The organism is Pseudonocardia hierapolitana (genome assembly GCF_007994075.1).
Lineage (GTDB): Bacteria > Actinomycetota > Actinomycetes > Mycobacteriales > Pseudonocardiaceae > Pseudonocardia > Pseudonocardia hierapolitana.
In genome coordinates this window covers 283,300-340,166 of the sequence record NZ_VIWU01000001.1, presented here as the reverse complement: position 1 = coordinate 340,166, position 56,867 = coordinate 283,300, and the positions used below count along the sequence as shown (strand labels likewise).

General features: G+C 73.0%; 52 protein-coding genes (2 of these 52 only partly in view). 31 read left to right on the top strand and 21 right to left on the bottom strand.

Annotation, left to right across the window (positions count from 1 at the left end):
- The 4 genes from FHX44_RS01635 to FHX44_RS01620 all read left to right on the top strand — a co-directional run.
- On the top strand, positions 1-1,877 hold the 3' portion of the coding sequence (locus FHX44_RS01635; protein WP_147253822.1) for a tetratricopeptide repeat protein. It extends 1,306 nt beyond the left edge of the window; only the last 1,877 of its 3,183 coding nucleotides appear in the window; the start codon falls outside the window, past its left edge; the stop codon is at positions 1,875-1,877.
- 139 nt (positions 1,878-2,016) lie between these two features.
- Complete coding sequence (locus FHX44_RS01630; RefSeq protein ID WP_246170151.1) at positions 2,017-2,496, top strand: DUF456 domain-containing protein; 480 nt, start codon at positions 2,017-2,019, stop codon at positions 2,494-2,496.
- Positions 2,497-2,510: 14 nt separating this feature from the next.
- On the top strand, positions 2,511-3,260 hold the full coding sequence (gene dapB / locus FHX44_RS01625; protein ID WP_281287866.1) for a 4-hydroxy-tetrahydrodipicolinate reductase: 750 nt from the start codon (positions 2,511-2,513) through the stop codon (positions 3,258-3,260).
- Between the two features lie 22 nt (positions 3,261-3,282).
- Positions 3,283-3,615: an antibiotic biosynthesis monooxygenase gene (locus FHX44_RS01620; protein ID WP_147253820.1), complete on the top strand. Its 333-nt coding sequence runs from the start codon at positions 3,283-3,285 to the stop codon at positions 3,613-3,615.
- Here the strand turns inward: FHX44_RS01620 and FHX44_RS01615 are convergent.
- A complete protein-coding gene (locus tag FHX44_RS01615; protein WP_147253819.1) occupies positions 3,592-4,152 on the bottom strand; it encodes a GNAT family N-acetyltransferase in 561 nt (186 codons plus the stop codon). The genes FHX44_RS01620 and FHX44_RS01615 overlap by 24 nt on opposite strands.
- Positions 4,153-4,222: 70 nt before the next feature.
- On the opposite strand from FHX44_RS01615, the gene FHX44_RS42995 reads away from it, so the two are divergent.
- Together FHX44_RS42995 and FHX44_RS01605 are read left to right on the top strand one after the other, a co-directional pair.
- Positions 4,223-5,167: an EamA family transporter gene (locus FHX44_RS42995; RefSeq protein ID WP_246170150.1), complete on the top strand. Its 945-nt coding sequence runs from the start codon at positions 4,223-4,225 to the stop codon at positions 5,165-5,167.
- Positions 5,164-6,447, top strand: a complete 1,284-nt coding sequence (locus FHX44_RS01605) for a winged helix-turn-helix domain-containing protein (RefSeq protein ID WP_147253817.1) — start codon at positions 5,164-5,166, stop codon at positions 6,445-6,447. Before FHX44_RS42995 ends, FHX44_RS01605 begins: the two co-directional genes overlap by 4 nt.
- Here FHX44_RS01605 and FHX44_RS01600 read toward each other — a convergent pair.
- A complete protein-coding gene (locus tag FHX44_RS01600) occupies positions 6,393-7,265 on the bottom strand; it encodes a helix-turn-helix transcriptional regulator (RefSeq protein ID WP_147253816.1) in 873 nt (290 codons plus the stop codon). The genes FHX44_RS01605 and FHX44_RS01600 overlap by 55 nt on opposite strands.
- A gap of 165 nt (positions 7,266-7,430) precedes the next feature.
- Here FHX44_RS01600 and FHX44_RS01595 point away from each other — a divergent pair, with 165 nt between their 5' ends.
- The gene (locus tag FHX44_RS01595; RefSeq protein ID WP_342792465.1) at positions 7,431-8,819 is read left to right on the top strand and encodes an MFS transporter; all 1,389 of its coding nucleotides are present in this window, start codon (positions 7,431-7,433) and stop codon (positions 8,817-8,819) included.
- Positions 8,820-9,151: 332 nt separating this feature from the next.
- On the opposite strand, the gene FHX44_RS01590 is transcribed toward FHX44_RS01595, so the two are convergent.
- Both FHX44_RS01590 and FHX44_RS01585 read right to left on the bottom strand, forming a co-directional pair.
- Complete coding sequence (locus FHX44_RS01590) at positions 9,152-10,186, bottom strand: DUF4097 family beta strand repeat-containing protein (protein WP_147253814.1); 1,035 nt, start codon at positions 10,184-10,186, stop codon at positions 9,152-9,154.
- Positions 10,187-10,191: 5 nt separating this feature from the next.
- Positions 10,192-10,710 carry a toxin-antitoxin system HicB family antitoxin gene (locus FHX44_RS01585; protein ID WP_147253813.1) on the bottom strand — a complete coding sequence of 173 codons (519 nt, stop codon included), beginning with the start codon at positions 10,708-10,710 and terminating at the stop codon, positions 10,192-10,194.
- Positions 10,711-10,808: 98 nt separating this feature from the next.
- Here FHX44_RS01585 and thyX point away from each other — a divergent pair, with 98 nt between their 5' ends.
- Positions 10,809-11,561 (top strand): FAD-dependent thymidylate synthase, encoded by a 753-nt coding sequence (gene thyX / locus FHX44_RS01580; protein ID WP_147253812.1) that lies wholly within the window; start codon positions 10,809-10,811, stop codon positions 11,559-11,561.
- Between the two features lie 159 nt (positions 11,562-11,720).
- On the top strand, positions 11,721-13,175 hold the full coding sequence (locus tag FHX44_RS01575; protein ID WP_147253811.1) for an MFS transporter: 1,455 nt from the start codon (positions 11,721-11,723) through the stop codon (positions 13,173-13,175).
- A gap of 10 nt (positions 13,176-13,185) precedes the next feature.
- Here FHX44_RS01575 and FHX44_RS01570 read toward each other — a convergent pair whose 3' ends face one another.
- Positions 13,186-14,199, bottom strand: a complete 1,014-nt coding sequence (locus FHX44_RS01570) for a Bug family tripartite tricarboxylate transporter substrate binding protein (RefSeq protein ID WP_212612291.1) — start codon at positions 14,197-14,199, stop codon at positions 13,186-13,188.
- Between the two features lie 130 nt (positions 14,200-14,329).
- Here FHX44_RS01570 and FHX44_RS01565 point away from each other — a divergent pair, with 130 nt between their 5' ends.
- The 3 genes from FHX44_RS01565 (at position 14,330) to FHX44_RS01555 (ending at position 17,928) form a co-directional block, all read left to right on the top strand.
- On the top strand, positions 14,330-14,953 hold the full coding sequence (locus tag FHX44_RS01565) for a TIGR03085 family metal-binding protein (protein WP_147253810.1): 624 nt from the start codon (positions 14,330-14,332) through the stop codon (positions 14,951-14,953).
- Between the two features lie 113 nt (positions 14,954-15,066).
- A complete protein-coding gene (gene dapA / locus FHX44_RS01560; RefSeq protein ID WP_147253809.1) occupies positions 15,067-16,056 on the top strand; it encodes a 4-hydroxy-tetrahydrodipicolinate synthase in 990 nt (329 codons plus the stop codon).
- Positions 16,057-16,254: 198 nt separating this feature from the next.
- On the top strand, positions 16,255-17,928 hold the full coding sequence (locus FHX44_RS01555; RefSeq protein WP_170309264.1) for a ribonuclease J: 1,674 nt from the start codon (positions 16,255-16,257) through the stop codon (positions 17,926-17,928).
- 55 nt (positions 17,929-17,983) lie between these two features.
- On the opposite strand, the gene FHX44_RS01550 is transcribed toward FHX44_RS01555, so the two are convergent.
- Genes FHX44_RS01550 through FHX44_RS01535 form a run of 4 tightly spaced genes read right to left on the bottom strand, consistent with a single transcriptional unit; the run spans position 17,984 to position 20,908 of the window.
- A complete protein-coding gene (locus FHX44_RS01550) occupies positions 17,984-18,895 on the bottom strand; it encodes an ABC transporter substrate-binding protein (RefSeq protein ID WP_147253807.1) in 912 nt (303 codons plus the stop codon).
- Positions 18,892-19,779: an alpha/beta fold hydrolase gene (locus FHX44_RS01545; RefSeq protein ID WP_147253806.1), complete on the bottom strand. Its 888-nt coding sequence runs from the start codon at positions 19,777-19,779 to the stop codon at positions 18,892-18,894. The genes FHX44_RS01550 and FHX44_RS01545 overlap by 4 nt, the downstream gene beginning before the upstream one ends.
- A gap of 11 nt (positions 19,780-19,790) precedes the next feature.
- Complete coding sequence (locus FHX44_RS01540) at positions 19,791-20,300, bottom strand: hypothetical protein (protein WP_147253805.1); 510 nt, start codon at positions 20,298-20,300, stop codon at positions 19,791-19,793.
- Positions 20,300-20,908 (bottom strand): RICIN domain-containing protein, encoded by a 609-nt coding sequence (locus tag FHX44_RS01535; protein WP_170308730.1) that lies wholly within the window; start codon positions 20,906-20,908, stop codon positions 20,300-20,302. The genes FHX44_RS01540 and FHX44_RS01535 overlap by 1 nt, the downstream gene beginning before the upstream one ends.
- A 192-nt stretch (positions 20,909-21,100) precedes the next feature.
- Here FHX44_RS01535 and FHX44_RS01530 point away from each other — a divergent pair, with 192 nt between their 5' ends.
- The 5 genes from FHX44_RS01530 (at position 21,101) to FHX44_RS43730 (ending at position 25,346) form a co-directional block, all read left to right on the top strand.
- Positions 21,101-21,763, top strand: a complete 663-nt coding sequence (locus FHX44_RS01530; protein WP_147253803.1) for a Crp/Fnr family transcriptional regulator — start codon at positions 21,101-21,103, stop codon at positions 21,761-21,763.
- A gap of 24 nt (positions 21,764-21,787) precedes the next feature.
- Complete coding sequence (locus tag FHX44_RS01525) at positions 21,788-23,836, top strand: adenylate/guanylate cyclase domain-containing protein (protein WP_212612290.1); 2,049 nt, start codon at positions 21,788-21,790, stop codon at positions 23,834-23,836.
- 567 nt (positions 23,837-24,403) lie between these two features.
- Complete coding sequence (locus FHX44_RS01520) at positions 24,404-24,766, top strand: DUF222 domain-containing protein (protein WP_170308729.1); 363 nt, start codon at positions 24,404-24,406, stop codon at positions 24,764-24,766.
- The gene (locus FHX44_RS01515) at positions 24,739-25,194 is read left to right on the top strand and encodes an HNH endonuclease signature motif containing protein (protein ID WP_147253801.1); all 456 of its coding nucleotides are present in this window, start codon (positions 24,739-24,741) and stop codon (positions 25,192-25,194) included. The genes FHX44_RS01520 and FHX44_RS01515 overlap by 28 nt, the downstream gene beginning before the upstream one ends.
- A 26-nt stretch (positions 25,195-25,220) precedes the next feature.
- Positions 25,221-25,346 (top strand): hypothetical protein, encoded by a 126-nt coding sequence (locus FHX44_RS43730; RefSeq protein ID WP_281287864.1) that lies wholly within the window; start codon positions 25,221-25,223, stop codon positions 25,344-25,346.
- 190 nt (positions 25,347-25,536) lie between these two features.
- Here FHX44_RS43730 and FHX44_RS01510 read toward each other — a convergent pair whose 3' ends face one another.
- The 3 genes from FHX44_RS01510 to FHX44_RS01500 form a co-directional block, all read right to left on the bottom strand.
- On the bottom strand, positions 25,537-28,167 hold the full coding sequence (locus tag FHX44_RS01510) for an ATP-binding protein (protein ID WP_170308728.1): 2,631 nt from the start codon (positions 28,165-28,167) through the stop codon (positions 25,537-25,539).
- Between the two features lie 318 nt (positions 28,168-28,485).
- Complete coding sequence (locus FHX44_RS01505) at positions 28,486-29,154, bottom strand: RNA polymerase sigma factor (RefSeq protein WP_170308727.1); 669 nt, start codon at positions 29,152-29,154, stop codon at positions 28,486-28,488.
- 341 nt (positions 29,155-29,495) lie between these two features.
- On the bottom strand, positions 29,496-32,081 hold the full coding sequence (locus FHX44_RS01500) for a helix-turn-helix transcriptional regulator (protein ID WP_147253798.1): 2,586 nt from the start codon (positions 32,079-32,081) through the stop codon (positions 29,496-29,498).
- Between the two features lie 98 nt (positions 32,082-32,179).
- Here FHX44_RS01500 and FHX44_RS01495 point away from each other — a divergent pair, with 98 nt between their 5' ends.
- A complete protein-coding gene (locus FHX44_RS01495) occupies positions 32,180-32,872 on the top strand; it encodes a hemerythrin domain-containing protein (RefSeq protein WP_147253797.1) in 693 nt (230 codons plus the stop codon).
- Positions 32,873-32,917: 45 nt separating this feature from the next.
- The gene (locus tag FHX44_RS01490; RefSeq protein WP_147253796.1) at positions 32,918-33,334 is read left to right on the top strand and encodes a RidA family protein; all 417 of its coding nucleotides are present in this window, start codon (positions 32,918-32,920) and stop codon (positions 33,332-33,334) included.
- A 24-nt stretch (positions 33,335-33,358) separates the two neighbouring features.
- Here the strand turns inward: FHX44_RS01490 and FHX44_RS01485 are convergent, their stop codons facing one another.
- Entirely contained in the window at positions 33,359-34,987 is a 1,629-nt protein-coding gene (locus FHX44_RS01485) for an APC family permease (RefSeq protein ID WP_147253795.1), read from the bottom strand.
- Positions 34,988-34,999: 12 nt separating this feature from the next.
- Positions 35,000-36,442 carry a gamma-aminobutyraldehyde dehydrogenase gene (locus tag FHX44_RS01480; protein ID WP_147253794.1) on the bottom strand — a complete coding sequence of 481 codons (1,443 nt, stop codon included), beginning with the start codon at positions 36,440-36,442 and terminating at the stop codon, positions 35,000-35,002.
- A gap of 150 nt (positions 36,443-36,592) precedes the next feature.
- Here FHX44_RS01480 and FHX44_RS01475 point away from each other — a divergent pair, with 150 nt between their 5' ends.
- Genes FHX44_RS01475 through FHX44_RS01460 form a run of 4 tightly spaced genes read left to right on the top strand, consistent with a single transcriptional unit; the run spans position 36,593 to position 40,301 of the window.
- The gene (locus FHX44_RS01475; protein ID WP_246170148.1) at positions 36,593-37,066 is read left to right on the top strand and encodes an Lrp/AsnC family transcriptional regulator; all 474 of its coding nucleotides are present in this window, start codon (positions 36,593-36,595) and stop codon (positions 37,064-37,066) included.
- Complete coding sequence (locus tag FHX44_RS01470) at positions 37,063-38,481, top strand: aspartate aminotransferase family protein (protein WP_147253793.1); 1,419 nt, start codon at positions 37,063-37,065, stop codon at positions 38,479-38,481. Before FHX44_RS01475 ends, FHX44_RS01470 begins: the two co-directional genes overlap by 4 nt.
- Positions 38,466-39,833, top strand: coding sequence for an NAD(P)/FAD-dependent oxidoreductase (locus FHX44_RS01465; RefSeq protein ID WP_147253792.1), 1,368 nt, complete (start codon positions 38,466-38,468; stop codon positions 39,831-39,833). The genes FHX44_RS01470 and FHX44_RS01465 overlap by 16 nt, the downstream gene beginning before the upstream one ends.
- 39 nt (positions 39,834-39,872) lie before the next feature.
- Entirely contained in the window at positions 39,873-40,301 is a 429-nt protein-coding gene (locus FHX44_RS01460) for a hypothetical protein (protein WP_147253791.1), read from the top strand.
- Between the two features lie 207 nt (positions 40,302-40,508).
- On the opposite strand, the gene FHX44_RS01455 is transcribed toward FHX44_RS01460, so the two are convergent.
- Positions 40,509-42,062, bottom strand: a complete 1,554-nt coding sequence (locus FHX44_RS01455) for an aldehyde dehydrogenase family protein (RefSeq protein ID WP_147253790.1) — start codon at positions 42,060-42,062, stop codon at positions 40,509-40,511.
- A gap of 38 nt (positions 42,063-42,100) precedes the next feature.
- On the bottom strand, positions 42,101-43,408 hold the full coding sequence (lat, locus tag FHX44_RS01450) for an L-lysine 6-transaminase (RefSeq protein WP_147253789.1): 1,308 nt from the start codon (positions 43,406-43,408) through the stop codon (positions 42,101-42,103).
- A gap of 81 nt (positions 43,409-43,489) precedes the next feature.
- Here lat and FHX44_RS01445 point away from each other — a divergent pair, with 81 nt between their 5' ends.
- The 3 genes from FHX44_RS01445 to FHX44_RS01435 all read left to right on the top strand — a co-directional run bounded on the left by FHX44_RS01445 (position 43,490) and on the right by FHX44_RS01435 (position 47,050).
- Positions 43,490-43,930 carry an Lrp/AsnC family transcriptional regulator gene (locus tag FHX44_RS01445; protein WP_170308726.1) on the top strand — a complete coding sequence of 147 codons (441 nt, stop codon included), beginning with the start codon at positions 43,490-43,492 and terminating at the stop codon, positions 43,928-43,930.
- A 94-nt stretch (positions 43,931-44,024) separates the two neighbouring features.
- Entirely contained in the window at positions 44,025-46,550 is a 2,526-nt protein-coding gene (locus FHX44_RS01440; protein ID WP_425469101.1) for a DNA translocase FtsK, read from the top strand.
- A gap of 5 nt (positions 46,551-46,555) precedes the next feature.
- Positions 46,556-47,050, top strand: coding sequence for a GNAT family N-acetyltransferase (locus FHX44_RS01435; protein ID WP_342792464.1), 495 nt, complete (start codon positions 46,556-46,558; stop codon positions 47,048-47,050).
- Between the two features lie 22 nt (positions 47,051-47,072).
- Here FHX44_RS01435 and FHX44_RS01430 read toward each other — a convergent pair whose 3' ends face one another.
- The 4 genes from FHX44_RS01430 to FHX44_RS01415 form a co-directional block, all read right to left on the bottom strand.
- A complete protein-coding gene (locus tag FHX44_RS01430) occupies positions 47,073-47,903 on the bottom strand; it encodes a helix-turn-helix domain-containing protein (RefSeq protein WP_246170147.1) in 831 nt (276 codons plus the stop codon).
- 154 nt (positions 47,904-48,057) lie between these two features.
- On the bottom strand, positions 48,058-49,242 hold the full coding sequence (locus FHX44_RS01425) for an NAD(P)/FAD-dependent oxidoreductase (RefSeq protein ID WP_147253786.1): 1,185 nt from the start codon (positions 49,240-49,242) through the stop codon (positions 48,058-48,060).
- A gap of 82 nt (positions 49,243-49,324) precedes the next feature.
- Positions 49,325-50,269 carry an RNA polymerase sigma factor SigJ gene (gene sigJ / locus FHX44_RS01420; protein WP_147253785.1) on the bottom strand — a complete coding sequence of 315 codons (945 nt, stop codon included), beginning with the start codon at positions 50,267-50,269 and terminating at the stop codon, positions 49,325-49,327.
- A gap of 9 nt (positions 50,270-50,278) precedes the next feature.
- On the bottom strand, positions 50,279-50,830 hold the full coding sequence (locus FHX44_RS01415) for an amino-acid N-acetyltransferase (protein WP_147253784.1): 552 nt from the start codon (positions 50,828-50,830) through the stop codon (positions 50,279-50,281).
- Between the two features lie 42 nt (positions 50,831-50,872).
- Here FHX44_RS01415 and rimO point away from each other — a divergent pair, with 42 nt between their 5' ends.
- The 4 genes from rimO to FHX44_RS01395 all read left to right on the top strand — a co-directional run bounded on the left by rimO (position 50,873) and on the right by FHX44_RS01395 (position 54,594).
- Positions 50,873-52,339, top strand: coding sequence for a 30S ribosomal protein S12 methylthiotransferase RimO (gene rimO / locus FHX44_RS01410; protein ID WP_425469100.1), 1,467 nt, complete (start codon positions 50,873-50,875; stop codon positions 52,337-52,339).
- On the top strand, positions 52,336-52,935 hold the full coding sequence (gene pgsA / locus FHX44_RS01405; RefSeq protein WP_147253782.1) for a CDP-diacylglycerol--glycerol-3-phosphate 3-phosphatidyltransferase: 600 nt from the start codon (positions 52,336-52,338) through the stop codon (positions 52,933-52,935). Before rimO ends, pgsA begins: the two co-directional genes overlap by 4 nt.
- A 138-nt stretch (positions 52,936-53,073) precedes the next feature.
- Complete coding sequence (locus FHX44_RS01400) at positions 53,074-53,502, top strand: helix-turn-helix domain-containing protein (protein ID WP_147253781.1); 429 nt, start codon at positions 53,074-53,076, stop codon at positions 53,500-53,502.
- 282 nt (positions 53,503-53,784) lie between these two features.
- A complete protein-coding gene (locus FHX44_RS01395; RefSeq protein WP_147253780.1) occupies positions 53,785-54,594 on the top strand; it encodes a PspA/IM30 family protein in 810 nt (269 codons plus the stop codon).
- Positions 54,595-55,053: 459 nt separating this feature from the next.
- Here FHX44_RS01395 and FHX44_RS01390 read toward each other — a convergent pair whose 3' ends face one another.
- The gene (locus tag FHX44_RS01390) at positions 55,054-55,881 is read right to left on the bottom strand and encodes a DNA-formamidopyrimidine glycosylase family protein (RefSeq protein WP_147253779.1); all 828 of its coding nucleotides are present in this window, start codon (positions 55,879-55,881) and stop codon (positions 55,054-55,056) included.
- Between the two features lie 190 nt (positions 55,882-56,071).
- Between FHX44_RS01390 and FHX44_RS01385 the strand changes: the two genes are divergently transcribed.
- Positions 56,072-56,867, top strand: partial view of a sensor histidine kinase gene (locus tag FHX44_RS01385; RefSeq protein ID WP_246170146.1) — the 5' portion only. Its footprint extends 494 nt past the window's final position; the window shows 796 of its 1,290 coding nt (coding positions 1-796); its start codon is at positions 56,072-56,074; its stop codon lies beyond the right edge, outside the window.

Sequence of the window (56,867 nt, the reverse complement as noted above, 5' to 3'; positions counted from 1 at the left end):
GTCGTGGACAGCTCGACGAGGCGGTGCGCGCCTTCGACAGGGCGCTGCAGCTCGCCCCCACCTACAGCTACGCCCGCGCGAGCAAGGGCCAGGCGCTGATCACACAGGGGCGGCGGCAGGACGGGATCGCACTCCTCGCCGCCGCGGCGCGCGAGGCGCCGACGACGTGGTTCCTCGACGCTCTGGTCCAGGAGCTGGCGGATACCCCGTACTCCGCGGCCGATGCCGTCCTGCGCGGTATCCAGCGCAGCATTCGCGACCGCGGCGGGAACCACCTCCCGGTGCTCGTCCATCGGGCGGAGCTGGCCAGGAGGCACGGCCAGCTGCCGGCCGCGGAACGGTTCTACCGGCATGCCCACGAACTGTCCCCGAGTGACGGCACGCTCGGGGTGCACCTTGCGAAGGTCCTCCTGACTCTGCGCCGCGCCGAGGAGGCCCTCGCCATCGTCGACGCCCTACCGGCCGCCACCGAGTCGGACCGAGATCGGGAATGGACTCGGATCGAGGCCCTCTGGGCCCTCGAGCGGCTCCCGGAGGTCCATACCGAGCTGGAGCAGTTCGTCAGCGGTGCTGATCCACCCACGTGGGCACTTGCCGCGCTCGGTGAGCTCTACCGCAGGGACGGGAGGCGTCGTGAGGCGCGGGAACTGCTCAGCCGGGTCGTCGACGCCGACGAGGAGAACCGCGCGTCCACGCTCGCGTCCCGCGGCGCCCTCGAGTTCGACGAGGGTGATCCCGAGGCGGCACGCCGCGATCTGCGCCGGGCCGTCGAACTCGATCCCCAGTACTCCTTCGCGCTCTCGGAGCTGATCGCCCTCGAGCTGGCAGAAGGTGCAGCGGACCGCGTGACAGACCTGCTCTCCCAGCTGAGTGCCAGCGATCGCGGTAATCGGGATCTGGCCGTCGTTCGCGCGACGGGGCTGTACGGAACGGGTGACACCACCGGCGCCCTCGAGATCCTGCAGGCCAACCTCGACGAGGCAGGCGAGGACCCCCTGATCCTCCGCGCCTGCGGATGGGTCCTGGTCGAGCTCGGCCACCTCAGCCGGGCGGCCCAGGCGTTCCGCGCGGCGGCCCAGCTCACAGACGGTCCGTCGGCGGTCGCTGACAACGCTCTCGCTCTCTGCCGCGTGGGTCTGTGGACCGATGCGCTGCGGCTCGCGACGCGAGCGGCGGAGGCGGGCAATCCGTTCGCGGACGTCGCTCTCGCCGTCGTGTGGGTCAGTGCGGGCGACTTCCGCGCTGCTCGGGAGTACGGGCTCAGCGGGTCGCGCAGGACAGCGCAGTCCTCGCTCGGCTGGCTGTACACAGCTCGTGCACTCCGGTTGAGCGGCGCGCCTCATCACGCCCTGGCGATCGCCAGGAACGCGCGCACCCGTTGGCCCGTGGAGGAGGCGATCTCGGAAGAGCTCGGCGCGTGCCTGGCGGAAACCCAGGATGACGAGGCGACCGCGGTGTTCGAGGGCCTGCTCGACCGGCTCATGCGCAGGAGCCATCCCGACACCGAAACCCTGCACCAGCGAGCGAGGTGTCTGTTGCGCCTCGGCCGAGTCCGCGAGGCCGCGCAGCTGCTCCTTCGCGTCCTCAGCGCGACGGACGAGATCGCATGGGTGCTCGCCGACCTGATGCGAGCCAGCGTGCTCGACGACGACCTCCCGCAGGCGATCATCCTCGAGCACCGCGTGAGGAAGGAGATCGAGCGGCTCCCCGCACCGATCGCACATGGCGTCGTCGCGGCCGTGATCCACGACCTCGCGGTGCTCACGCCGCAGGTGCGCCCGGAGGCGCGCCACGAGGTCGATCTCATGATCGAGCGCCTCGCGGGGTTCAGGACGACCCTCGATGCGGCGCTCGCCGGAGTGGTCCCGGCGAGTTGAGGCGAAGCGCCGCAGCTGTCGGCACCGCGGTGCGATGCCGTCTGCGGTCGGATGGGCCGCAGAGCCCGTCGGTCGTGACGACAGGTGCTCGTCGGCGACGGCGGTCCTGCTCAGGGCGGACGCGTGCCATGATCGAGCGGTGGAGGTCGCTACCGTCCTCGCCGCGGTGCTCGTCGCCGTCGGCATCGTGGGCATCGTGTTGCCGGTGTTGCCCGGGCTGGTGTGCGTGGTGGCGGGGGTGGCGGTGTGGACCGTCGCCCGCGGGGACGCGGTGGCTTGGGTCGTGCTGGGGATCGTCGTCGCGATCGTGGTGGTCGGAACGGTGGTGAAGTACCTCGTGCCCGGGCGGGCGCTTCGCGACTCCGGGGTGCCCGGGCGCACCATCGCGGCGGGCGCGGTCCTCGGTGTGATCGGGTTCTTCGTGATCCCGGTGATCGGGCTCTTCATCGGGTTCGTGCTCGGGATCTACCTCGCGGAGCTGGCCCGCCTCGGTGGGCACGACGCCGCGTGGCCCTCCACCCGCAGGGCGCTGGCGGCCGTGGGCTGGAGCATCGTGATCGAGATGGCCACGGGGCTGCTCGCTGCGGCGGTCTGGGTCGGGGCGCTGGTCTTCGCCTGACTAGCCTTTCCCGCGTGAGCGAGGAGATTCGGGTCGGCGTGCTGGGCGCGCGAGGACGGATGGGTACGCAGGTCTGCGCGGCCGTGGAGGCGGCGGACGGGCTCACGCTCGTCGCGCAGGTCGACGACGGTGACCCGCTCTCCACGCTGACCGACGCGGGCGCGCAGGTGGCCGTCGACTTCACCCACCCCGGCGCCGTGCTGGACAACCTGCAGTTCTGCCTCGACCACGACATCGCTGTGGTGGTCGGTACCAGCGGCTTCGACGAGGCCCGGCTCGCCGACGTGCGCGCGCGGCTCGAGGCGCGCCAGGGCCACGTGTTGATCGCCCCGAACTTCGGGGTCGGTGCCGTGCTCATGATGCAGTTCGCGAGAACGGCGGCCCGGTTCTTCGAGTCCGTCGAGGTGATCGAACTGCACCACGCCGGCAAGGTGGACGCGCCGTCGGGCACGGCCGTGCACACGGCGTCGCTGATCGCCGCGGCGCGGGCCGAGGCCGGTGCCGGTGAGGTGCCCGACGCCACCACGTCGGAGCTCCCGGGTGCCCGGGGCACGCAGGTGGAGGGCGTCCGTGTCCACTCGGTGCGGCTGCCCGGGCTCGTGGCGCACCAGGAGGTGGTGCTCGGCAGCACCGGCGAGACGCTGACGATCCGCCACGACTCGTTCGACCGCGCCTCCTTCATGCCCGGCGTGATCATGGCGGTGCAGGCGGTCCGCGACCGTCCGGGCCTGACGGTGGGCCTGGAGCCACTCCTCGGTCTGTAGGCGCGCCACGTAGCCTCCCTGCGTGTCCCCGACGATCGAGCTCGCCCGTTCCACCGTCCGCCCGGGCGCCGAACCGCAGCTGCTCGCGGAGCGCCCGGCGATGATCGCCGCGCTCCGGGCGCGCTTCCCCGGCTGTGTGGCGGCCTACCTCACGAAGGAGGAGGACGGCGGCTGGCTCGACATCCTCGTCTGGAGCAGCCGGGAGGAGGCCGAGGCCTCCGCGCGCGACATCGGGGAGGTGCCGGAGGCCGTGTCGTGGTTCCGCCACATCGCCGAGTCCGGCGGGATCCGCCACGTCGAGGTGCTCGACGCGTGGACGGCCGGTGCGCCGTCATCGCAGTTCGAGGTCCAGTGACCCGGTGATCCGCACCTCGCGCAGCTCGCCCTCGCCCGTGTCAAGCACGCGCACGGCTCCGTCGGCGGTCCAGCCTGCCGCCTTGTAGAAGTTGCGGCTCGCGGCGTCGGCCTCCGGGACCCAGGCGAGGCCGTAGCGGGCGCCGTCCCCGCGCAGGTGCGCGGCGGCCGCGGCCAGCAAGCGGCCGCCGTGGCCGCGCCTGCCCCAGCGCGGCTCCACGAGCAGGGCGCTGATCTCCGCCCACGCCTCGGGACCGAGCGTCGGGGCGGATGATGCCGTCGCACCCTCCGGCACCACGGCGGGCGCCGCGGCGCAGAACCCTACGGTCCACTCGCCCTCGGTGGCCACGAGCACGTGGTGTCCGTCGCCCGCACCCACTGCCGCCGTCCACGCCGCCCGCGCCGCGGGGGAGCGCAACCCCTCCAGCGCCGCGGCGGGCACGAGCCCGGCGTACGCGGTGGTCCAGGTGTCGGCCTGGATCCGCACGATCTCGGGGACGTCATCGGGCGTCGCGGGGCGGACGGCGGCTGTGGCCATGGCCCCATCCAAGCCCACGCCTCCGGCAACTCGGCGGCCGGTCGTCGTTCGCCATGGCAACGTGGTGGGGGTGAACGCCGCCGGTCGCCCGTACTCCCTCGCATGGGCCGCGCTGGGCGTGGTCTACGTGCTGTGGGGCTCCACCTACCTCGCCAACCGCTTCGTCATCGCCGAGTTGCCGCCGCTCTTCGCGAGCGGCGTGCGGTTCCTCGTCGGCGGCTCGCTGCTCGGGCTCCTGGTGCTGGTGTTCTCCGGGCCGAGGGCGTTCCGGATGACCTGGCCGCAGTTCGGCACCACCGCACTGGCGGGGCTGCTGCTGCCGGCGTGGGGGAACGGGCTGGTCACCATCGCCCAGCAGAACGTGGCGTCCGGGCTCGCGGCGCTGCTGATCGCGTCCGTACCGATGTGGATCGTCGTGCTGCGGGCGCTCACCGGGGACCGGCCGCGGCGCGCCACCGTCGGAGGGGTGGGGCTGGGCGTCGCAGGCCTCGCGCTGCTGCTGCTCGCCGGTCCATCGGCCGGGTCGGGTGGGGTGTTCGGCAACGCGTGGTGGGGGCCGTGGCTGGTGCTGATCGCGGCCGTGGGCTGGGCGTCCGGCACGTTCGCCACGACGCGGATGCCCGCGCCGGCCAGCCCGTTCGCGCTGGCCGCAGGGCAGATGCTGATCGGCGGGGCGATCCTGCTGGCCGGCAGCGTTCTCGTGGGTGACCGGCCGGACCTCGCCGCCGTCGATCCCCGCGCGTGGTGGGCATGGGCCTACATGGCCGTGGTCGTGTCGCTGGTCGCGTTCAGCGCCTATGCGTACGCGCTGGCGCTGCTCCCGGTCTCCACCGTGGCGACCTACGCGTACGTGAACCCGGTGATCGCGGTGCTCCTTGGCGTGCTGGTGGCGGGCGAGCGGTTCTCCGCGTTGCAGCTGGCAGGAGGCGCCGTCGTGCTGCTCGCGGTGGTCGTGGTGGTCGCGTCCGAGCGCCCCCGGAAACGTCAGGGGGAGCTGGCAACATCCCCTCCGTGACGCCCACCGTCGAGACGATCGGCCCCGCCGCCGCGCGCCGGGCCGCGCTGGCCGCCCAGGGGTTCGCCGACCCACGGCCCTCCGGCCCGCCCACCCGCCGCCATCTCGCCCGGGTGCTCGGCCGGGTCCGGTTGCTGCAGCTCGACTCGGTCAACGTCGCCGTCCGCGCCCACTACATGCCGGTGTTCAGCCGGCTCGGGCCGTACGACCACGCTCTGGTCGACGACGCCGCGTGGGCACACACGGCGCGCAAGCCGCGGTTGCTGGTCGAGGCGTGGGCTCACGAGGCGAGCCTGGTGCCGGTGGAGGAGTGGCCGCTCCTGTGGTCGGGCGCCTTCCGCGACCGGTGGTGGCGCAGTTACCAGCCCCTGGTCGACCGGCATCCCGGCCTGGTCGACGACATCCTTGCCGCCGTCAAGGAGCTGGGCCCGATCGGCGCGGGCGCATTGGAGAAGGCGCTCGAGGCGCCCACCCGGCCGCGGCCGTCCGGCGCGTCGTGGTGGGAGCGGTCGGAGGTCAAGCGCGTCTGCGAGTACCTCTTCGGCACCGGCGCTCTCACCACCGGCACCCGCCGCCACTTCCAGCGGCTCTACGACCTCCCCGAGCGGGTGTTGCCGCCGGCAGTGCTGTCCGCGCCGCAGCCGAGCGCCGAGGAGGCGGCCCGCACGCTCGTGCTGGGCTCGGCGGCGGCGCTGGGCGTGGCCACCGAGCCCGACCTGCGCGACTACTACCGTCTCGCGCCGGCGCACAGCCAGGCGGCGGTGGCCGACCTGGTGGAGTCCGGCGAGCTGGAGCGGGTGCAGGTCCGCGGCTGGGATCGGCCCGCGTACCGGCTGCCGGGCGCCCGCGTGCCGCGGCGGATCACCGGCCGCGCCCTGCTCTGCCCGTTCGACCCGCTGGTGTGGGAGCGCGCCCGCACGGAGCGGATCTTCGGGTTCCGCTACCGCATCGAGATCTACGTGCCGGAGCCGAAGCGGCAGTACGGCTACTACGTGTTCCCGTTCCTGCTCGACGGCGAGCTCGTCGGCCGCGTCGACCTCAAGGCGGATCGCGCGGCCGGCGTGCTGCGCGTGCCCGGCGCGTTCGCCGAGCCCGGGGTCGACGTCCCGCGGGTCACCGCGGAACTGGCGGAGGAGCTGCAGGTCATGGCGGAGTGGCTCGGCCTCGACGGCGTCGAGGTGGGGGAGCGGGGCGACCTCGCCGCACCCCTGCGTCGGATCCAGCGTCAGAGGTGCAGCGCGGCCAGCTTGTCCGCCGTCTCGGCGTCGGCCGGCGTGTAGCTTGCGAGCCGGATCTCCGGCGAGGGGGTGAGCCAGAGGTACGTCGTGTGGAACTGCAGCAGCCCGGCATCGGGATGCACGAACCGCTTCGTCAGGTTGCGCGGCTCCGTCACGTTGTGCTGGCTCCACAGGATGTCGAAGTCGGGCGACTCCCGGCGGAGGCGCTTGATCAGCGCCTTCCAGCTCGGGTCCGACATGTGGTCGGCCATCGCGGCCCGCAGCTGTGCCACCGAGCGCGCCTTGTGACCCGGCCAGTCGGGCATCCGCTCCGGCCAGGTACCGACGAAGCACTGCAGGGTCGTGTTGCGGTCCTCGAACGGGAGCCCGTCGACGTCGCCGAGCAACCAGTCGTAACCCCGGTTGTAGGCCAGGACGTCGGTTCGGGCGTTCGTCACCACGGCGGGCCACGGGTCGATCCGGTCGAGCAGCGCCGCGGCACCCGGTGGCACCGCGTTGCAGTCCCGCTGCGACGGCCGGGCGGGGAGCCCTGCGAGCGTGAACAGGTGCGCCGACTCGTACGGGTCGAGCTGCAGGGTGCGGGCCACGGCGCCGAGCACCTGCTCGGACGGACGGATGTCGCGGCCCTGCTCCAGCCACGTGTACCAGGTGACACCCACCCCGGCGAGCTGTGCCACCTCCTCGCGGCGCAGGCCCGGCGTCCGGCGGCGCCCGGTGATCGGGAGCCCCACCCGGTGGGGGGTGAGCCGTTCCCGGCGGCTGCGGAGGAACGCGGCCAGCTCCCGCCGGCGGACCGCGTCCGGCAGCGTGGCGATGCTTTCGGAGAGGTCAGCGGCTACCGGTTCGACCGCGGTGCTCATGCCGCCCAGCGTGCCACGCCATCGATCCTGTTACCGGGTAGTGCTGATACCCGAATGACCACGCTCTGGTACCACCCTGCGGGCCCGCGGAGCGTGGTGGTCGTGCAATCCGCTCATATTCGGCCTGCTTCCTCACGGCCTGCTTCCGTTCGACCGAGTCCCGGATTGACCTCCGCCGGACTCCTGACGCTGCTGCTCGGCGCAGCGCTCAACGTCATCGACTTCTTCATCGTCAACGTCGCCCTCCCCACGATCGACGCCGACCTGGAGGCCTCGAGCGCGACCCTCGAGATGGTCGTCGCGGGCTACGGGATCGCCTTCGCGGTGCTGCTCGTGCTCGGTGGACGGCTCGGCGACGCGTTCGGGCGCAGGCGGATGTTCCGGATCGGGCTGTCCGCCTTCACCGTGACCTCGCTGGTGTGCGGGCTCGCGCCGAACGCGACGACGCTGGTGCTGGCCCGCATCGCCCAAGGGGCGGCCGCGGCGATCGCGATGCCGCAGGTGCTCGCCTCGATCCAGGCGTTGACCAGCGGTGACGAGCGGGCTCGCGCCGTTGGCTACTACGGGGCCAACTCCGGCATCTCGATGGTGGTCGGGCAGGTGCTGGGCGGGGCGCTCGTCGCCGCGGACGTCGCCGGGCTCGGCTGGCGGACGATCTTCCTGGTGAACGTGCCGATCGGGATCGTGACGCTGGTGCTGGCCCGCCGTGCCGTGCCGGAGAGCCGGTCGGCGAACCCGCTCGGCGTCGACGGCCGGGGCACCGTCCTGTTGGCCGCCACCCTGCTCGCGTTGCTGGTCCCGCTGACGGAGGGCCGCGCGCTGGGCTGGCCCGCCTGGTCGGTCGCGTTGCTCGCGGCGGTGCCGGTGCTGGGGCTGTGGCTCGCGGTCGTGGAGCGACGGGTGGAGCGGGCCGGCCGAGTGCCGCTGCTGCCGCCGAGCGTGCTGCGGTTGCCGAGCATGCGTCGCGGACTCGGGGTCGCCGCCCCGTTCTTCGTCGGGTTCGGCGGGTTCATGTTCATCTGCGCGCTGCTGCTGCAGGACGGGCTGCGGATGGGCCCGCTCGGTGCCGGGTTCGCGCTCGCGCCGCTCGCGGTGGGATTCTTCGCCGCGTCGATGGCGAACGCGCGTCTGGTGGCCCGGTTCGGCCGGTCGGTGGTGGTGGCCGGGTTCGCGTTGCAGCTCCTCGGCCTGCTCGTCGTGCTCGCCACGGTGTCGGCCGGCTGGCCGGACCTGACGGCGCTCGACATCGCGCCAGGGACCTTGATCTGCGGGGTGGGCCAGGGCATGGCCATGACCACCGTGATCGGGCTCACGCTCGCCCAGGTGCCTGCCGATCGGGCCGGCGCAGGAAGCGGGGTGTTCAGCACGGCCCAGCAGACGTTCCTCGCGCTCGGCGTGGCCACGCTGGGCGGCCTCTACGCCGAGCTCGCCGACGTCATCGGGCCGAGGGACGGTTTCGTCGTCGTGGTGTGCCTGCACGTCCTGCTGACGGTGGGCATCGTGCTGCTGAGCCGCCGCCTGCCCGACCCGCGTGTCCGATCCGGCTCCGCTTGATCATCGAATGGGTGGGAAGGCCGACGCGGTGCGTCGGGGAACGCGCCGGATCGACGATCAAGTGCCTCGTCGGGCGGTCGCGCCACCGGCCGACCGGTCGCCGGCGGCACGGCACCCCCCGTCGCTCCCCATCGACGGGGGTGCCGCCCGGCGGGAGGCGCCGGCCATGGCCCCGCCCCCCGGCCGCTCGCACACCGGTCGAGGTCCTCACACCGACCGCGGTCGGCGTGTCCCGCGGAAGCCGGTGTGCGAGCGGCTCTCCTGCACCGACCCGGCCCCCGGGCCCCCCACGCCCGGGCTCCCCCCGCGCCGGTCAGGCAGGTTCGTACGTGTCAGGCCGGGACGGCCGCGCGGGCGACGAGGACGTCGCCGCTGCCGGTTCGCCCGCGCACCTGCACGGTCACGGGCTTCTCCGGTGGCACGGTGGCCACGTCCAGCTCGCTGCGTGCCTTCCCGGAACCGGACACCAGGTCGAGCTCGGCCCCCACACCGGGGTGCACGCCGATGCGGACGGCGCCTGATCCCGTGGCGAACTGGAGGTCTCCGCTGCGGGCGTCCGAGACGGTGACGTCACCGGAGCCGGTGCGCAGCCGCACGTCGCCGTTCACCTCGCCGAGGACGATGTCGCCGCTGCCGGTCTTGATCTCGGCGGGGCCGCCGGTGCTCGCCACCCGGATCGCGCCCGAGCCGGTGCGCAGCCGCGCCCGCCCGGTGACGGGGCCGAGGTCGATGGCGCCGGAGCCGGTGGTGACGTCGGCATCGCCGTCGACGCCGTCCAGCGTGGCGTTGCCGGAGCCCGCGCGCACGCCCGCCCAGCCCGCACGGCCGCTGGCCCGCACGTCGCCCGCGCCGACCCGCGCCGCCAGCCGCGACCGCGTGGGTGCCCACACGGTGATCGCGAGCGGCACCGCACGCAGCGGGAGCTCCTGCGACGAACGCACCACGAGCCGGCGTCCACCGTCGGACCAGCTGATCTCGGCGGCCGACACGGCGTCGACGGCGAGCTGCTCCGGGTCGCCGAACCCGGCTCCGGCTGCGGTGCCCAGCCAGTTGATCAGGCTGGAGATGCCCTGGGTCCAGGTGTTGCTGGCCGCCGGATCGTGACGTACCTCGACGCGCAGCTCGCCGCCGCCCTCGGGGAGGTCCTCGAGGTGCACGCGGATGCGGCCGACGTCGGTGGCCAGCTCCAGCTCGGCGGGGCCGTCGACGGGCCAGCTCTGCTGGCGGACCAGGCCGGGGCCGGGCTCGTCGGCGGAGAAGTCGTCCTTCGAGAAGTTCTCGTTCTTGTCGAAGTTCTCGTTCTTGTCGAAGTTCTCGTTCTTGTCGAAGTTCTCGTTCTTGTCGAAGTTGATGTCGGACTCGCTCACGTCACTCACCCCTCCACCCAGCCGCGCAGGCGCTTGCCGCCGCGGTCGCCCGTCCGGTCGCCGTGGCGGCCCTGCTTGCGGTGGCCCGCCAGCGCGCCCTGCACGGCCTGTGCGACCCATGAGTTGAGCGAGACGCCCTGCGCCGCCGCGGCCTGCTCGGCCTGGTTCTTGATCTGCTCGACGAGTCGCAGCGTGATGCGGCTGATGTCTCCGGTGTCGGCGCCCCGGAAATCGCCGAACCCGCCGAAGGGTGGGCCCGCGTCGGGTTCGGGTTCGGCCGTCTCGTCGCGGCTCACCGCGACGCGGACGTCGCGGCCGTCGAGGCGCACCTCGACCACGCGGTCGCCGAGCGCGGCGGTGACCTCGGCGGCGAGGTCGGAGAGGGCGTTCATGAGCGCGAGGCGCGCCGCAGGCTCGATGGCTGCGCCGAGCAGCGCCCCGGTGCGCTGGGTCTGCTCGTCGCCGGCAGCGGCCGCGGACGCGAGGTCCTCGCGCAGCTGCTGCACGTACTGGCTCAGGTCCATGATGTCACTATGGCGTCATCGATGACGCCAGTCAAGGAGCCTTCTGGCGTCACATGGTGTCACGCGGTTCCTGCCGTGCCCGTGGCTACGCTTCCGCCATGCCGCAGACCGCTCCGCTGGGCGTTCAGCTCGTCGCCAGGACCGAGTTCATCGCGCCCGAAGGCGTGCCGTGGACCACCGACGCCGACGGCGGCCAGGCGCTCGCCGAGTTCGCCGGCCGGGCGTGCTACGAGTCGTGGTCCAAGCCGAACCCGGCCACGGCCACCAATGCCGGCTACCTGCGCCACATCCTGGAGGTCGGCCACCTGTCGGTTCTGGAGCACGGCACGGTGAGCTTCTACCTCACCGGCGTCTCCCGCTCGCTCACCCACGAGCTCATCCGGCACCGCCACTTCTCCTACAGCCAGCTCTCGCAGCGCTACGTGCCCGAGCGGGACGCCGCGATGGTGGAGCCGGACGTCATCGCCGACGACCCGGAGCTGCACGAGCTGTTCGCCGAGGCGGCCGCGGCGTCGGTCGCGGCGTACGAGGCGCTGCTGGAGGGCCTGCAGAAGAAGTTCGCCGACGTCCCCGACGCCACCCTGCGGCGAAAGCAGGCGCGGCAGGCGGCGCGCGCGATCCTGCCCAACGGCACCGAGACCCGCATCGTCGTCACGGGCAACTACCGGGCATGGCGCCACTTCATCGCCATGCGGGCCACCGAGCACGCCGACGTCGAGATCCGCGGGCTCGCGATCGAGTGCCTGCGCCAGCTGCAGCGCGAGGTGCCCAACGTGTTCAACGACTTCGAGATCGGCAAGCTCGAGGACGGCACCGAGATCGCGTCGAGCCCGTTCGTCACGGAGGGGTAGGCCCGCCCGTGTGCCTCGATCCGTGATCAGTTCGTCGACGGGGGCACGTGACGCGGCACCGACTGCTCGGTCAGCAGGCTCTCCCGGATCGAGAACGCCCAGCGCCAATCATTCGCGGCGGGTGAGGACGCCGGGCGGCGCCCGCTCCACCATCGGGCCATGCCCAGCACCGCAGGTGGCGAAGGCGCAGCCCTGGCGGCGGCGAGGGCAGCGGTACTGCCGCTGGCGCTGGCGCAGTTCGTCGCCAGCTACGCCGCCTCCAACATGAACGTCGCGATCACGTCGATCGCCACCGACCTCGGCACCTCGGTGACCGGGATCCAGACCACCATCACCCTGTTCACGCTGACGATGGCGGCGCTGATGATCCCGGGCAGCAAGCTGACCGACATCTGGGGCCGCAAGTTCTGCTTCCAGCTGGGGCTCATCATCTACGGGTCGGGCGCGCTGCTCGCGGCGCTCGCGCAGGGGCTGCCCCTCCTCGTGGTCGGCTACTCGCTGCTCGAGGGCGTCGGTTCGGCGCTGCTGATCCCGCCGATCTACATCCTCATCACCACGCTGTTCGACGACAGCACCGCCCGCGCCAAGTACTTCGGTGTCGTGAGCGGTGCTGCTGGGGTCGGCGCCGCGGCCGGGCCCCTCATCGGCGGGCTCATCACCAGCTCCATCAGCTGGCGGGCGTCGTTCATCCTGCAAGTGCTGATCGTGGCGGCGATCATCTGGCTGGGTCGGGGCATCGCCGACCCGCCGTTGCCGGAGCAGCGGCCCGCGTTCGACTGGGTAGGCGCGGTGTTCTCTGCGCTCGGCCTGTTCTTCGTGGTGTTCGGGGTCCTGCAGAGCGGTGAGTACGGGTGGGGCACGGCCACGCAGGCCTACGCGATCGGCGGCACCGTGATCATCCCGCAGGGCGGGATCTCGCCGGTGTGGTTCTACGTGGGTATCGGGCTGGTGCTCCTGGCCCTGTTCATCGGCTTCGCGTGGGTGCGGGAGCGCAACGGCCGCGCCCCGCTGGTGTCGGTCAGGTTGTTCACCAACGTCACCTCGAACCTGGGCCTGCTGACCCAAAACCTCCAGTGGCTGGTCCTGCAGGGCTCCTTCTTCGTGATCTCGGTGTTCCTCCAGCAGGTCCGCGGCTTCTCGGCGATCGAGACCGGGCTGGTGCTGGTGCCCGCGACGATCGGCCTCCTGCTGTCGTCGGGGGCTGCTCCGCGCATGGCCCGCCGGCACAGCCAGCGCAGGCTGATCCGGTTCGGCTTCTTCGTCACGACCCTCGGCCTGGGCCTGTTGCTCCTGCTCGGCGGGACGGCTCCCAGCGTCTTGAGCTACATCCCGGGCCTGTTCCTCATGGGCGTCGGCGTCGGGATCATGCTCACCGCGTCGGTCAACCTCGTGCAGTCGGTGTGGCCGGAGAACGTCCAGGGTGACATCTCCGGCGTGTCGCGCAGCGTCTCGAACCTGGGTTCGTCGCTCGGTGTGGCGATCGCCGGCTCGCTGGTGGCCGGCGCCGTACCGGGTGGCGGCCAGTACTTCTCCGCGCTCGTGATCGTCGGTGGCTTCGCGATCATCGGCTGGTTCGCGGCGTTGCTGATCCCCTGGCGCGGGACGCGCCGGTAAGCCGTTCCGGTCAGCCCTCGTCGCCGAACGGGATTCCGTACTGGTCGATCAACGCCTGGTACCGGTCGCGGGCCGCGGTCCACTCCGACACCACCTGCGCGCCGTCCACCTCGTAGGGCGAGAGCAGCCGCTGGGTGTTGAAGTCCTTGTACTCCTGGGACCCGAACGCCGCGGTGAAGGCCCGGCGCAGCCGGTCGAGCACCGGCGCCGGGGTGCCCTTCGGGGCCACGACGGCGCGGTACTGGGACACCGTGGAGTCGAAGCCCGCCTCGACGGCCGTGGGGACGTCCGGGAAGTACTGGCTGCGCTCCTTGGAGAACACGACGATCGGCGTGATCGAGTCGAGGTGGGACTTGGCATCGCCCAGCTGCACGCCCGCCACGTCGATCTGGCCGCCGAGCAGCGCAGTCATGGCGGGCGACGCACCGTCGAACGGGACGGCGTTGCCCTCGATGCCCGCCTGGGAGAAGAGCAGCGCCTGGGAGAGCTGGCTACCGGTGCCCACACCCGTGGTGCCGTAGCTGATGGGCCTGGGGGCGTCGACCAGGTCCTGCACGGTGCGGAACCCGGTGGCCGGGTTGGCCACCAGGATGAAGTCGTCCTGCGAGATGCCGGTGACGACCTCGTAGTTCCGGATGTCGATGGCCTCGTTGGCGGGCACGGCGAGCGGGGTGATCGCCACCAGCGAGGCGTTGATGACCATCAGGTTCTGGCCGTCGGGCGCCTTGGTGGCGAGCTCCTGGGCGGCGAGGGCTCCGTTGGCGCCCGGCGTGTTCACCACCGGCACGGGCACGCCGAGGTCATCGGTGGCGACGTTCGCCAGCGCTCGCGCGATCAGGTCCGTGCTCCCGCCGGGGTCCTGGCCGACGCTGAGGTTGATGGCGCCGCTCGGGAACGTCTCGGCGGCCTGGCCGCCGCCGCTGCCACCACCGCCCAGGTTGCCGCCGCACGCGGCGAGGGAGAGGACGAGCGCCGCGCCGGCACCGAGAAGCGCGGTTCGGCGGGTGTACCTGATCGGGGCCACCTCGATCTCCTTCGATCCACCGGCGGGAACGCCGCGAAGCGTAGGAGAGCCGTTCCATGCCTGTCCAAGGCAAAACGAGCATGGAGTGATACCTCTGGAGCATCATCGGTTCCCGAGTACAGTCCAGATCATGAGCCTTGCGAGCCGGGAGCGAGCCGCGCTCAGCGACGAGCTGCTCAGGGTGGGCCCCGACCGCCCCACGCTCTGCGATGGCTGGAGCACGCGCGACCTCCTGGCCCACCTCCTCGTCCGGGAGCGGGAGCCGCGTGCGGCGGCGGGGATCCTGATCCCCGCGCTGGCGGCGGTCACAGAGCGGGCGATGGACGGCTACCGCGAGATGCCGTGGGACGAGGCCGTGCAGCTCTTCCGCGGTGGCCCGCAGCGGTGGTCGCCGTTCCGGATCGAGCGGGTCGACGCGACGGCGAACTGGAACGAGTTCTTCGTGCACCACGAGGACGTGCGCCGCGGCGTCCCCGGCTGGGAACCGCGTGAGCCCGACGAGGAGCGCGACGCGCACCTGTGGGCGGGCACGCGGTGGATGCGGATGCTGCTGCGCCGCAGCCCGGTGGGCGTGGTGCTGGCGCGCCCGTCGGGAGAGCGGCACGTCGTGAAGACCGGACCCGGGGCCGTCACGGTGGTCGGCGAGCCGGGCGAGCTCGTGCTGTTCGCGTTCGGCCGCGACGCCGTGCGGGTCGAGCTGCAGGGCGAGCCGGGTGATATCGAGGCCCTGCGGGGCGCTCCGCGCGGTGTGTAGGGAGTTGGCCGTGGTGCGCCGGGGTACCGTCTTCCCATGAGCGAGCTTGCGAGCGAATCATGGGCGCAGCGTCTTGGGCGAATGCCCGCGACGAGCCCTAGCGAGGAGCTGGCATGAGTCCCACCGCCCTGCCGGGCCGCCCGTTCGGCCGTGTGCTGACCGCGATGGTCACGCCCTTCGACGCCGAGGGGCGGCTGGATCTCGCCAAAGCCGAGGAGCTGGCCACCCACCTCGTCGAGCTGGGCAACGACGGGCTCGTGGTCAACGGCACCACCGGCGAGGGGCCGACCACCAGCGACGAGGAGAAGTCGGAGCTGATCCGGGCGGTGGTGAACGCCGTCGGCGACCGGGCCACCGTGGTCGCGGGCGCCGGCACCTACGACACCGCCCACAGCATCCACCTCTCGCGGGAGGCGGAGAAGGCGGGCGCCCACGGGTTGCTGCTGGTCACCCCGTACTACTCGCGGCCGCCGCAGTCCGGGCTCGTGCTGCACTTCACGGCCGTCGCCGACGCCACGAACCTGCCGGTGATGCTCTACGACATCCCCCCGCGCAGCGTGATCCCGATCGACGTGGAGACGCTGCAGCGGCTGTCCGAGCACCCGCGGATCGTGGCGGTCAAGGACGCGCGCAACGACCTGCGCGTCGGCACCGAGGTGCTCGCCACCACCACGCTCGCCTACTACTCGGGCGACGACCCCGTGAACCTGCCGTGGCTCTCGGTCGGCGCGGTCGGGTTCGTCAGCGTCATCGGGCACGTGGTGGCCAACCGCCTGCGTGAGCTGCTCGACGCGTACGAGGCCGGGGACGTCGACCGGGCCCGCAACCTGCACTACGCCACGATCCCCGTGATCCGGGCGATGGGCCGCGTCGGCGGTGTGCTGTTCGCCAAGACGGCGATGCGCCTGCGTGGCATCGATGTCGGCAACCCCCGGCTGCCGCTGCCGCCGGTCACCGAGGAGCAGGAGGCGGCGATCGCGAGTGACCTGCAGTCCGCAGGCATCGCGCTCGCCACCGACACCCACCGCGTCGACGACCACGGCCAGGGCGCGCTCGGCGCGCGGGCCGCCGCCGACCTCGGCGCCGAGGTGGCCTACCACTGAGCGGAGCTCGCGGACTGAACGGACAGCACTGAACCTGCGCCGGCGAGGGCCTGCGCCTACCTGTACTGCGAGGAAACGAGTTTGAGTCGTCCCCCAGCACGGTCCGACCGCTCCCGGTCCGACCGTCGCTCCCGCCCGCCTCGGCGTGACCGCGGCCGCCCGACGGAAGCTCCGCCCGAGGAGGTCAACCGCGCGGAGCTGCCGTCCAACCCGCCTCCGCCGCTCCCGGAGGGCGGGCTGCGTGTGGTGGCGCTCGGCGGCATCGGCGAGATCGGCCGCAACATGACGGTATTCGAATACGACGGGCGGCTGCTCGTCGTGGACTGCGGCGTGCTGTTCCCGTCCGAGGACTCGCCGGGCGTCGATCTGATCCTGCCGGACTTCCGCGCCATCGAGGAGCGGCTCGACGACATCGACGCGCTCGTGCTCACCCACGGACACGAGGACCACATCGGTGCCGTGCCGTTCCTGCTGCGCCAGCGGCCGGACCTGACGATCGTCGGGTCCCGGTTCACGCTCGCCCTGGTGGCGGCCAAGTGCAAGGAGCACCGGCTCACCCCGCACCTGCTCGAGGTGAAGGAGGGGGAGCGGCTGCACCACGGCGCGTTCGACTGCGAGTACTTCGCCGTGAACCACTCGATCCCGGACGCGCTCGCCGTCGCGATCCGCACCCCCGCCGGGCTGGTGCTGCACACCGGTGACATCAAGCTCGACCAGCTCCCGCTCGACGGTCGTCTCACCGACCTGGCGGGCTTCTCCCGGCTCGGCGACGAGGGCGTCGACCTGTTCCTCGTCGACTCCACCAACGCCGACGTGCCGGGCTTCGTGATCTCCGAGCGGGAGATCGGCCCCGTGCTCGACGGGGTGTTCCACCGCGCCGACGCCCGGATCATCGTCGCCTGCTTCGCGAGCCACGTGCACCGCGTGCAGCAGGTGCTCGACGCCGCGGTGGCGCACGGTCGCCGCGTCTGCCTCGTCGGCCGCTCGATGGAGCGCAACATGGGTCTGGCGGTCGACCTGGGCCTGCTCCAGGTCCCCGACGGGCTGCTGGTGGACCTCGACGAGGCGATGGACCTGCCCGACGCGGAGCTCGTGATCGTCTCCACCGGCTCGCAGGGCGAGCCGCTGTCGGCGCTCGCGCGGATGGCCCGCGGCGACCACCGTTCCGTGCGGATCCGGCCGGAGGACACGATCATCCTGGCCAGCTCGCTGATCCCGGGCAACGAGACGGCCGTGTTCGGTGTGATCAACGGGCTGACCCGGCTCGGGGCCACCGTGGTGCACCAGGGCACCGCGAAGGTGCACGTGTCGGGGCACTCACCGGCGGGCGAGCTGCTGTTCCTCTACAACGCGGTGCGCCCGAGCAACGTGATGCCGGTGCACGGCGAGTGGCGGCACCTGCGCTCGAACGGCCGCCTCGCCGTGCAGACCGGGGTGCCGGAGGACGCGGTGGTGCTCGCCGAGGACGGCGTCGTCGTCGACCTGGTGGACGGCCGCGCGTCGATCACCGGCCGGGTCGAGGTGGGCCGCGTGTACGTCGACGGCCTGGAGGTCGGCGACATCGGTGAGAGCACCCTCGCCGACCGGTTGGTGCTCGGCGAGGGCGGCTTCATCTCGATCACGGTGGCGGTCGACGCGAACACCGGCCGGGCGGTGTCCCCGCCCAAGCTGTCCGGTCGCGGGTTCTCCGACGACCCGAAGGCGCTCGACGCCGTGCTGCCGCTGGTGGAGGACGAGCTGTCCCGCACCGAGTCCGAGGGCATCACCGACACCCACCGCATCGCCCAGGCCGTGCGCCGGGTGGTGGGCAAGTGGGTGGGGGAGACCTACCGTCGCCGGCCGATGATCGTGCCGACGGTGTTCGCGGTCTGAGCGCCGGGGCGGGCGGACTCCGGGACGCCGGAGGGCGGCGATCTCGAAACGTCGTTCACCGGCCACCGAAGAGCCGCTCGAGATCATCCACGATCGCCCGGGCCCAGAGGAGCCCGGCGCCGACCCACCGGTTGCCGTCGACCTCCAGGACCTGTCCGGCACGCACCGCGGGCAACGTGCTCCACAACGGGTGGGCCTTCGCCTCGGCGAGGAGGGCGGCGCCGTCCGGGCCCGAGCCGTACGCGATCAGCCACGGCGCGCCGACCTGCCCGAGGAGCTCCAGGCTCAGCGACTCCTGGCTGCGCTCCGGGCCGACGGGCGTGAGGCCGACGGACCGCAGGATGCGGGTCGAGTCGCGGTCGTCACCGAACATGCGGAACACCCCGGCCTCAGTGAACCCGATCTGGGCGACCGCGATCGGCGGCCCCGCCCCCACCCGTGCCCGCACCTGCCCCACCCGCGCCTCGAAGGCCGCGAGCTCGGCCTCGGCGCGCCCGCGGCGGTTCACCGCGTCGCCGACCAGCAGGAACGCCTCCTGCCACGCCGTGCGCTCGGGGATCGGCACGGCGGGGGCGAGGGCCCCCAGCCGTGCCCAGCTCGGGTCGTCGGCCAGCCACTCCCAGCCGAGCAGGAGGTCGGGCCGGGTGGCCGCGACCGTCTCGACGGACGGTGGAACCGCGTCGCTCGTGACGATCCCGCCCGGCAGGTCCACCCAGCCCTCGGCGAACGTCCCCGCGTACACGGGGGTGATGCCCAGCGCGAGCACGTCGACGTCGCAGGAACCGATCAGCGCCGCGACCCGCGAAGGCGCCTCCGGCACGAGCACCGGGCCGCGGGCCCCCGCGACGCGCCGGGTGGCCTGCGCCGGGCCCGGCCGCCGGGCGGCGCAGCCGGCGAGCGCGAGCACGCCGGCCGCGGCCGAACCCGAGAGGAACCGCCGCCGGGTGAGGACCGGATCCGTGGTCACCTGCCTGCAGGTCCGACGAGCGCGGTCAGCACCGGCGGATCGGTGAGGTACACCTCGTGCCCGGCACCCGCCACGATCTCGGGCTCGACGCCCGCGAGCTTCCCGAGCACCGACGAGGCCGCGCCGACCAGCTCGTTCGGTTCCGTGCCGACGGCGACGGTGACGGGCACCGCGGACAGCTCGGCCGCGGTGAACGGACGCAGGGTGATCGCAGGCTCGTCGCGGATCATCGGTTCGGCGTTCGCGCGGGCCGCGGCGAACTCCGGTGCGTCGGTGGACACCGGGACGCCGAGGATCACGGTGAGCAGCAACGCCTGGGCGCCGACGTAGTCGCCCGGATGATCCCGCAGGTGCGCCTCGATCGGTGCCATGATCGCCGCGTTGATCGCGGCCGCGTCGGGCAGCACGCCCGAGGCGGGCGGTTCCCAGGCGACCACCCGGGCGACGGCCTCGGGATGGCGGGCGGCCAGCGCGAGCGCCACGACGCCTCCGGAGCTGACGCCGAGCACCGTCGCGGGTGCGGCGTCCAGCGTGGCGAGCAGCGCGGCGGCGTCGTCGGCGTGCTGGTCGGCGCCGCCACCGGGCCAGCCGGCGCGCCCCGACCGGCCCGTGCCGCGCCGGTCGTAGGTGATCACCCGGTAGCCCGCGGCCGCCAGCGCTTCGGCCTGACCGGCGAGCATCGAGCTGTCCTCGCCGCCACCGTGCACGAGGAGCAGCGGTGGGCCCTCGCCACGCTGCTCGACGTGCAGGGTCGTATCCGCTACGGCGACGAGTCCGTTCGTGTCGATCACGTTTCCCTCCCGGGGAACCATCGGGCCCGCGCACGCCGTGAAGGCGGTGAGCAGGGCTGCGACCGCAGCCGCGATTCTGCTGGAATCGGTCATGGACGGCCTGCTCACTTGCGGACGAGGGGCTTGCCGTCCTTGCCGACGGCCGACCAGTTGCCGCCGACCCCGTCGCCGGTGACGTCGCCGGGCGCCTTGTCGTCGACGAACCAGTAGAGCGGCCAGCCAGCGAGCGTCACCTGGCTCGTGCCGTCGGCGCGCTGCATCGTGCCGACGAGCGTGCGGTCGACGGCGCCGTCCAGGGTGATGGGGCTGCCGTCGGACAGCACCGGTGGCCAGACCGCGAGGCAGTCGTTCTCGCAGATCGACCGGGGTGGGGCGGCCGAGTCGGCCTCGAACCGGTAGAGGGTGCGCCCGTCCGAGGTGAGCGTCTCCCCGAGCGAGGTGCGCGCCAGCGCGAGCGCGACCGGGCCGGGGCGCGACAACGGTTCCGCGGTGGGTGCGGCCGGCTCCCCGGCGGCCGGCGGGGGGACCGGGGGAGCCGCGGAGCCCTGCCCGCAGCCCGCGGCGAGCACGAGCGTGAGCAGCGCGGCGGCGCCGGCGATCGTCCTGCTCCCCATCACGCGCCGCCCACGCCGAACGATTTCGGGCTCACGAAGAACAGCTGGTTGCCGGCGCGGTCGCGATCGTCCTGGTTCCGCGGGGCCGACGGGTCGCGGCGCGGGAACGCGTTCTGCACGACGCCGCCGCTGACCCGCTCCATGTTCAGCCCGCTCTGGACGTTCTGCAGCGCGCTGGGCGGCACCCTCGTGGGGCGTCGCCACAGCTGGCTGTCGGTCCCGTCGCACGGCCGCAGCACCAGACGGGCCCCGGCGTCCCGCGAGTCGCCCTCGACGTCGACGCAGAGCTGCACGCTGCTGCCCTTGACGCTGGGCGTGTGCACGAGGCTGATCGTCCCGCCGCCGCGTCCGGGTCGCTCGGTCCAGGTCTGGCTGTCCGGGGTGTCGTTCGCCCGGCCGATCCGGGGCGCGAAGCGCAGCGGCGAACCCGCGGTGGAGGCGCGGGGCTCGAGCAGTTCGTCGTCGATGCGGACGACGCGATCCGGGGTGTCCCGCAGCTGTCCAGGCTGTGCCGCTGCCGGGGTGGCGAGGCCGGCGAGGGACGCCAGCACCGCGGTGCCCAGCAGAGTCCCGGTCAGGTGCCGGCGTGCACGTGTTCGAAGAGTCATGACGATCCTCGGTCGACGATCAAGGCCGCCGGTCGGCGGCACCCCGGGACACGCCATCGCACCGGCGAATGTTCACGCCGATGTCCGGGATCGGCAGCCGGACGCCGCAGATGGGCACCGATTACCGATGCAGCGCGATCATGCCGTCCCGAGCATCGGGGTCACCCCACCATCAGAGGGAGGCCGTGGTAGATGACCCGGACGTACCCGTCGCTGCTGCAAGGGCTCGACGACGATGCCCGGCGGAGCCTGATCGCCCAGAGCCGGCCGCGCCGCTTCCGGGCCCGCGACATCGTCTGCCACGAGGGCGACCCCGGCGACTCGCTGCACGTCGTCGTGTCGGGGAAGCTCGCGGTGCGGGTGACCACGCCGGTCGGCCAGATCGTGACGCTCTCGCTGCTCGGTCCCGGCGACTCGTTCGGGGAGCTGGCCCTCCTCGACCCGGCGTCGCTGCGGACGGCCACGGTCGTGGCGATCGAGGAAGCGCACACGCTCACGCTCACCGGCGCCCAGCTCGACGTGCTGCGCCGGCGCCACCCGCAGGTCGACGCCTACATCACCGAGACGCTCACCTCCTACGTCCGGCGGCTGTCGGCGATGGTGCTCGAAGCGCTCTACCTGCCGGTGGAGGACCGGGTCACCCGGCGGCTCGCGCGCCTGGCGCGGCTCTACGCCCTCGACAACGGGAGCGCGGAGATCCGCCTCACCCAGGACGACCTCGCGAGCATGGCCGGCACCACCCGGGCGACCGCCAACAAGGTGCTGCAGGAGCTGGCCGGCCGCGGGCTGCTGACGCTCGGGCGGGGGCGCATCTCGGTGCCCGACCGGTTCGCCCTCGACCGGGCTGCGCGATGAGGGCCGTGCGATGAGGGCGGTGCCGTGACGGGGCGCTTCGTCGCCGGCTGGCTGCTGCCGGTCTGCCTCCCGCTCGCCGGCCTGGGGCTGCTCCTGGTCCTGCCCGCGGCAGACGTGCACTACCAGCACCACGGCGCGCATTTCTGGATCGTGCTCGCGACGTCCGCGGTGGCGCTCGCGTTGGCGGTCGTGATGCTGCGGGCGGTGCGTCGCCGCCAGGACGCCCGGCTGTTCCTCGTCGCGTTGGTGTTCCAGCTGAACGCGGGCTTCCTCGGGGTGCACGCGCTGGCCACGCCTGGGCTGCTGATCCCGGAGTCGAACGCGGGCTTCGTCTCGGCGACGCCGGTCGGGCTGGTGCTCGGCGGGATCGCCGCGCTCGCGTCCGCCGCACCGCTCGGCCCTGCGGCGGCGACCCGGGTGATGCGCTGCCAGACGCCGCTCGCCGCCACGCCGTGGCTGCTGCTCGGCGTGTGGACGGCCCTGACGTTCGCCCGTGTCCCGCCGCTCCACCTGCATCCCGACGAGATCGAGACGCATCCGCTGGTGGCGGGCGGTGTCGTCGTAGGCGCCGGGCTGTACCTGGCCGCCGCCGTCCGGTACCTGGACGTGTACCGGCAGCGCCGGTCGCCGCTGCTGCTCGCCGTGCTGACCGCGTTCGTGCTGCTCGCCGAGACCCTCGTCGCCGTCGCGCTGAGCCGCAGCTGGCGGGTCTCCTGGTGGGAGTGGCACGTCCTGATGGTCGCCGCGTTCGCGCTCATCACGCTGAGCGCGCACCGCCAGTTCCGGCGGGAGGGATCCGGCCTCGGCCTGTTCGACAGCGTCACGCTGCGGCAGACGCTCGCCGCGATCCACGGCGACTACTCCCGCGCGCTCGAGGAGATGGTCGAGGCCGTGCGCAGGCGCGCCGAACCCGGTGCCGACGTCGGCACGGACCTGAGCGCCGACGTCGCCCGCCGGTTCCAGCTCACCGAGCGGCAGGTGGCCATCCTGCAGGAGAGCGCGGAGGCGCTGGGGCGCGAGCGCGAGCAGGTGCGCCGGCTGCACGCGCTCGTCGCGATCGGGGAGCGCGCCAGTGTGATCCGGGGTGAGCGGGAGCTCCTGAGCGAGGTGATGGCGCTGGCGACGGGAGCGTTCCGCGGTGACGCTGTGCGGCTGGGGCTCGTGCGCTCGGGGCTCCTCGCGTTCGCGGACGGACGGCCGGCCCGGGACGGCATCGCCGTGCGGGCGCTGCGCGAGCTGCGCCCGAGGTGCTCCGCAGACGGGGCCACGTTCGTGCTGCCGCTGGCGGTCAAGCGGGCCGCCGCCGGGGTCCTGGAGGTCCATCGCCCGCGTGGCGCCTTCCCGGAGGCCGAGCGGGCCGTGCTGACCTCGCTCGCGAGCCAGCTCTCGGTCACTCTGGAGAACGCCCGGCTGTACGCGCAGCTCGACGGGCTCTTCCGCTCCTACATGTCGCCGTCGGTCGCCACGGCCCTGCTCTCCGACCCCGAGCAGGCCGGCCTCGGTGGCCGCGTGGCCGAGGTGAGCGTGCTGATGGCGGACCTGCGCGGCTTCACGCCGTTCTCCGAGCGCAGCTCGCCGGAGGCGGTCGTGGCGATGCTCAACACCTACTACGGCGCGGTCGTCCCGGTGATCCTCGAACACGGCGGCACCGTGGTGCAGTTCGTCGGTGACGCCGTGATGGCGATCTTCAACGCGCCCGTCCGGCAGCCCGACCACGCCCTGCGCGCCGCGCGCGCTGGCCTCGGCCTCCACTGCGCGGTCGAGACCGTCGCCGCGGGCCGGTCGGACTGGCCGCGGTTCCGGGTGGGGATCAACACCGGTCCGGCGCTGGTCGGCAACATCGGCGCGGCGCAGATGCGAAACTTCACCGCGATCGGCGACACCACCAACCTCGCCGCCCGCCTCGAAGCCATCGCCGAGCCCGGCCAGGTCGTGATCGGGGCGGCGACGATGCGGCAGCTCGGGCCGCTCGCCCGCACCGGCGGCCGGCGGGCCGTCCGGGTGGCCGGCAAACGCGACCCGGTGACCTGCACCGTCCTGGAGGGGATCGAGCCGGCCGTGGCCCGAGCCTAGTGGTCCCGACCGGGAGTCCTGCACGTATCTCGACGGCCCAGCTTCCCACTGGGCGCCCCGGCGAACCGGCCGAGACGCCTCGGTACGAGGCCGGCCCGCCGGCACACCGAGTGGAAACCAATTCCGAACTCGAGGGTGGCGGCGTCCGATCGGGGGCCGGGGAACGCTTCTCGCGGTGGGCGAGCCTGGTCGCCTCGGGCGGCCGTTGCGATCGACCTCAGCTGTGTCTCGGGCGCTGTCACGCCGTTCGCGGCGTGCCTCGCGCGCGGGGAGGGTGGCTGGGTTGGGATCACTACCGAATAGCGTGGTTGCTTTGGCGGCCGTCCCCGGCTTGAGGGCACGGCGGTTCTCGACGAGACCGTCACCGCCGGGTGCCTACGCAACTATCCTGTGGTCCCGACCCAACCCCCGCGGGCTCACAACCACGCAGTTGCCGTCGTTCCGCCGCGTTCCGTGCCGCCGCGTTCCGCGGAACGCGGCCCACCCTCCACAGGGGCCAGGAATTGTCGGACCCGACTGCCATCCTTTGGGTCGAACATTGACTCAGGGCGCTTCGGGAGGTTTGTCGTGTCGATCATTTCGCTCCCGACCCCACTACAGGCCATACCCCTCGACGACCTGGAATCCGAACTCCTCGGTCTGGCCGGGCACATCGCCGCCGCCGAATGCCGATTCCTACAGTTGCTGGCCGAGTTCGACCAACGGAACGGCTGGGCCGGTGACGGGATTCGCTCCTGTGCGCACTGGTTGTCCTGGCGGGCCGGGATGAACCTGCGCACCGCCACCGAACGCCTCCGCGTGGCGCACGCCCTGCGCAACCTGCCGCGCATCCGGGAGGCGTTCGCCGCCGGGCAGCTCTCCTACTCCAAGACCGCACCCACTCCGAAGAGGCCTCCGGGCCGGTGGTCGAGCGCGGGAAGGCGCAGGTGATCGTGCACCTCGACACCACCACCGGCACCGCCCGCCTCGACGACGGGCCCGAGATCCCCGCGACGACGGCGGAGCGGCTGGCCTGTGATGCCCGGGTGCAGGTGCTGCTCAACGACCGGACCAGCACCCGCATGTATCGGGGTCGCAACCGGCGCCTGGCCACCCCCGCCCAGATCGCCGCCCGCACCGTGCGGGACGGGGAGGGGTGTCAGTTCCCCGGCTGCACCCACACCCGGCATCTGCACGCCCACCACGTCGTCCCCTGGTGGTCCGGCGGCCGCACGGATATCGACAACCTGATCCTGGTCTGCTCCTTCCACCCCACCGCCTCATCCACGACCACGGCTACCGCATCCGCCGACTGGCCGGTCGATGGGAGTTCCGCCGACCCGATGGCCCCCCGATCCCGGCCATCCCAACGCCGTTGACCGGCAACACCGAAAGCCTGATCGAAATGCACACCCGCGCTCGGCTACAGATCGACCACACCACCCTCACCCCCGACTGGTACGGCGACCGCCTCGACCCTGAACCCATCCTCGAGGCCCTACTCCCCCGCTGGATCCGCACGGCCGCGTGAGCGCGTTCCGCAGAACCCAACAAATGGCTCCGATAGCCGCGTGGGGAGGCGGGAACGGCCCACGAGATAGTTGCGCAGGCGCCCGCCAGGAAGCGATCCGTCGAAAACGGGCGTGCCCGAGCAACCACACCATTCGGCAGTTATCCGCCACCGATCGCCTACGACCACGGATCAGATAGGACTGACTCGTCTAGCGGCGGCTCCCGCCCCGACGCCGCGGCATGTCCAGCGTGCGCGCCACCGCGGCGGCGGCCCGCCGGGAGCGGACGCCGAGCTTGTCGAACACGTCTGCGACGTGGTGGTTGACCGTCCGCACGGACAGCACGAGCTCCGCCGCGATCTCGGCGTCGGTCAGGCCCTCGGTCAGCAGGGCGAGCACCTCCAGCTGGCGTTCGGTCAGGCGGGCGGGGTTGGCGCGGGTGCTCGTCGAGGGCCGCCGGGGCACCTTCGTGACGCCGGCAGCGGCCAGATTCCCCCGCACCCACTCCGCGGCGGGCCGCGCGTCCAGGGAGTCGAGCACCTTCAACGCCTCCAGCATGGGCGCGGGCTCGCTCGACGAGGCGAGCTCGAGGGCCCGTTCGTACGGGTCGCCGACGTCGGCCCACCGGGCCGCCGCCTCCCGCCAGTCGCCGCGCAGCCCGGACGCCCAGGGCTGCGGGCAGGCGGGGAACTCCGGTACCGGGACCCCGGCCCGGCTCCGGTACCGCAACACCTCGCCGATCACGGGGGCGATCCCGAGCCGGCCGTCGGCCCCGGCCATCAGGGTCTCGACGACGACGGTGGACCGGTCCGGCCGGCCCGCCAGCCAGGACCATTCGGCGATGGCCGGGCCGGCGAGGGCCAGCCCCGTGACGGACCGCTGTGCCACGGCACGGTCCCAGGCGTCGAACAGCATGCCCTCCGCCGCGGGGTCGCCGCGGCGGGCGAGCAGGCGGGCGTGGGCCGCGACGCTGAAGACGCTCAGCACGCCCGCGGCCCCCGCGTCCGCGACGAGGCCTGCGAGCAGCTCCGCCGCGTCCGTCCAGTCGCCACGTCGCAGGAGGAGCAGGCCGCGGTGCGCCTGGAGGGCGTAGGCGTGCGACCACAGCCCGCGCTCGAGGGCGAAGGCGACGCCGTCGTCGAGGACGCGGGCGAGCTCGTCACCGCACCACGACCGGTGCAGCGCCTCCGCCAGGTTGGTGTAGGCGCGCGCGGCCGTCTCGTGCGCCCCCGCCGATCGGGCGATCGCGATGCTCTCCCGCAGCGGCACGAGCCCGGCGGGGCCCTCGAGGTCGCCCCGCGCCATCCCGATGCAGTTCAGGCACATCGCGGAGAGGTACGGCTTCCCGACCTGCTCGGTGAGGCGCTGGGCCCGGGCCAGCACGTCGAGGGCCGTGCGGGACCGCCCGGTGAGCGTCAGCATCGACCCCTGTGCGATGAGCGCGTTCGCCACGTGCTCCACCGAGGCGTGCGCGGCCTCCAGCACCTCGACGGCACGGCCCGCGGCCTGCTTGGCCTCCGAGGTGGCACCGGTCATGTACAGGTGGCGCGACATCCGGGCGAGCACGTCGGCGAGGGCCTCCCGGTCGTCGAGCGTCTCGTACCGGCGGACCGACTCGCTGCTGAACCGCACGGCCTCGTCGAAGCGCTGGGCGTTGCCGAGCTCCCACGCGTACTCGTCGAGCAGGCGGGCGTGTTCGGCGGGCGGCAGCGTCGCGGCGTACCTCAGCGCGACGCCGAAGTGGGCGAGCGCCTGCCGGTTCGACCCGAGCCGGGCCGCGGCCCGGCCGGCCTCCGGCGCGTGCTCGGCGACCGCCTCGGCGTCGTCCGCCTCGACGGCGTGGTGCACCACCCGGTCGAGGTCGGGCTGTGGCTGGGCGAGCAACGAGGCGACGACGGCCTGGTTGAGGCGCCTGCGCCGGATCACCGGCAGGCGGGACTCGACGGCGCGCCGCGCGAGCTCGTGCCGGAACGCGAGCCCGTCGGGGCGCACCTGCAGCATCCCGTACCGCTCTGCCTCCTCGAGGAGCCCGAGCCCACCACCCAGCAGCGACTCCGCCAGCTCGAACTCGACGACCGCCGGCACCACGGCGAGCTGCTCCAGCGCATCTCGGGCCGCGGGCGTGAGCTGGCTCGACCGGGCGATGACCGCGTCGGAGACCGTGCGCGGAACGGTGCCCGGCGGCGATGCGAGCGTCTCGGACACGAAGAACGGGTTCCCGCCGGTCAGGGCGTGCAGCTGGGCGGCGTCCCACCGCGCCCCCTGCGCGGCCCGCGTCGAGGTCAGCTCGCGCACCGCGTCGGCGGACAGTGGCTGGAGCTGGATCCGGTGTGCCCGTGACGCGCCGAGCTCGCCGAGCAGCGCACGCAGCGGGTGCGTGGGATCGACCTCGTCCGCCCGCAGCGTGAGCACGAGAACGGCCGTCATCGAGGAGATCCGCCGCGCCACGTGCTGCAGCACGTCGAGCGTGGCGTCGTCGACCCACTGCAGGTCCTCGACCACGAGGACCGTGACCGGCGGTGTGTCGAGCTCGCGCGAGGCCGCACCGAAGACGGCCTCCAGGTCACGGTCGACGACGGCCCGCTCCAGCGGGCCCCCGCTGCCGCGGGCGGCGTCGCGGAGCGGGCCGAGGGGCCGCCTGGCCCGCAGGTCGTCACATGCCCCGACGAGGACCCGCACCTCACGGGGCAGGCGCGAGAGGAACGCTCGGACCAGGCTGGACTTGCCCATCCCCGCCTCGCCGCCGATCAGGACGACGGACCCGGAGCCGGCCGCGGCCGCGTCGACCGCCGCGAGCAGCGCGTGGATCTCCGCGTCGCGCTCGAGCAGGTCCGGCCCCACCGCGCCATGCTCCCACGCAGCCGGCCCACCACCCATCGGTCAGGAGACCCGCGTGATCGTGCTGCGCAGCTCGTCGCGCGCGGCGGCGGGTGAGTGGTTCGTTCCTTCTCGTGACGCCACATCAACCGCATGCGATGAGCCACCTCCCGGCTCGTCCGTGCGCATCGGCGTCACACCGTGGCGGGCCGAGGCCGCGGCCTCTGTTCCCGCCGGGTCGTGCCACTGCGCCGGGGTGGTGCAGGGGTCACCCGCCCCCGCCGCTCGATCCTGCGCCCGCCGCGGCGGCGCCTGCATCGGCAACCGCTGCCCATACCGGGCCTACCGGTGCCGGCCATCGTCGCCCAGCTCGGCGCGCAGTGCCCGCAGCGCGTAGTAGATCCGGCTCTTCACGGTGCCGACGGGGACTCCGAACCGGTTGGCGGCCTGGTCGTAGGTCAGCTCGTCGACGAAGATCGCGGTGAGGACGCCCCGGTGGGTCGGGGTGAGCGCGGCGAGCCCGCCGCGCACCTGCTCGGCCGTGTCGAAGCGGGCGTAGGTGTCGGACGGGTCGGCCTGCTGGGCGACCTGCTCGGGGTCCAGGTGCAGCGTCGGGCGGCGTCCGCGCCTGCGGGTGGCGTCGATCACCGCGTTGCGGGCGATCGCGAAGAGCCAGGTGCGTATCTGGGCCGTCTCGTCCCGGCTGCTGCCGTCGCGGACCCGGAAGGTGGCGCACCGGCGCCATGCCCGCAGGAACACCTCCTGGGTGACCTCCTCCGCGAGCCCGTGGTCGGCCAGCGCGCGCCGGCAGAACCCGGTCAGCTCGCTGGCGTGGCCGGTGTAGGCCGTCGCGAACCCGTCCTCGGTGCAGAGGCGGGCGCAGTGGGGGGCGCACCCCGCCGGGGCGGTCTCGAGGGGCCGTGGCACGACCTCGGCACCCGGCGGGGCGGCCGGCTCGGGAGCACCGGGCCGTTCGGCGACGGTCCGGCAGCGTGTTTCGAGCATCAGCATGGAGACACTTCCTACGGTCGGGTCGGGCTCGGGACATCCGTCGGCGCTGCCCATCCGGACGCCCGGGGTGCCCATCTGCATCGGTGACAGCCCGGCACCCGACCGGGCACGCCCGCACCCTCTCCGCAGGTGGGTGACCTGGTCCGTCGGTGAGCCGGCACCCGGTGCGTCAGCGCGGACACACCCGGGCCGCGAGGGGTGACCTTTCGCCCGCACCGCGGCGTGTCCGGGGCGACGCAGCTCCGAGACCGGGTCGGGGCCGATCCCGGGAGAGCCGATGACCTTCTAGAGCAACGCTGCCCGGGAGGCGCTGGAGGCCCCCCGCCCCGCGTCTCCGCCGGTCAGCTCGGTTCGAGGGCGCGCCGCGCCGCGACGGCCTCCCGGCGCGTACGCGCCCCGAGCTTGCCGAGGATCGACGACACGTGGTGGTCGACGGTGCGCACCGAGAGCACGAGCTTCGCCGCGATCTCCGCGTTGGTCGAGCCCTGCGCCACGAGGTCGAGCACGTCGATCTCGCGGTCGGTGAGCCCGGCCGGGTGGGACCGCTTGCGGTCGGTCCGCCGCTGCGGTGGTGGCCGCAGGCCCCGTTCACGCAACCGGCGCCGGACGACCGCGGCGGCCGCGGCGCCCAGCTCGTCGAGCACGCGCAGGCCCTCCAGCGCGGGCCCGGCTTCCCCGGACTCGGTGAGTTCGAGCGCCCGCTCGTACGGATCGCCGATCCGGGCCCATTCCGCCGCGGCGGCCTCCCAGTCGCCGCGCAGCCCGGCCGCCCACGGCTCCGGGCAGCCGGGGAACGGGCCGGGGTCGATCCCCGCGCGAGCCAGGTGGCGCAGCAGTTCGCCGCGCATCGTGTTCCAGGCGCCGCCCCGCATCCAGGGCAGCACCTCTTCGGCCGCCCGCCGGGCGCGGTCCGGCTGCTCGTTCAGCCACGCCCACTCCACGAGCCCGGTCGCCGCCCGGGCCATGCCGATGGGAGCGCGCTGCTGGCTCGCGTGCCGCCAGGCCCGATCCAGCACCTGCTCGGCATCCTCCCGGCCCCGCCGGGCCAGCAGCCGGCCGTAGACGGGCAGGCGGTGTACGTCGAACACGCTCCGGGTGCTCTGCTCCACGAGCCTGCGCAGCCCCTCTTCGGCGGCGTCCCAGTCCCCGTGGTGCATCTGCAGGAGGTGCCGCTGCACACCGGCCAGCTGCGCGTGCTGCCACAGCCCGAACTCGCGGATGTAGGCCAGCCCGTCCTCGACGCACTGCGCCATCTCCACCCAGCGGCCGCTGCACTGCAGCAGCTCACCGAAGTTGATGTAGGCACGCGCGGCGGCCTCGTGACACCCGTTCGTCGTCGCGACCGCGATCGCCTCGCGCATGTCCGGGGCGCCGTCGACGTCGTCGTGATGAGCCCGGGCGAGACCGCGGTAGTTCAGGCACAGCGACTGCAGGTCGGGCCGCTGCGCCCGGCGCGCCAGCTCCAGGGCCGCCTCCAGGACGGGAAGCGCCTCCCTGGTCTGCCCGGTCAGGGTCAGCAGGGCGGCCCGGTCGGTGGACGCCGCGGCGCTCGCCACGTCGGATCCGGCGCTCTCCAGCACGGTCACCGCTCGCCCGATCAGCCGCTCGGCCTCCTCGGTGTCCCCGGACATGAACTCGTGGCGCGACAGCCGGACGAGGGCGGTGCCCAGGCCGACCGGGTGGCCGAGCCGCTCGAAGCGGGCCACGGCGTCCCGCCCGGCGGCCACGGCGTCGTCGAGCCGGTGGGCCAGGTGCAGCTCCCAGCCGTACTCGTCGATCACCGTCGCCTGCTCGGCGGGCGGCAGCCGGTGGACGTGGCGGACCGTGGCCTCGAGGTGCGTCAACGCCTGCCGATGGGAGCCGCTGGCCGCCGCGGCGTGGGCGGCGCGGGGTGCGAACTCGACGATCGTGGCGGCATCGTCGGCCTGCACGGCGTGGTGCACGACGCGTTCGAGGTCGATGTCCGGGATGCCGCGCAGGACGCGGACGACGGCGAGGTTGAGCGCCCTGCGCCGCAGCCGGGGGAGCGCGGCCTCGACCGCGCGCCGTGCGAGCTCGTGCCGGAACGCGAGGCCGTTCTCCCGCACGGCGAGGATCCCGCGCTCCTCGGCGCGGGCGAGCTCGTCCATCCGGTCCGGCAGCAGCGCCTCCGCCAGCGGGAACTCCACGACTCCCGGCACCACGGAGAGCTGTTCGAGCGCCGCGGCGCAGTGCGGGCCGAGCGGGCGGATCCGTGCGCGCACGGCGTCCGCCACGCTGATCGGCAGCGCGTCCGGGGGCGCGGCGAGCGCCTCGGTGACGTAGAAGGGGTTGCCCGCGGTGAGCGCATGCAGCGCCCCCGTGTCGCGACCGGCCGGCCCGGCGAGCTCCGCGACGGCCGCGGTGGAGAGCGGCTCGAGCTCGAGGCGGACGCTCTCCGGCCCGGCCACCGCGCCCAGCAGCTGGAGCAGCTGCTGGTTCGCGGCGATCTCGTCCTCCCGTACGGTCAGCACGAGCACCGCGGGCAGGGTGTCGATCCGCCGCACGAGGTAGCGCAGCACGTCGATGGTGGCGTCGTCGGCCCAGTGGAGGTCCTCGACGACGAGGACGGTGGGCACTTGCGCGGCGAGCTCCTCGACGACCGCCGAGAGCGCCGCGTCGGCCGCCGCGGAGGTGTCCAGCGCCCGTGCCAGCGGGCCCGCGCTGTCGCGCACGGCCTCCCGGAGCGGGGCGAGCGGGCGGGGAGCGAGCAGGTCGTCGCAGGCGCCGCGCAACACCCGGACGTCCCGGCCCAGGGTGCCGAGGAACGCGCGCACCAGGCTCGTCTTGCCGATGCCCGCCTCACCCGTGACGAGGGCGACGCGCCCGCGACCCGTCGCGGCGGCCCGCACGGCGGCCGCCAGCCGGACGAGCTCGGTGTGGCGCTCCAGCAGCGGCCCCCCTGACATGCGCCGATGGTGCCACGTGCCGCGTCGCGGGAACACGCTGCGAACTGGGTAGTCGCTACCGACGCGCGCCGCCCGCGCCCGGCGGTTCACTGCACGGCATGACGGAGGATCGGCCGTGCGGCGCGATGTGGATCCCGCCCAACGGGCCGCGCCGGCCAGGGGATCCGGTACCCGACCTCACGGCGTGGCGCGTGCTGCACCGCGCTGCTCTCGCCGACGTCGTGGAGTTCGCCCGCGCCGCGGACGCCATGGCACGAGGTGCCGGCGGGACCGACGCCGATGCACTGCGCGGCTACCTGCTGCCCGTCCTGACGGCCGTCGACGTGCACCTCGAGGTGGCGGGTGAGGCGCTGCCCCCGCTGCTGGCGCGGCGCGCCGGCCCGTACGCGTCCGACGTGCTGGACCGGGTCGTCGCCGACCGCGCGGTGCTGGAGCCCCTGCTCGGCGGGGCCGCCCGCCTGGTGGATGCGGTGCCCGCCGCGGCAGGCGCGCTCCGCGACGCGCTCGACGGCATCGCACCCGTGCTGCACGAGCAGCTGGCCGAGCGCGAGCGCCGGTTGTTCCCGCTGATCACCACGCATCTCAGCTGCAGCGACATGCGGTGGGTGCGGCAGCAGATGCGACGCAGGGCAGGCGCCGAGCTGCTCTCGTTCCTGGCGGTGTGGCTGCACCACCACGTCACCCCGGCGGAGGCCGAGTGCCTGCTCCGGGACACCACCGAGCACATGGGCCCGCTGCTGGCCATCTTCGGCGAGCGGTACGCGCAACTGCGCCGCCGAGCAGTCCCGTAGCGCTCCCGGCTGTCGTCGCGTCGTCCGCCCTGGGATCGTCGAGCCATGGCTGACGGCTTCAACCCGCGCGGGATCTGGCAACCGAACGGCAGGGCGTTCTCCCAGGGCGTGATCCAGGGCCCTGGCCAGGTCGTGCACGTCACGGGTCAGGTCGCATGGGACGAGCACGACCAGGTCGTGGGGATCGGCGACGCCGAGGCGCAGATGGAGCAGTGCGTCCGCAACGTACGGACGGTCCTCGCCGAGGTCGGCGGCGCGCTCGACGACATCGTGTCGATGACGGTCTACTTCGTCGACCGCATGGACCTGCCCGCCATCCAGCGCGTCCGCTCGCGGTACTTCACCGCGGGCACGGCGCCGGCGAGCATCCTCATCCAGGTCGCCGGGCTCGTCGTCCCGGAGCTGCGGGTGGAGCTGGTGCCGATCGCGGTGGTGCCGCACGACCGGTTCCGGCGGCCGTGATCCGACGCCACGTGCAGGTGCGGCTCAGGAGCGCGGCGGGTCGTCCGGCTCCCGTCCGGGCGGCAGGTTCGACCGGTCCGGCGCGATCACGGTGCTCTCCTCCGAGTCGGGCAGGCCGAAGTGCGGGCCGCCGCGTTCGTCGTGCAGCAGCAGGTCGGACGTGCCCGGGCGCAGCGTCTCGCCGCGGAAGAACGCGGGGGCGATCCGGCTGTACACGAACATCAGCACGGCACCCAGCACGATGGCCCCGATGCCGATCACGAAGACCCCGCCGATGCCCAGGATGGTGGTGGACCCCGCGTCCACCGCCGCGTAGTCGATGCTCGACAGCACGAACGCCACCAGCAGCATCAGCCCGCCGAGGCCGGGCAGCACGCCCTTGGTCCACAGCCCGCGTCCCCGCAGCTCCCGGCGGTAGAACCACACGCAGGCGAAGCCGGTGAGGCCGTAGTAGAAGGCGATCAGCAGGCCGGTGGCCGAGATCGAGTCGGCCAGCACGTTCTCGCTGACCAGCGTGAGGCCCACGTAGAACACGACCGACGCGATGCCCATGCCCCAGGTGGCCCAGGTCGGGGTGAGGTAGCGGGGGTGGATGTCGGCGAACCGCTGTGGGAGCGCCCGGTAGGCACCCATCGACAGCGCCGCCCGCGCCGTGGGAAGGATCGTGGTCTGCGTGGACGCCGCCGACGACGTCAGCACCGAGATGATCAGCAGGATCACGAAGGCGGGGCCGAGGCCCTCCTCGCCGAACACCGCGGTGCCCATCGCGGCGAAGACGTCGTCGGAGTTCTCCTCGTTGCCCAGCCCGATGCCCTCGGTACCCGTGCCCGCGAACGCGACCGCGGCCACCGCGACCAGGACGTAGGTGACGACCAGCAGCAGCGTCGAGAGCACCGCGGCCCGCCCGGGTGTGCGGCCGGGCTCGTCGCTCTCCTCGTTGACGGCCACCGCGGTGTCCCAGCCCCAGTACAGGAACACGGCGATGAGCACGGCGTCGACCAGCTCGGCGACGCCGAGCCCGCCGGGCCACAGCCAGCCCAAGCTCGGCGTCATCGAGCCCTCGGGGGCGTCGCCCGCGTAGACGCGGACCAGCGCGGTGACGGCGAAGATCGCCAGCACCACGAGCTCGATGCCCAGCAGGGCGTACTGCAGGCGTGCCGAGATCTCGATGCCTCGGTAGCAGATGTAGGTCATGACCAGGATCCAGACGACACCGGCCACCGTGGTCCACAGCGTGCTCTCCGCGAGCGCGTCCGCCCCGATCAGCAGGAACGAGTACTGCCCCGCCACCTGCGCCAGGTTGGCCATGACGATCACGTCGGCGGCGATGATGCCCCAGCCGCCGAGCCACCCCATCCACGGCCCGAACGCCCGGCCCGCCCACGTGAAGGTGGTGCCGCAGTCGGGCTCTGCCCGGTTGAGCTCCCGGTAGGCGACCGCGATCAGGTACATCGGCACGAACGCGAGCAGCAGGACGGCAGGTGCCTTCTCACCGGTCAGCAGGACGAGCGCGCCCAGGCTGGCGGCGAGGCTGTAGGCCGGTGCCGTGGACGCCAGGCCGATCACCACGCTGGACACCAGCCCGAGCGCACCGCCCTTGAGACCCTTGTCGCCTGGGGCGGTGCCGTCGGAGCGGCCGATCACCTCGGTCATGTCGGCCTCCGCTCAGGAGTCGATGTTCGCCATCACGTGCTTGACGCGCGTGTAGTCCTCGAATCCGTAGACCGACAGGTCCTTGCCGTAGCCCGAGTGCTTGAAGCCGCCGTGCGGCATCTCGGCGACCAGCGGGATGTGCGTGTTGATCCAGACGCAGCCGAAGTCGAGCCTGCGGCTGGTGCGCATGGCGCGGCCGAAGTCGCGCGTCCACACGCTGGATGCCAGGCCGTAACGCACGCCGTTGGCGAGCCGGATCGCCTCCTCCTCGTCGGCGTACCGCTGCACGGTGATCACCGGGCCGAAGATCTCGTTCTGGACCACCTCGTCATCCTGGCGCAGGCCGGCGACGACGGCAGGCTCCAGGAAGAAGCCACCGGAGAGATCACCGCCGGGCCGGGTGCCGCCGGTGGTCACCGTCGCGTGGTCGGGCAGCCGGCCCAGCAGCCCGGTGACGCGATCGAGCTGGGTGCGGTTGTTCAGCGGGCCGAACAGCACGTCCTCGTCGTCGGGCAGGCCGGTGCGCGTGGCCCGGGCCTGCTCGGTGAGCGCGGCCACCAGGTCGTCGTGCACGGAGGCGCCGGCCAGCACCCGCGTGGCGGCGGTGCAGTCCTGGCCCGCGTTGAAGTAGCCGGCCTCGGCGATCGACCGTGCGGCGGCCTCGACGTCGGCGTCGTCGTAGACGATCACCGGTGCCTTGCCGCCCAGCTCCAGGTGCACGCGCTTGACGTCGTGGCTCGCGGCCTCGGCCACCTCCATGCCGGCGCGCACGGAGCCGGTGATCGCCACCAGTTGCGGCACGGAGTGGGACACGAGCGCGCGCCCGGTGTCGCGGTCGCCGCAGACCACGTTGAACACGCCCGGCGGCAGGAACTCCGCGGCCACCTCGGCGAGCAGGAGCGTGGAGGCGGGCGTGGTGTCCGAAGGCTTGAGCACCACGGTGTTGCCCGCAGCCAGCGCGGGGGCGATCTTCCAGACGGCCATCATCAGCGGGTAGTTCCAGGGCGTCACCTGCCCGACCACGCCGATCGGCTCCCTGCGGACGAAGGATGTGTGCCCGGCCATGTACTCCGCCGCGGCCCGGCCCTCGAGCACGCGCGCGGCGCCTGCGAAGAAGCGGATCTGGTCCACACAGGGCGGCAGCTCCTCCTCCGCCGTGAGACCGAGCGGCTTTCCCGTGTTGCGGCTCTCGGTCGTCACGAACTCCCCGGCGCGCCCCTCGATTGCGTCGGCGAGCTTGAGGAGGAGGCGCTGCCGCTCGGCGGGCGTGGTGTCACGCCACGTCTCGAACGCCCGCGCCGCGGCGCCGTAGGCCGCGTCCACGTCGGCATCCCCGGACATCGGGGCGCTCGCGTACACCTCTCCGGTCACCGGGTCGACGAGATCGCTCGTGCGCCCGTCGCTGGCATCGGACCACTGCCCGTCCACGAAGTTCCGCAGCTGCAGCTTGTCCATCGAGGCGCTCCTCGTTCGACCGGGTGACCTGGGGCACTCTATAGGCCCATTCTGCGGATTTCGAGACCTTGACAGGCCGAAGGCGATGAAATCCGTATTACCGAATTGATCTGTCGACGGATTCAGTTGCGATCACCTACCCTGTGCGACGTGTCCCTCGCCCCGGAGCCGGCGCACGTCCTGCTCGACGACGTCGGCAAGGCGATCGTCGAGCAGTTGCAGGAGGACGGCAGGCGGTCCTACGCCACGATCGCGCGCGCGGTCGGGCTCTCCGAGGCCGCCGTGCGGCAGCGGGTGGCGCGGCTGCAGGAGGCGGGCGTCATCCAGATCGTCGCCGTCACCGACCCGCTGCAGCTGGGCTTCCGACGCCAGGCGATGGTCGGGATCAAGGCTGGAGGCGACGTCGTGGACCTGGCCGACGCGCTGGCCGAGATGCCGGAGGTCGACTACGTCGTGATCACGGCCGGGTCCTACGACGTGCTGATCGAGGCCGTCTGCGAGGACGACGACCACCTGCTCGAGCTGGTCGGGCGGCGGATCAGAGCGCTGCCCGGCGTCCGCAGCACGGAGACGTTCGTCTACATGAAGCTGCGCAAGCAGCACTACAACTGGGGAACTCGATGACCACCGTGCCCGAGACCGCCACCGCCCCCACCTCCTCCCACACCCCCCGCGGCACCGATCGCACCGATGCCGCCCGTGACCACCTGTGGATGCACTTCACGCGGCACTCCACCTACGAGGACGGTGGGCGGGTGCCGATCATGGTGCGCGGCGAGGGCTGCCGGGTGTGGGACGCCGACGGGCGGGAGTACCTCGACGGGCTCGCCGGGCTCTTCGTGGTACAGGCCGGGCACGGGCGCCGCGAGCTGGCCGAGACCGCGGCCCGCCAGGCCGCCGAGCTGGCGTACTTCCCGATCTGGTCCTACGCGCACCCTTCGGCGATCGACCTCGCCGAGCGGCTCGCACACCACACGCCCGGCGACCTGAACCGCGTCTTCTTCACCACCGGCGGCGGCGAGGCCGTCGAGAGCGCGTGGAAGCTCGCCAAGCAGTACTTCAAACTCACCGGCAAGCCCACCAAGCACAAGGTGATCAGCCGGCAGGTCGCCTACCACGGCACCCCGCAGGGCGCGCTCGCCATCACCGGCGTGCCGGACCTGCGCGTTCCGTACGAGCCGCTGGTGCCCGGCGCGTTCAAGGTGCCCAACACCAACGCCTACCGCGCGCCCGAGCACGTGGCGGGCGACCTCAAGGCGTTCGGCCGCTGGGCCGCCGACCAGGTGGAGCAGGCGATCCTCGCCGAGGGCCCGGACAGCGTCGCGGCCGTGTTCGTGGAGCCGGTGCAGAACGCGGGCGGCTGCTTCCCGCCGCCGCCCGGCTACTTCGAGCGGCTGCGCCAGATCTGCGACCGCCACGACGTGTTGCTCGTGTCCGACGAGGTGATCTGCGCGTTCGGCCGCATCGGCAACATGTTCGCCTGCGAGAGCTTCGGCTACGTCCCGGACATCATCACCTGCGCCAAGGGCATGACCTCGGGCTACTCGCCGATCGGCGCGATGATCGCCAGCGACCGGCTGTTCGAGCCGTTCCGCTCCGGTGCCACGTCCTTCCTGCACGGCTACACGTTCGGCGGGCATCCGGTCTCGGCGGCCGTCGCGATGGCCAACCTCGACATCTTCGAGCGCGAGGGGCTGAACGAGCACGTCCGTGAGCAGTCGCCGGTGTTCCGGGCGACGCTGGAGAAGCTGCTCGACCTGCCCATCGTCGGCGACGTCCGCGGCGAGGGGTTCTTCTTCGGCATCGAGCTGGTCAAGGACAAGGCGACCAAGGAGACCTTCACGGCCGAGGAGAGCGAACGGCTGCTGCGCGGGTTCCTGTCCAAGGCGCTGCTGGATGCCGGGCTGTACTGCCGCGCCGACGACCGCGGCGACCCCGTCGTCCAGCTCTCGCCGCCCCTCGTCGCGGGCCCGGCCGAGTTCGACGAGATCGAGCAGATCCTGCGGGGGGTGCTGACGGAGGCGTGGGTCCGAATCTGACCAGCGCCGCCGTAGGCCTGTGGTTCGAGCAGGTCGCCTCCGACGGGTACGACCTCGCGCCGCGCCCACCCCTCGAAGGCGACACCGAGGCCGACGTCTGCATCGTCGGCGCGGGCTACACCGGTCTGTGGACGGCGCACACGCTCCTGCGGCGCGACCCCGGCCTACGTGTGCTGCTCATCGAGCGGGAGATCGCCGGGTTCGGGGCGAGCGGGCGCAACGGCGGCTGGTGCTCGGCGCTGTTCCCGGCCGGCCGGGCCGCACTCACCCGGCGGCACGGGGCCGAGGCAGCCGACGCGATGCGGGCGGCGATGCGCGCCGCCGTGGACGAGGTCGGCACGGCGGTGGCGGACGAGGGCATCTCCTGCGGCTGGCTGAAGGGCGGCACCGTCGTCCTCGCGCGGACGCCGGCGCAGCTCGCGCGGGCCCGTGCCGAGGTGTCAGACGGGCCGGACCGGGTCGAGCTGCTCGGGCCGCAGGAGACGTCCGCGCTGGTCGGGGCCGCCGGCGTGCTCGGGGCGACCTACTCACCCGACTGCGCCCGGATCCAGCCGGCGCGGCTCGCCCGCGGGCTCGCGCGGGCCGTAGAGCGCCGCGGCGGGCGGATCGCGGAGGGCACCACGGCGCTGGCGATCCGCCCCCGCGAGGTCGTGACCGATCGCGGGGTGGTGCGCGCCCGCACCGTCGTCCGCGCGACCGAGGCGTGGAGCGCCACGCTCACCCCGCGCTCGGTGGTGCCGGTGTACTCGCTGATCGTCGCGACACGGCCGCTGCCGGCGTCGTTCTGGGACGAGGCGGGGCTCGCCGGCGGGCAGACGTTCAGCGACCACCGCCACCTCGTCGTCTACGGCCAGCGCACCGCCGACGACCGGCTCGTGTTCGGTGGGCGCGGGGCGCCGTACCACTTCCGCTCCCGGATCCACCCGTCGTTCGACCGCGACGAGCGGGTGTTCGCCGGGCTGCGCACCGCCGTCACCGAGCTGTTCCCTGCGCTGCGCCCGGACGACTTCACCCACGCCTGGGGCGGGCCGCTCGGCATCCCCCGGGACTGGCACGCCGGCATCGGGCTCGGGCCGGACGGCGTCGGCTGGGCAGGCGGGTACGTGGGCGACGGCGTCGCGACGTCGAACCTCGCGGGCCGCACGCTCGCGGCCCTGATCCTCGGGAGCGACGACCCACTGGTGCGCCTGCCGTGGGTCGGGCACCGGTCGCGGCGCTGGGAACCCGAACCGCTGCGCTGGCTGCTGGTCAACGCAGGGCTGCGCCTGATGACGCTCGCCGACGAGGAGGAGCGCCTCACCCGCCGTCCGAGCGTCGTGGCTGCCTCCCTCACGCGGTTCCTCGGGGGTTGACGGGTCCGGGCCGGGTACCCCGACCGGGTGGAGCGCGAGGTGCGTGTGCGCGAGGTCGAGGAGCTTTCGGGACGCTCCGGGACGACCCGGTACGTCCTGCGCGACGACGAGGGCAGGGAGTACACGACGTTCCGTGAACGCATCGGCCGGGAGGCGATGCGGTTCCGGAGCAAGCAGGCCCGGATCGAGTTCCACGAAGAGGAACGCCGGGGCTTCCAGAACGTGTACCTCGACGCCATCGGCCCCGCCCAGGAGCCGGCGGGGGAGCCCGATCGCACCCGGGAGGCCCAGCCGGCCGACGAGTCGGCCTGGGACACGGCGGTCGAGGCGGCGCCGTGGATCATCGGCACCCGCGAGCCGGAGGAGGCGGTGCCGCCCGAGGAGCTCTACGAGCGGCTGCACCCGTTCAAGGAGCTCGTCGCCGACGACATCCGCCGGGCGGGCGCGGAGGACGACGAGCCCTCCTGACCTCAGGCGCCCGTGCGCGTCATCGCCGGGCGCGCAGAGCTGAGTGCCGAGGCGCCCACGCAGGTGCTGGGCGGGGTCGCGGACCTGCCCGAGCTCCTGGGTCTCGCCCGTTCGCCGGCCTGATCATTCCGATCCGAACCTGAGCACGATGGTGCGTTTACGGCCCCGGTACCGAGAACCCAGGTCGCGGCGGGAGCCCGACGAGCGTCAGGAGAGGCGGTAGGCGGGGTCGGCCGGCAGCTCCGCCGTGTCCATCTGGGCCTTCTGCAGCTTCCCCGCGTAGTCCCAGTTCATCGACTGCCACCGCGTGAACTGATCGAGGACCCAGATCCCCGACTGCCTGCTCCCGTTGCCCGAGCGGCCGTTCCCGCCGAACGGCAGGTGCGCCTCGGCCCCGGACGTCGAGTTGTTGACGCTCACCATGCCCGCGCTCGCGCGCTCCCGGAACCGGAACGCGTGCACCGGGGTGGACGTGTAGATCGCCGCGGACAGGCCGTAGCCGTGGCCGTTGGCGAGAGCTGTGGCCTCGTCGAACGTCTCGAACGTCGCGACGCCGACGATCGGGCCGAACGTCTCGGTGCGGTACAGCGCGTCGTCGGCCACCACGCCGTCCACGATGGTCGGGTGGGCGTAGATCCCCGGCTCACCGGTGAAGTCCCCGCGCGGGTTGGCGGGCGTGATCCGGCCGGTGCCGGTGGAGCCGTGCAGGGTGTGGTGCGGGCGGACCAGGTCGAGGTGCTTCTCGAAGTTCGCCAGGAACCGGGCCGAGATCATCGGCCCGTACAGCACGTCCGAGCGCGTCGGGTCGCCGATCGCCGCGTCCCGGACGGCCGCGTCGAAGCGGCGCAGGAACTCGTCGTGCACCGATGCGTGGACGATCACCGTGCCCAGCGACGTGCAGCGCTGCCCGGCCGTGCCGAAGCCGGAGAACAGCGCGCCCTCGACGGCGAGGTCGAGGTCGGCGTCGGGCATGACCACGAGGGGGTTCTTGCCGCCCAGCTCCAGGCACGGGTTCTGCAGGTGCCGCCCGGCCAGCTCGCCGATCCGCACGCCCACCGCCGACGAGCCGGTGAAGCCGATCTTGTCGACGAGCCCGGCGTCGAGCGCGGCGGACAGGCCGTCGAAGGTGGTCCTGCCGTCGGCGAGCACGGTGTTCAGCACGCCCGCGGGCAGCCCGCCGCGCGCGAACAGCTCGGTGAACGCCTCGGCGATCGCGGGCGTGTACTCGGCAGGCTTCCACACCACCGCGTTGCCGCACAGCAGCGCAGGCACCAGGTACCAGGACGGCACGGCCACGGGGAAGTTCCCTGCGGTGACGATCGCCGCCACCCCCACCGGCACCCGGAAGGTGAACAGCTGCTTGTCGGGCATCTCGCTGGGCACGGTCTGCCCGTACAGGCGCCTGCCCTCGCCCGCGAAGAACGCGCAGGTGTCGATGACCTCCTGCACCTCGCCGCGGGATTCGGCGATCGGCTTGCCGATCTCGCGCGTGACGAGTGCGGCGAGCTCGTCCTTGTTGGCCTCGACGAGCCGGCCGATCTGCTCGACCACCCGGCCGCGCACCGGGGCCGGCACGGCGGCCCATGCCCGCTGCGCCTCCCGGGCGACGTGGCAGGCCTCGACGAAACCGCCGGCGTCGGCCAGCAGCGCGGTGGCAACCGGCGTGTCGCGGGCCGGGTCGATCGAGGTGAGGCGGCCGCCCGCGGCGTCGTCGCGCCACTTGCCGCCGATGTACGCCCCGACCTCGCGTGTCGTACCCATCGCAGGATCGTGGCCCTCTTCCCGCACCCCGGCAACGGTCATGCCCGCACCGCCCTGGCGAGCGCTGCAATGGCCAGGTCCAGCTCGTCCTCACCGACCGTCAGGGCGGGGCGGAACCGGATCGAGCGCTCCCCGCCGCCGAGGATCAGCACCTTCTCGTCGCGGTGCAGCCGCTGGACGGCCGCGTTCCGGGCGTCCGGGGTGGGCAGGTCGACGGCCACGAACAGGCCGCGGCCGCGCACGTTGTCGACCTCGGGGATGGTGGCGAGCCCGTCCAGCAGCCGTTTGCCGAGCACCGCGGCCCGCTCGATCAGGTCGTCGGACTCGATGACCTCCAGGTACCGGCGCGAGCGCACCATGTCGGTGAGCCCGCCGCCCCACGTGGAGTTGATCCGCGAGGACACCCGGAACACGTTGTCGGGCACCTCGTCCACCCGGCCGCCTGCCATGATCCCGCAGACCTGCAGCTTCTTGCCGAACGCCACGACGTCGGGCTGCAGACCCAGCTGCTGGTAGGCCCACGCCGTGCCGGTCATGCCGCCGCCGGTCTGCACCTCGTCGAGCACGAACAGGGCGTCGTGCTCGCGGCACAGCGCCTGCATGGCCTGCAGGAACCCGGCGCGCATGTGGTTGTCGCCGCCCTCGCCCTGGATCGGCTCGGCGATGAAGCAGGCGATGTCGTGCGGGTGGGCGGCGAACGCCTCGCGGGCCTGTTCCAGCGCTCGCGCTTCGGCGGACTCGACCTCGGCTCGATGATCTGCGCTGCCGAGGGGGAAGCGGATCGCCGGTACGTCGATGCGCGGCCAGTCGAACGTGGGGAAGAGCGCGGTCTTGCGCGGATCGGTGTTGGTCAGCGAGAGGGTGTAGCCGCTGCGCCCGTGGAACGCCTTCCGCAGGTGAAGCACCTTCGTGCCGAGGTGCTCTGGCCGCCCGTGCAGCGCGTTGTGCCTGCGCTTCCAGTCGAACGCGGTCTTGAGCGCGTTCTCGACGGCGAGGGCCCCGCCCTCGACGAGGAACAGGTGGGGTAGCGCCGGGTCGCCGAGCACACGCTCGAACGTCTCGACGAACGCGGCCATGTGCGTCGTGTAGATGTCGGAGTTCGACGGCTTGTTGACCGCCACCTCGGTGAGCTCGGCGAGGAACGCCGGATCGCCCGTGAGCGCCGGGTGGTTCATGCCGAGCGGGCTCGATGCGAAGAAGCTGAACATGTCCAGCCAGCGGGACCCGTCACGGGCGTCGACCAGCCAGGACCCGCGGCTCGCCCGGGTGTCGAGCACGAGGTCGAACCCGTCGACGAGCAGGTGGCGGCGCAGCGTCTCGTGGACGCGATCGGGCGCAACGGTCATGCCGGAAGTGTCGGTTCGAAGATCGTCGGCGCGCAGCGCGTCGACCGTCGGTATCGGTGACGAAGTGCCACGATGTGTGCCGTGCCGCCGACGGATCGTCAGCTCGACGACCTCGACCGCCGCGTGCTCGCGCACCTGGTGGCCGACGGTCGCGCGTCGATGGCCGATCTCGGCCGGGCGGTGGGGCTCTCGCGCACCGCGGTGCTCGCCCGGGTGCAGCGCCTCGAGCGGGCCGGAGTGATCCGCGGGTACCGGGCCGACGTGGCGTTGCCGGGCGAGGCGGCCGCGCACCGCGCCCGCATCGGCATCGTCGTCCGCACGGCGGACGTGGCCGGCTACGTCCGGAGGCTCTCCGCGATGCCCGGGGTGTCGGAGATCGAGTCGGTGACCGGCGAGTACGACCTGATGGTGCTGGTCACCGCCCCGAGCGCGGGCGAGCTGGACGCCGTGCTCGACGGCATCCAGAAGTGGCGCGAGACCGTGCGGACGACGACGTGGGTGGTGCTGACGCGCTACCGCTGACCCGGGCCCGGCGTGAGCCGATGCTCTGGATCACGCCGCTGCCTGCGGGTGTCGGTCACCGGACCGGGGGTCGCTCCCCGATACCGTGGGACGCATGGCAGGACGGACGACCGCCGGCGGCGGCAGGAGCACCGCGGCGATGTCCGGGGCAGCGTCGTCGGGCCGATCTGCACGGGGCTCGGGGCGCCGCACGCCGGCGTCCCGCTCCACCGCGCGCGGCCGGTCGGGCTCCACCCGCCGCACGCCGGCGCGGAGGCAGCCCGACCTGATCGACCGCGGCATCGACGGCGTGGGCCGGGGGATCGCCCGGTTCGGCAGGTCGGTGGGCCGCGCCGTGGGGCGCACGCGCGAGCTCGACCCGGCCCACCGCCGCGACGGTCTGGGCGTGGCGCTGCTCGTGCTCGGCGTGGTCGCTGCGGCTGGCATCTGGTGGGGTGCGGGCGGCCCGGTCGGCCACTGGCTCTCGGCAGCGGTGGCGGCGGTCGTCGGGCTCGGCGCGGTGGTGCTCCCGGTTCTCGTGGTGGGGGTCGGCGTGCTGCTCATGGCCTCGCAGCCGCACCCGGAGTCCCGCCCCCGGATCGCCGTCGGCTCGCTGCTGCTCGCGCTCGGCGTCCTCGGCCTCGTCCACATCGTCGCCGGGCGGCCGGACGAACCGGCCCGGTGGTCGCAGGGCGGGGGAGCGCTCGGCTACGTCGCCGCCACCCCGCTCGCCACCGGTCTGACGTCGTGGGTGGCGGTGCCGGTCCTGGTGCTGCTGTCGGGCTACGCGTTCCTCGTGCTCACCGGCACGCCCGTGCGGGAGGTGCCGAACCGGTTCCGCAGGCTCACCGGACAGACCGTCGACGAGCCGGCGCCTGCGGCGGAGGAGCCGGGTGACGCCGTCACCGAGACGCCCTCGGTCGCGCTGCGCCGCCCGTCGCGCAGGCGGCAGGCCTCCCGGGTGGCCGACGTCTACCGCGAGGACCCCGCCGAGACCCCCGAGGCGCTCGACCCGCCCGCCGAGGAGGCGCCCGCCCAGCCCAGGCGCAAGCCCGCCACCGTGCCGGCCACGCCGCCCGCCGAGCCCGAACCCGATGGCGCGGTGGGCGAGCAGCTGCGGCTCACCGTGCAGCCCTCGGAGGGCGTGGCCCCGTACAAGCTGCCGCCGAGCGACCTGCTCCCCACCGGGCCCGCGCCGAAGACGCGCAGCCGCGCCAACGACGCGATGATCGAGTCGATCAGCGGCGTCCTGGAGCAGTTCAACGTCGACGCGCAGGTCACCGGGTTCACCCGCGGTCCGACCGTCACGCGGTACGAGATCGAGCTGGGCCCGGCCGTGAAGGTCGAGAAGATCACCCAGCTGCAGCGCAACATCTCCTACGCCGTGGCCACCGACAACGTGCGGCTGCTCGCGCCGATCCCCGGCAAGTCCGCCGTGGGCATCGAGGTGCCCAACACCGACCGCGAGATGGTGCGCCTCGGCGACGTCCTGCGGTCCAGCGCCGCCCGCACCGAGCAGCACCCGCTCGGCATCGGGCTGGGCAAGGACATCGAGGGCCACTTCCTCGTCGCGAACCTGGCGAAGATGCCGCACCTGCTGGTGGCGGGCTCCACCGGTTCCGGCAAGTCGAGCTTCGTCAACTCGATGCTCGTGTCGCTGCTCTCGCGGGCCACCCCCGACGAGGTCCGGATGATCCTCATCGACCCGAAGATGGTCGAGCTCACCCCGTACGAGGGCATCCCGCACCTGATCACGCCCATCATCACGCAGCCCAAGAAGGCCGCCTCCGCGCTCGCGTGGCTCGTGGAGGAGATGGAGCAGCGCTACCAGGACATGCAGGCCAACAAGGTCCGCCACGTCGACGACTTCAACCGCAAGGTGCGCACCGGCGAGATCACCGCACCGCTCGGCAGCGAGCGGGAGTACCGCCCGTACCCGTACATCCTCTGCATCGTCGACGAGCTGGCCGATCTGATGATGACCGCGCCGCGCGACGTCGAGGACGCGGTCGTGCGGATCACCCAGAAGGCCCGCGCCGCCGGCATCCACCTGGTGCTCGCAACCCAGCGCCCGTCCGTCGACGTCGTGACCGGTCTGATCAAGACCAACGTGCCCTCGCGCCTGGCGTTCGCCACGTCCTCGCTCACCGACTCGCGCGTGATCCTCGACCAGCCCGGCGCCGAGAAGCTCATCGGCATGGGCGACGGGCTGTACCTGCCGATGGGCGCGGGCAAGCCGGTGCGCATGCAGGGTGCCTTCGTCGGCGACGAGGAGATCGCCTCCGTCGTCGCGTTCACCAAGGAGCAGGCCGAGCCCACCTACACCGAGGGCGTCACCGCGCAGAAGGCGGGCGAGGCCAAGGAGATCGACCCCGACATCGGCGACGACCTCGACGTGTTGATCCAGGCCGCCGAGCTGATCGTCACCTCGCAGTTCGGGTCGACGTCGATGCTGCAGCGCAAGCTGCGCGTCGGCTTCGCGAAGGCCGGGCGGCTGATGGACCTGCTGGAGACGCGGGGGATCGTCGGCCCGTCGGAGGGGTCGAAGGCGCGCGAGGTGCTGATCAAGCCGGACGAGTTGGAGAACGCGCTCTGGCTGATCCGCGGTGGTGGCCCCGAGCCGGACGCCGACGACGAGTGAGCGGCGTGAGGCAGGCACGCGTCGAGGACCACCGCGCGATCGTGGAGCGCGTGCAGAGCTGGTGGGCCGACTCGCGCACGCCTACGCAGGCGTGGGAGCTCTCGCTGCTCCTGCCGAAGCTGTTCCTGCAGCACTTCGCACGGACCAGCCTCGTGGTCGAGGACGACTCCGGGATCCGGGCCTTCCTCGTGGGGTTCCACTCCGCCGACGCCGCCGACGAGGCGTACATCCACTTCGTGGGCGTCGACCCGCAGCTGCGCGGAACCGGGACCGCGCGCAGCCTCTACACGACGTTCTTCGCACAAGCGGCGAAGGAGGGCAGGCGGACGGTCCGGGCGATCACCTCGCCGACGAACACGGGATCCATCGCGTTCCACCGCGCGATGGGCTTCACCGTCGAGCCCGGCGACCGCGAGGTCGACGGGGTTTCCGTGCACAGCGACTACGACGGCCCGGGGCAGCACCGCGTGTGCTTCCGGCGGGAGCTCGAGCCGGCCTGACGATCGTCGGCTCCCGAGCGGCTCAGCGGCCGCTCCGCTCCGCGAGCCACGCGGTGGCCGGGAGGCCGGCGAGGTCGCGGAAGTCGCGGGAGAGGTGCGCCTGGTCGACGTAGCCCGCCTCGGCCGCGACGTACGCCAGCGCGGGCCGGTCCGGCGCGAGCAGCCGGTCGCATGCGCCCTCGAAGCGGATCACGCGCGCGGCGGCCTTGGGAGCGAGCCCGGTCTCGGCGCGGAACCGCTCCGCGAGGTAGCGCCTGCTCCACCCGACCTCGCGGGCGAGCTCCTCGATGCGGAGGTTGCCGCCGGTCTCGGCCAGCCGGTCCCACGCGTAGCCGACCTCGGGCAGCACACCGCGCTCGCCGCGCCCGCGCCGCAGCCATCCGGTGAGCTCGGCGTCGAGCAGGTCGAACCGCTCCGTCCAGCCGCGGGCGGACGCGAGCCGGTCCAGCAGTGCCCTCGCGCGGCCGGAGAGCAGGTCGGTGAGGTCGACCGTGTCGCCGGCGAGCGCGCCGGCCGGCACGCCGAGCAGGGCGCGGGCGCCGCGCCAGGTGAGCCGCAGCTGCAGGCCCGTCTGCGGGTCGCCCTGGGCGATGCGGGCCGGGGCGTCGTGCAGCCCGCCGACCGCGGCGGTGAAGCTGCCCGCGGGCTTGGTGGGGTCGCCGTTGCTGAGCACGTCGACGCGGCCGTCGAGGCAGAACAGGAACGTGAGGTGGGCCGAGGCCACGCCCTGGTGCACCGACGGCGGCGTGGCCTCCATCCGGTAGCCGGTGTACGCGCTGACGTACGGACGCAGCCACGCCGCGGGCACGCGCCCGCACGTGCGGAACGCGTTCTCGACGACGGCGGCGGTCACGACCCGAGGTTACCGAGGAGCGCGCTGAAGAACCCCGACCTACTGCGCGACGCCCAGGCGGCCACCTCGCTGCGTTGTCGTCGTTGCTGAACCGGGCGCGGCCGCCCTGCCACCGCACGGGCCGTATCGGGCACGCCCGTGCGGTGGCGGGGTGTCAGACCGTGGTCGCGAGCGGTTCTTGGGTCAGGATGGTGTGACGGCGACGGGTCGGGAGCATCGATGTCGGATGCGAGATGCTCCAGGCGGCGGCCTTGCAGATCATCTCCTTCAGGCGCGCGGCCGTCTTGCCGGTGATCGCGGACGGTTTGGGCTGGTCGTCCGGGGTCACCCACTGCACGATGGCGTCGCGGCGGCCGAGGCTGATGCACTGGGCGGTGTAGCCGATCTTGTTCGGGGGGATTCGACGTCCGGTCAGGCGGGCGGCGATGGCGTCGGCCGCCTGGTGAGCCGTTGGGACTCCCGATGCGCAGGACATCCGCAGTGGTGTGCCGCTCGCGCCCGGTGCGAGCGCGGCGTCACCGACGGCGTAGACGTCGGGGTGCGAGACCGACCGCATGGTGTCGTCGACGACGATCTGCCCTGTCGCGGAAACCTGCAGGGTCGTGGCCGCGGCGATGGGATGGACGGCGAAGCCGGCCGTCCAGACGGTCACCTGGGCCGGGATCGCGTGGCCGTCGGCGGTGAACGCGCCGGTCGGCTCGACGCCCGCGATGTCGGTGTGCTCGCGCACGGTGATGCCGAGCCGGTCGAATGCCGTGCGCAGGTGGCTCTGGGATTTCGTGCTCAGCCAGTCGCCGAGGCCGCCGCGGGCGGCGAGTGAGACCTCGAGGTCCGGTCGGGTTTCGGCGATCTCGGTGGCGGCTTCGATGCCGGTGAGGCCACCGCCGACGACGAGCACCGTTTCGCCCGCGGCGAGGTCGGCCAGACGCGCACGCAGCCGCAGCGCGGACTGCCTGCCGGCGATGTGGTGGGCGTGCTCGGCGACGCCGGGAACGCCGCAGTCGTCGGCGGCGCTGCCGAGGGCGTAGACGAGCGTGTCGTAGGCGATCTCGCCGGGGCCGTCGGCGTCGACGACGCCAACGGTCTTGCGTTCGGTGTCAACGGCGGTGACCTGCGCGAGCCGCACCTGCACGCCCGTGCCCGCGAAGACGTCGGTCAGTGGACGAGGCTTCAGGTCCTGGCCGGTCGCGAGCTGGTGCATGCGGACGCGCTCGACGAACTCGGGATCGACGTTGACGAGGGTGATCTCGGTGTCGGCGGGGTGCAGCCGCCTGGCCAGGCGCCCGGCGGCGTTGGCTCCGGCGTATCCGGCCCCGAGGACGACGATGCGGTGCTTCATGGTCTCGCTCCTGTCCGGTCGGTGTTCGCTTCCTGAACCGGACAGCGACGTGAAACCTGACAGCAGTGCGATGTGATCTGGATCACCAGGTGCCGGTGAGCGGTTCCCCGTGTCCGGACACGGTCCACTGGCGCGTGGCGCGGTCGAGCTTGCCGGGGTTCGCCTGGGCGTGGACGGCCGCGATGCCGTCGGCGGTCACGTCCAGCGAGAAGACTCCGACGACCCGGTCGCCGACCACCATCACCAGCGCGGGTACGCCATTGGCGACCGCGGCGAACAGGTCGGGACGACCGCCGATCATCTCCCACTTGGCCTCGCTGGGCTCGAACAGCGTGCGAAGGAACCTCGCCACCCGCAGGCCACCGTTGATCGGCCGAGGCACCGAGAAGACCACGCCGCCACCGTCACCCACGCTGATCGCGTCGTCGGTCAGCATCTTCACCAGTGAGTCGGTCCTGCCGCTGAGTGCCGCGGCGAGGAACTCCTCGACGATCTTGCGGGCGGCGGCCGCATCGACCGCCACCCGGCGCCGGTCGGCGGCCAGGTGCTGCTTGGCACGCCGGTAGACCTGCTGACAGTTCGACTCGGTGAGGTCGAGCACCTCGGCGATCTCGCCGTGTGAGTATCCGAACGCCTCGCGCAGCACGTACACGACGCGTTCCTTGGCCGAGAGCCGCTCCATCAGCGTGAGCATCGCGATCGAGACCGATTCACGCTGCTCGACGGTGTCGGACGGACCGAGCATCCGGTCCCCGGCGAAGACCGGCTCGGGGAGCCATTGGCCCACATAGGCCTCTCGCATGGCCCGCGCCGAAGTGAGCCGGTTGAGGCAGATGTTGGTGAGCACCTTCGTCAGCCACGCCTCGGGCGTCTCGATGAGCTCCCGGTCGGCGGACTGCCAGCGCAGGAACGTGTCCTGCACCGCGTCCTCGGCATCGTTCGCCGACCCCAGCAGGCGGTACGCGATTGCCTCCAACCGCGCCCTGGCCCCCTCGAACACCTCGACCTCATGCGCACCGACCAGCATGGTTCGAAGTTAACCCGGGGCTTCGGCGCTACCAGCAGACCGGAGGTCAGGATGTAGTTCATCCCGCAGGTGGAGCAGCATCCTGACGTTCCCGAGCGTGTTCGGCTTGACGTGGGCCAGGTCGAGGAACTCGGCGACACCGGCGTCGTAGGAGCGCAGCATCGCGGCGAACACGTCCGGTTCCACCGGCGTGCCGTCGATCTCCTCGAAGCCGTGGCGGGAGAAGAACTGCTTCTCGAAGGTGAGCACGAAGAGGCGCTTCAGGCCCAGCTCGCGGGCACCCTCGATCAACTTGCCGACGATCGCGTGCCCGACGCCGTGTCCGAGCACGCGTGGATGCACCGCCACCGTGCGGATCTCGCCGAGGTCCTCCCACAGCACGTGCAGCGCACCGCAGCCGACCACCTCGCCGTCGAGCTCCGCCACCAGGAACTCCGGGACGGCCTCGTAGAGGGTGATCATCTCCTTGGCGAGCAGCACCCGTCCGGCGTAGGAGTCCACGAGCTGCTTGATGGTCCGGACGTCGGCGGTGCGTGCCCGCCGCACGAGTGGTGTCGCCACGACCCGCAAGCCTAGAGAGGCACGCCGGATACCCTGGTGCCCGTGCCCGAACCCGTCACCCCGCGGCGTGCCGCCCTGCTCACCCTCGGCTGTGCCCGCAACGAGGTCGACTCGGAGGAGCTCGCAGGCCGGCTCACCGGCAGCGGGTGGGAGCTGGTGGACGCCGACTCCGGCACCGCCGACGTCATCGTCGTGAACACCTGCGGATTCGTCGAGCAGGCCAAGAAGGACTCGATCGACACGCTCCTCGCGGCGTCCGACGCGGCCGCCCCCCGCGGGGCGAAGGTCGTGGCCGTCGGCTGCCTCGCCGAGCGCTACGGCGCCGAGCTGGCCGAGAGCCTGCCCGAGGCCGACGCCGTGCTCGGGTTCGACGCCTACCCGGACCTCGCCGAGTGGCTCGGCGACGTCCTCGGCGGCCACGCCCCGGCCCCCCACGTCCCGGTCGACCGACGCACGCTGCTGCCGATCTCCCCCGTCGAGCGGCCCGCCGCCGCGGGCGACATCGCCGTCCCCGGCCACGCCTGGGTGCCGAACCTGGCGCGCACCCGGCTGTCGGACGCCCCGGTCGCCCCGCTCAAGCTCGCCTCCGGCTGCGACCGCCGCTGCGCGTTCTGCGCGATCCCGTCGTTCCGCGGCGCGTTCGTCTCGCGGCAGCCGGACGACGTCGTCGCCGAGGCCGCGTGGCTGGGCATGCACGGCGTGCGCGAGCTGGTGCTGGTCAGCGAGAACTCCACGTCCTACGGCAAGGACCTGCCCGGCGGGACCACCGCGCTCGCGCGGCTGCTGCCGCGGCTCACCCACGTGCCCGGCATCGACCGGGTCCGCGTGTCGTACCTGCAGCCGGCGGAGCTGCGCCCGGACCTGCTCGAGGTCATCGCCACCACCCCGGGTGTCGCCCCGTACTTCGACCTGTCCTTCCAGCACGCGAGCCCCGCGGTGCTGCGGCGGATGCGCCGGTTCGGCTCGCGCGAGGACTTCCTCGGGCTGTGCGAGCGGATCCGCGCGCTCGCACCCGAGGCCGGCATCCGCAGCAACGTCATCGTCGGCTTCCCCGGCGAGACGCAAGCCGACCTCGACGAGCTGGAGGCGTTCCTCGTCGGGGCGCGGCTCGACGCCGTCGGCGTCTTCGGTTACTCAGACGAGGACGGCACCGAGGCCGCGGGCTACGACGGCAAGCTGCCGCCGGAGGAGATCGCCCGGCGGGTCGAGCACATCACCTCGCTCGTCGAGGAGCTGATGGCCCAGCGCGCCGAGGACCGCGTCGGCACCGAGGTCACCGTGCTCGTCGAGGCCGAGGAGGACGAGGACTTCGAGTGCACGGGCCGCGCCGACCACCAGGCCCCCGAGGTCGACGGCGAGTGCGTGCTCGAGCGCGGCTCCGGCCTCGAGGTGGGGGACCTCGTACGCGCCGTCGTCGTCGGCACGGAGGGCACCGACCTGCTCGTGTCGCCGCGGGAGCGGCTGGCGCGCAGTGAGCTCGCCGCCGCGGGCGCTCGGGAGTCGGGGTGAGCTCTGCACCGGCGAGCCCACCGCCGCTGCTGAACATCGCGAACGTCCTCACGGGTGTCCGGCTGCTGCTGGTCCCGGTCTTCCTCGTCGTGCTCTTCACCGAGGACGGCGTCGACATCGGCTGGCGGCTGGCCGCCACCGGCGTCTTCGTGCTCGCCGCGATCACCGACCGGTTCGACGGTGAGCTGGCGCGCAGCCGCGGCCTCGTCACCGCGTTCGGCACGATCGCCGACCCCATCGCCGACAAGGCGCTCACCGGCTCCGCCTTCATCGGCCTGTCCGTGCTGGGGCAGGTGCCGTGGTGGGTCACGATCGTGATCATGGGCCGGGAGCTGGGCATCACCGTGCTGCGGTTCTGGGTGCTGCGCCACGGCATCATCCCGGCCAGCCGCGGCGGCAAGGCGAAGACGCTGTGCCAGGCCGTCGCGATCGGGCTGTACCTGCTCCCGCTACCCGAGCTGCTGGGCGCCACCAGCGTCGTCTGGACCCTGCGATGGGCCGTGCTCGGCCTCGCGATCGCGCTCACCGTCGGCACCGGTGTGGACTACGTGCTGCGTGCGTTGCGCCTGCGGGCGGCGGCCGCCGCAGCCGGTTGAGCCGCCCGTCGCCCGTCGTGTTCGCCGTGGGCGGACGCGCCGCGCCCCCGAGCACGGCGACGCGACGGGCCGTGAGTCGGTACGGTGATCTCACCGGGTTGCGGGCGGCCGCGCCCGGCGGACGATGAGGAGGGTCGCATGGCGGTGCTGATGAGAGAGGCGATCGGCGGCAGCCTGCGGCGCGTGCGCACGGCACGCAGACGCACGTTGCGGGACGTGTCACGGCGCGCCCGGGTGAGCCTCGGCTACCTCTCCGAGGTGGAGCGGGGGCGCAAGGAGCCTTCCAGCGAGCTGCTCGCCGCCATCTGCGAAGCCCTCGACATCGCCCTCAGCGACCTGCTCGCCGAGGCCGCGCAGGCCATCGCCGCCGAGACCGTCGCGGCCGAGGCCGCCCGGCTGCGCCGCCCGATCGGGCTTCGCCACATGGACCTGCGCCTGGCCACCGCCGCCGACGAGGGGCCGCTCACGCCGATGTCGCCGGTCGCGCCCGTCGCCCCGGTGGCGCCGCGCCCCGCCACGCCGGTCCCGTCGCAGCCCGTCGCGCTGGCGTCCGTCCGCGCCGCCTGAGAATTCCAGCACCCGTTCCGTCCGGGCGCCCGCTCCACGGCGGGCGCCCGACGTGTGCCCACCGGGTGTCGAGTCGCCCCACCTTGCCGTCCGGCCCGGTAGCCTGAGGTCCGGGTCGCCCCGACGGTGGCCTCCGGATGATCCCCGATATCGTCGCCGATCAGTGGAAGCCGGACCGATCCGGTGCCACGATGGGGCCCAGCGCATCCGGCAGGTCGGCCGGGTGGCCGGAACGAAACGGACAGGCAGCGGCGAGTGCGCCGCACTCGGAGGGCGGAGCAGATGGCCAACGGTTTCACGAAGGCCTGGAAGTACCTGATGGCGCTGTTCTCGTCCAAGGTCGACGAGTACGCCGACCCGAAGGTCCAGATCCAGCAGGCCATCGAGGAGGCCCAGCGGCAGCACCAGGCGCTGTCCCAGCAGGCCGCGGCCGTGATCGGCAACCAGCGGCAGCTGGAGATGAAGCTCAACCGGCAGCTCGGCGAGATCGAGAAGCTGCAGGCATCCGCTCGGCAGGCGCTCGTGCTCGCCGACCAGGCCCGTGCCGCAGGCGACGAGACCACCGCCCAGCAGCGCGAGCAGGCCGCGCAGGCGTTCGCCACCCAGCTGGTCACCGCCGAGCAGTCCGTCGAGGACCTCAAGACGCTGCACGACCAGTCGATCCAGGCCGCCGGGCAGGCGAAGCAGGCCGTCGAGCGCAACTCGATGATGCTGCAGCAGAAGATCGCCGAACGCACCAAGCTGCTCAGCCAGCTGGAGCAGGCCAAGATGCAGGAGCAGGCGGCCGCGTCCCTGCGGCAGATGACCGAGCTCGCGGCGCCGGGGAGCACCCCGTCGCTGGAGGAGGTCCGCGACAAGATCGAGCGTCGCTACGCCAACGCCCTCGGCCAGGCCGACCTTGCGGCCAACTCGGTGCAGGGCCGCATGCTGGAGGTCCAGCAGTCCACGGTGGACATGGCGGGCGCGAGCCGCCTGGAGCAGATCCGCGCCTCGCTGCACGGCACCCCCGTGGCCGGCGAGGTCACCGCGGGCGACCAGGCCGCCGCCCCCACCCAGCAGCTCAACAAGCAACAGCAGCCCGGCACCGCCTGAGCAGCACGATCCCCGACGCCGCCCGCCCCGCCAGGGACCGGGCGGCGTCGCCGTCTCCAGCCCGCCCGACCGCGCCACCCCGCACGGCGAGTCCGACGTTCACACACGGCGAGTCGGGCATTCGTGCACGGCGAGTCCGACGTTCACACACGGCGAGTCGGGCATTCGTGCACGGCGAGTCCGACGTTCATGCACGGCGAGTCGGGCATTCGTGCACGGCGAGTCCTGCAATCCCGCACGGTGAGTCCGACGTCCGACGCGGCGAGTCCAGCATCTCGACATGGCGAGTCCAGCATCTTGACGCGGCGAGTCCGACGTCCGGTGCGGCGAGTCCGGCGCCCGCTCGTACTCGCTGTCCGCACGCACGCTGCACTGCGTGCTGATTCGCACGACTCGCCGTGCTGAAATGTCGGACTCGCCCGGATGGGATGTCGGACTCGCCGTGTGGGGGTGTCCGACTCACCGTGTCCGGTTGCCGGACTCGCGGGTGGGGGAGGGGCCGGGTTGGCAGGTGGGGCACCACCACGTCATGCGGGCGTGGACGTCGTCGCCCTGCTTCGCGGTGCGGATGCGGGTGCCGCAACGGCGGCAGCGTTGCCCGCCGCGGTCGTACACCCAGTGCTGCCGGCCGCGGGCCAGCTCGCCGGTGGTGGACTGCTCCGGGCGGTCTGCGTTGCGGAGCAGCAGGTCGCGGGCGAGGGTGACCGCGGCGGCCGGGTCGGGGACGTCGCGCGCGAGCGTCCACGGCGAGAGCCCGAGCAGGAAGCACACCTCGTTCTTGTAGAGGTTGCCCACGCCGGCCATCACCCGCTGCTCGAGCAGGACGAGCCCGAGCTCGGACGCCCCGCGGGCGGTGAACCGGCGCAGCGCCTCGGCGGTGTGGTCGTCGCTCCACGCGGGATCGAGCAGGTCGGGCCCCAGATGCCCGACCAGCCGGCTCTCCTCGGCGGTGGGCAGCAGCTCGAGGTCGTGCAGCAGGAACCCGACAGCGGTGCGCTCGGCCGTCTCCAGCACGGCGCGGGCCTGGTGGGCGGGCCGCTGCCACGGCATGCCGGGGCGGTAGAGGTGCCAGGAACCGTCGAGGCGCAGGTGGCTGTGCAGGCTGCGGCCGTCGTCGAACCGCGTGAACAGGTGCTTGCCGACGGAACGGACGTCGAGCACCGTGCGACCGGCGAGGTCGTGCTCGACGAGCTGCGGGTGCCGTAGCTCGCCGCGCAGGAGCAGGTGCCCGGACAGCGCCGCACGCAGCCGCTTCGCGGTGAGGTGGACCGTGTCGCCTTCGGGCACGTGGGCGACGGTAGCGCGGCCGCTCGGGCATCCACCGATCGATGGATCCGGTGGTGGCGCTCCGGTCGATCGCACGGCCCGGCCCATCGCGCAACATGGATCACGTGCGGAGGAACGAGGGGCGGGCGCATCGCGGGGTTGCGCTCGCCCCGAGCAGCCGCGGTTACGGTGTGCCGGTGGGAGCAGGGGGGTGACCGCGTCGTCCGGTGTGTCGTCCGGCGCCGAGCAGACGGCGCGTCGGCTCGACGCGGTCGAGCACCGCATCGACACCGCGATCGGCCGCTACGCCCCCTACGCCGGCTTGGCGATCGGTCTCGCGCTCACCCCACCGTTCCTTGCCGGAGGCCCGACGTGGCCGTGGGTGGTCATCGGCGCGCTGGTCCCGGTGACGGCGACGTGGTGCGCGGTCTTCACGGCGGGCAGCACGCCGCGGGCGGAGCGCCCGGTCGCCGGCGCCGTCTACATGGGCGGATTGCTCGTGCTGATGACTGCGCTGGTCCACGCCTCGCCGCTCTTCGCGTTCCAGGTACTCGCCGTCTACATCCACGCCTTCACGTTCCTGCACGGCCGCTGGCGTTTCGTCGCCGTCGTCATCGGCGCGGCGATCGTCTCCTACTCGCAGGTCGGCGGCCGGTTCGCCGAATTCACGCCCGGGCTCGGGGCCGCCGTGGGCGTGCTCACCGTGGCCAACGCGCTCCTCGGGGGCGGGGGCACCTACTTCGGCGTGTTCATGTCGGAGCAGAACCAGCGCCGGCGCGAGATCATCGACGAGCTGGGCGCGACGAACCGGCGGCTGTCGGAGGCCCTCGACGAGAACGCGAGCCTCCACGCACAGCTGCTCGCTCAGGCGCGGGAGGCCGGGATGCTCGACGAGCGGGCCCGGCTGGCGCGGGAGATCCACGACACGATCGCCCAGGGCCTCACCGGCATCGTGACCCAGCTCGAAGCGGCAGGCGTGGCCGACGGCGATCCCGCGGTGCGGCGCC

Bases quoted from the DNA above. Each gene is read 5' to 3' on its own strand.
- FHX44_RS01540 (WP_147253805.1), bottom strand. From the start codon at position 20,300: ATGGGGAGCAGGACGATCGCCGGCGCCGCCGCGCTGCTCACGCTCGTG.
- FHX44_RS01425 (WP_147253786.1), bottom strand. From the start codon at position 49,242: ATGAAGCACCGCATCGTCGTCCTCGGGGCCGGATACGCCGGAGCCAAC.
- FHX44_RS01490 (WP_147253796.1), top strand. From the start codon at position 32,918: ATGGCTGACGGCTTCAACCCGCGCGGGATCTGGCAACCGAACGGCAGG.
- FHX44_RS01615 (WP_147253819.1), bottom strand. From the start codon at position 4,152: ATGGCCACAGCCGCCGTCCGCCCCGCGACGCCCGATGACGTCCCCGAG.
- FHX44_RS01470 (WP_147253793.1), top strand. From the start codon at position 37,063: ATGACCACCGTGCCCGAGACCGCCACCGCCCCCACCTCCTCCCACACC.
- FHX44_RS01480 (WP_147253794.1), bottom strand. From the start codon at position 36,442: ATGGACAAGCTGCAGCTGCGGAACTTCGTGGACGGGCAGTGGTCCGAT.
- FHX44_RS01505 (WP_170308727.1), bottom strand. From the start codon at position 29,154: ATGCTGATGCTCGAAACACGCTGCCGGACCGTCGCCGAACGGCCCGGT.
- sigJ (WP_147253785.1), bottom strand. From the start codon at position 50,269: ATGCTGGTCGGTGCGCATGAGGTCGAGGTGTTCGAGGGGGCCAGGGCG.
- FHX44_RS01535 (WP_170308730.1), bottom strand. From the start codon at position 20,908: ATGACTCTTCGAACACGTGCACGCCGGCACCTGACCGGGACTCTGCTG.
- FHX44_RS01455 (WP_147253790.1), bottom strand. From the start codon at position 42,062: ATGGGTACGACACGCGAGGTCGGGGCGTACATCGGCGGCAAGTGGCGC.
- FHX44_RS01545 (WP_147253806.1), bottom strand. From the start codon at position 19,779: ATGACCGATTCCAGCAGAATCGCGGCTGCGGTCGCAGCCCTGCTCACC.
- FHX44_RS01495 (WP_147253797.1), top strand. From the start codon at position 32,180: ATGACGGAGGATCGGCCGTGCGGCGCGATGTGGATCCCGCCCAACGGG.
- FHX44_RS01600 (WP_147253816.1), bottom strand. From the start codon at position 7,265: ATGAGCACCGCGGTCGAACCGGTAGCCGCTGACCTCTCCGAAAGCATC.
- FHX44_RS01440 (WP_425469101.1), top strand. From the start codon at position 44,025: ATGGCAGGACGGACGACCGCCGGCGGCGGCAGGAGCACCGCGGCGATG.
- FHX44_RS01575 (WP_147253811.1), top strand. From the start codon at position 11,721: ATGCCCAGCACCGCAGGTGGCGAAGGCGCAGCCCTGGCGGCGGCGAGG.
- FHX44_RS01585 (WP_147253813.1), bottom strand. From the start codon at position 10,710: ATGGACCTGAGCCAGTACGTGCAGCAGCTGCGCGAGGACCTCGCGTCC.
- dapA (WP_147253809.1), top strand. From the start codon at position 15,067: ATGAGTCCCACCGCCCTGCCGGGCCGCCCGTTCGGCCGTGTGCTGACC.
- FHX44_RS01565 (WP_147253810.1), top strand. From the start codon at position 14,330: ATGAGCCTTGCGAGCCGGGAGCGAGCCGCGCTCAGCGACGAGCTGCTC.
- FHX44_RS01395 (WP_147253780.1), top strand. From the start codon at position 53,785: ATGGCCAACGGTTTCACGAAGGCCTGGAAGTACCTGATGGCGCTGTTC.
- thyX (WP_147253812.1), top strand. From the start codon at position 10,809: ATGCCGCAGACCGCTCCGCTGGGCGTTCAGCTCGTCGCCAGGACCGAG.
- lat (WP_147253789.1), bottom strand. From the start codon at position 43,408: ATGACCGTTGCGCCCGATCGCGTCCACGAGACGCTGCGCCGCCACCTG.
- FHX44_RS43730 (WP_281287864.1), top strand. From the start codon at position 25,221: ATGCACACCCGCGCTCGGCTACAGATCGACCACACCACCCTCACCCCC.
- FHX44_RS01400 (WP_147253781.1), top strand. From the start codon at position 53,074: ATGGCGGTGCTGATGAGAGAGGCGATCGGCGGCAGCCTGCGGCGCGTG.
- FHX44_RS01485 (WP_147253795.1), bottom strand. From the start codon at position 34,987: ATGACCGAGGTGATCGGCCGCTCCGACGGCACCGCCCCAGGCGACAAG.
- FHX44_RS01530 (WP_147253803.1), top strand. From the start codon at position 21,101: ATGACCCGGACGTACCCGTCGCTGCTGCAAGGGCTCGACGACGATGCC.
- FHX44_RS01500 (WP_147253798.1), bottom strand. From the start codon at position 32,081: ATGTCAGGGGGGCCGCTGCTGGAGCGCCACACCGAGCTCGTCCGGCTG.